Here is a 56,387-nt window from a genome sequence, read left to right as displayed (position 1 = left end):
GGCGGATTCCACGACGGCGGATTCTGGGTGGTCTCCAAACATGCTCACGTCCGCGAGGTCTCGCGCAATCATGGGCTGTGGTCGACGAACGCCAACGGAGCGATCATCCGGCTGCCCGAGTACGTGACTGCCGATCAGATCGAGTTCACCAAGGCGCTGCTGATCAACCACGATCCGCCGTCACACACCCGCCTGCGCAAGATCATCTCCCGGATCTTCACACCGCGAGCGGTGGGTGCGCTCGAAGACACACTCGCACAGACCGCCCGCCGCGTCGTCGCGGAGGCAGCCGCCACACCGGGCGGCAACTTCGTCGACGACGTCGCCATCCACCTGCCGTTGCAGGCCATCCTCGACCTCATCGGAGTGCCCGAACCGGACCGGCCGCGCATTCACGAACTCGTCGACGCCATCATCAATTCCGACGACCCCGATCAGGCCATCGACCCGGCCACAGCCAATGCGGAACTGCTGGGATACGCGTATCAGATGGCCGAGGACCGCCGGAAGAATCCCCGAGACGACATCGTGACGACGCTGGTGCAGGCCGACATCGACGGCGAAGCACTCGACGAGATGGAGTTCGGCTTCTTCGTCATCCTGCTCATCACCGCCGGCAACGAAACCACCCGCAACGCCACCACCCACGGCATGAACGCCTTCCTCGAGCATCCCGCGCAGTGGGAGCTCTACCGGCGGGAACGGCCGCGCTCGGCGATCGACGAGATACTGCGCTGGTCCACCCCGGTCAATGCATTCCAGCGAACTGCATTGGCCGACACCGAACTCGGTGGTGTCGCCGTCTCCGCGGGGCAGCGCGTCGGGATCTTCTACGGTTCGGCGAACTACGACGAGGAGGTCTTCGACGATCCGTTCACCTTCGACATCCTGCGCGACCCCAACCCGCACCTGGCATTCGGCGGCAGCGGCGCACACTATTGCATCGGCGCCAACCTGGCCCGGCTCGAGTTGAACCTCATCTTCGATGCGATCGCCGACGTGCTGCCCGACATCTCGCTGACCGGCGAGATGCGGCGGGTGCGTTCCGGCTGGCTCAACGGCGTCAAGGACCTGCCGGTGCGCTATGGGGTATGCCCGGCCTGATCGCCCTACCCGGCCTGATCCGGGGTGGCCGGGTCCCGCCCGGATACCTAGACTCGCGACATGTCCGACGAGCACCTTTCCACCACCGATCGTTCCGAGTCCGTCGACGCCGCAGGTCCGGCCGTCGCGGTGATCGTCCCCGCATACAACGAGGAACACCTGATCGTCGACACCCTCCATGCACTGCAGGAGCAGGACTTCGATTCCCCGTTGCAACGTGCGGTACTCGGCGGTTGCCGGATCGTGGTGGTGGACAACGACAGCACTGACCGGACACCCGAATTGGTGCGTGAGTTCATCGAGTCCGGGCCCCGGTATCCGACCGAGCTGATCCACGAGAGCGACAAGGGGACCGGTTGTGCCGCCGACACCGGCGCGCGGTACTCGATCGATTCGGGCGCAACGGTCATCGCGCGCACCGATGCCGACTCGCGCCCCGCGTCGTGCTGGCTGGCGAACCTGATCGCGCCCTTGTTCGCCGGCAAGCGTCTCGTCGGCGGTCGGGTGAAAGCGCGTCCCGACGAGGGTGTTTCGCCGATTCTGTTCAATGCGGTCGGCCGGTTGTGGCGCGTCGGGCACGGAATCGAATATCTCCGTACGCTGCGCGGGCCGGCCGCCGCGCGGCGCAGTTACGCCGTCGTGGGCAACAACATGGCCATCGACGCCGAGATGTACCTCGAGTCGGGTGGCTTTCCCCGGACCCGGGTCGACGACGCCGACGAAGACGCGGTGTTACAGGCCCGGGTGCGAGCACTGGTGGGCCCCAAAGGGATCGGACTGCAGAAGGACGCGCTCGTCTACACCTCGCAGCGCCGCCGGCAGGCCTTCGGGCTCCGGGGGACCGTGGAATGGTATTCGGGCGAGCGCACCGCATCCGGTCGCGCAGCCGACATCCGCTGATCCGGGCTCAGGCGCTCGCGCCCCGGGCGCGCGACATCGCAACCCGATCCACCGTCTGCTCCAGGATCGACGCGGTATCGGCGAGCACCGCGTCCATCACCGCATCGGCGCGTGCGGTCGCCGGGTAGCGCACCCGAACGTGGATACCGCGCGCATCCCGCCACAGCCACCACTGGGCGTTGTCGGTGGCGTGGTCGCCGGAGAGTTGCCGCACCTCGACCCCATCGACGGGCTCATACCATCGCGTGTAGTCGACATAGGACACCATGAACACGTCATCGCGCTTGCGGCGCAGGCGATCACCGAAGGTCTGATAGACCGGCGTCAATCCGATCTCGGCCAGCGGTCTCGCCGTCGCCAGCCGATCGGCATTGATCTTCAGCAACTCCCGCACATCGCCTGCACATGCCACCCGCAGCGGGATGTTCTCGACCACCCATGCCACGAATCGCTCGTCCGAGGACGGCCCGGCCGGGATGATCGTCGCCATCTCCGACGGACCACCGTTGCGATGGACGGCCGCACCGATGCAGGTCAACAGCGTCGGCAGGGTACGCCCGCCGTGCCGACGCACTCCCGTACCGAGTTGGCGACTCGCCTCCCGCGACAGCAGCGTCTCGACCCGGGTGCGCATCGGCACGCGGGTGCCCGGCGCGACACCGAGATCGAGCGGGAAATCCGGTATCTGCCAATCGGTTTGCTCGAGATACCGCTGCCAGCCGGTCAGGCGTGGGTCGTCGGCGGACACATTCTGGATCACGGTGTGCCCGCGCACCGCATCCAGACCCGAATCCGCGGTTCGCAACGGCCGGTCGGCGAGGATGTCGGAGATGTCCCCGGCGAGCACGGTCAGCGACCGCGCATCGACGTATGCATGGTCGAAGGCACAGATGACCGTCGTGGAATCGGAGCGCGCCACCGCCGAGAAGAAGTGGTCGAGCGGACGTAACGGGTTGCAGACCATGGCGACTCGACCCATCACCTCATCGGTGAATGCTGTTGCACTCGTCGAGACGCCATCGGCTTCGGCGACGGCGGTAGTGGTGATGTCGGGGCCACACTCATGCCGCTCATAGTCGCCGGCGCCGACGACGAAGTGGCTGCGTAGCGCGTCGTGGCGCGCCAGCAGGATCGGGACGAGCCGGTCGAGACGGTCGCGCTCGATCGCCCTGGAGAAATCGACGACCAGGGTCAGCCATCCGTGCCGGCCCGCCCGTACCGAATCGAGGTGAAACCGCTCGTTCTCCGACACGGCGACACCGGTGGGAACGGCGTCGGCGGTGGCCCGCGGACGCCATTGGACGAAACGCCCCGGTTCCACCGAATAGTGCTCCAGGCTGGCCAGTTTCATGCCGGCAACCCGGCGATCCGGTGACTCCTCGGTGGTTCGTCGACACCGGCGGCGAAGACGCCCAGCCAGTCGGCGATCGCATCGAAATATGATTCGACGTTCGCGCGCGCGGTCGCGTTGTCGGGTATCTGCGTCTCGATCGTCAGACAGTCGGTCATCCGGCTCACCCAGAGGTTGGCGTTGCGGGTTCGTCCCACACCCGGAAAGCCGACCGTGGTGGCGACCGTGGGGTCGGCCACTCCGGGCAGCCTGCGGTGATCGAGATAGGTGACCATCTGCGGGGAGCCGTTGATCGGCGGCAGCTCACCGGATTGGGCCAGCGCACCCAAGACCGCTCCCACCGGGGCCTGCGATGCGATCCGGGCGTCGCGTACGGCGGCGGTCGCCGTGGCGATCAGCGCCCAGCAGTCGCCGTCGGGGTCGGTGTCGAAGCAGATCGGGGCGAAGTTGCAGAGCCAGCCCTGTGTTCGTTCGTGCCCCGGCATGCGCCTGGCCACCGCAGTCGTCGTGCAGAAGAGACCTTCGCCGGTCACGGCGAGCTGTGCCGATGCCAGGGCCGCGTAGACACATCCGGTGAACGTGAGATCGGTGGACGCCAGCCGTTCGTCGATCCGGGCGGCCTGTTCCGCGGTCAACAGGTCCCGGCGGGCGCGCACCGCGGCCACCGGCGCATCGTCGGCGAGTCCGAGGTCGAGCGCCGAGGTCGGTATCCCACCCTTGGCGCGCAACGCTTTTCGCCAGATGTCCACGCTCTCGTCGGCGGCGCCGACGGCGGTCGCCGAGATCGATTCGTCCCGTATGTAGTCGGCGTAGAGTCCCACCGGCGGCAGGTCGGCGTCGTCGCCATGGACCCGGGCCCGGTAGAGGGCGACGATCTCGGCGAGCGCGAGCCACATCGAGTAGCCGTCGCCGTGTACGTGATCGGTGCCGAGATAGAAGGTGAATCCGTCGGCGTCGGCCGCCGCCCCGAAGTGCATGGCGGGCACGGAGTCGTAGTCGGTGTGGGCGGCGATGCGTTGGGCGGCATGTTCGCCGATCGACTCGCCGTCCACCCGTTGCCGACCGGCACCGCCCGATCCGGTGGTGACCACCTCGATGACGTTCGCGGGCGCGACCATCCGCGTGATCCCCGACTCGTCGATCACGTAGTGCGCCCGCAATTCCTCGTGCCGGCGCAGGAATTCGGTGAGTGCCTGCGCCATCGCAGCGTCGTCGAGGCTCTCGTCGAATCGGGTGAGCGAACCGATGATCGCGCGATGTGCATCCCCGCGCCGACGCCCGGCGACCGCGGTCGCGAGATGGTCGGACTGCAGAAATGTGCCTGCCCCCGACGGCACCGACTGCTGCCGGACCTGTTCGGGTGCACGCACCGTCCATTCGACGACGTCTCCCCCGGGAAATGGTTCGCGCAGCAGCGGACTCAGCTCCCCGGTGCCCGAGAAACGGACCGTCATCGGCGCTCCGAGGCCAGCGCGCCGCGTGCGGCGACCTCTACGGAGCAATCACCTTCGGCGACCACGTTGGTCAGGATCGAGTGGAAGCGCGACAGGAAGACCTCGACCGCTCGCCCCGCGGGCCCGGCCGGATAGCGCGCGGAAATGTTGAGTCCGTCGGGGATCCGGTTGATCCAGAAGTACACCTCGTCGGCGTCCGCGGTGGCGCTGCGCAACACCCGGGCCTCGCGCGCATCCCAACGTTCGGCGCCTTCGGCGCGACGCAGATCGATGTAGGAGACCACGAAGCCCGGCGGGGTGGTGTCGCCGCCGATCAGATCGGCGATCGGTGCGAACGGCGCGGCGCCGGCATCGCGATACTCCCCGACGCTCGCGGTGACCGCCGACAAGGCCTGCGTGAACGTCGCGGCACCACCGGACCGGACGTGCATCGGGATCACGCCCACGAACCAGCCCACCGCCTCACCCCACTGCGGGCCGGTGCGGGTGTGGATAGGGCTGACGAACCGCAGGTCTGCCTCGCCGGTGAGCGCCGTGTTGGCCATCGCGAGCGCGGCGTAGATCCCGGCCGCCAGCGACCCGCCGGCGGTCTTGCAGATACCGTCGAGGAGTTTGGTTTCCGTTCCATCGAGGAGATAGCGCGACAAGCTGGCCTGGAATCCGGTGGTCGGCGGTCGCCTGGACGCCACCGTGGCCTGTTCGTCGGGCACCTCGAATCGCGGAAACGTCGGCATCGCAACGGGTTGCGCGGTGTTCGTCGACGTGTCGAAGAATCTGCGCCACAAGGCGACCGCGGAGTTGTTCGCATCGATCTGCTCGCCGAGGCAGCGCTCGGCGTCGGCGAAGTCGAGGTAGCTGCCGTAGTCGATCAGATTGTGCGGTTGCTGGGCCAGCGCCGCCTCGTACAGGGTGGTGAGCTCACGGATCGCGAACACCTGGGTGTAGGCATCCATGACGGTGTGATCGGCCGCGAACATCAGCAGAAAGCAGTCATCGCGCCCCGCCGGCTCGACGGTCACCGCCACGCAATGGGGCCACCGCAGCGGCGACACCGTCGTGTTGAAGTACTCCTGAACCGCTGCATGCGCCTGCGCGTCATCGAGGTCCTCCCCCAGGGACGTACCGCGAACCGAGATGGCTTGCGGCGGCGCGGTGATACGGGTCAGCTCGTCTTCGGGCGTGACATCGGAATCGGTCCGGACCGAGGACCGAAATGCCTCATGTCTGCGGTACCACTCCTCGATGGTCGCCGCGAGCGCGTCCCGGTCGAGAGCGTGCTCGACGAGAAACGCCGTGCCGATCCACTCGCTGTACCAGCCGGCCCCCACCAGCTGTGCGCGACGTGCATGCTCGACATGCACATAAGACAGCCGACGTGGATCGTCGCGCCAGGCGTCCTGATGGGCAACCGGCTCCCAGGCGGTGAGCGAACCACCGGGTATCCGGTAGTCGGCGAGTTCGGTGTATTCCAACGAAACCTCCCCAGATGGTTTGGTGAATGTTGATGGTCTGGTGAACGACTGATTCAGTTATCCAAACCGCGTTCGATTATCGGCCAGCTCTCACGTTGTTGATCGCGCCAATACGGCCATGAGTGTGTTCCCGGATCGACAATGTGAATGGTTGCCGGAATGCGCTCGGCGGCGAGCCTGGACTGGAGTTCCCGGGTGCACATATACGTACCGAATTCGATCCCGCCACCGATGACCTGGCGGTTGACCGGGTCCGAATTGCCCGGATAGCCGGGCGCATCGTAGGCACCCGGACGACCGGTACCGCTCGAGACATACACCGTCGTACCCCGTAGGTTACCCGCCAGCCGGAGGACATCGTGCGCGGCCCAGTCGGGATCGCCGGGAGAACCCCACATATTGTTCGCATCGCCGCCGAACGCGGCGACGATACCGCGCGGATACGCCTGTCCCGCAACGCCGGTCGTCGTGTAGCAGCCACTGTAGGACGCCACCGCCCGATAGAAACCGGGATTACGTGCGGCCAGCACCAAACCCGAACCGGCACCCATCGAGATCCCCGCGATCGCGCGCTTGCCGTTACCGTCGAACGCCTCGTCGATCAACGGGGGCAACTCCTTGATCAGGAAGGTTTCCCATTGATACCGGCCAAGTTTCGGATCGTCGCGCTGCCAGTCGGTATAGAGGCTCCCGTTACCGGCAAGTGGCATCACCACATTGACGTTCTTGTCCGCGTAGAACTGCCGGGCCGCCGTCTCGCGCAACCACATGCTGTTCTCCGGGTCCTCCTCGCCGAGTCCGCTCAGCAAGTACAGCGAACCCCGGCTGCGATCGGCGTGCGCGGGCGTGAGGACCTGGACCTTGATGGTCTTGGCCATTGCGGGCGAATACACATACACCGCGGTCAGGCCGCTCCCCTCCGACACCGTGCGCTCGATCCTCGCCTGCGCGGCCGGTTGCGCGAGGGCGCCGGCCTGCCCACTCACGACGACGGCCGCAGCTGTCGCGACGACGCTCAGCACGCCCACACATGTACGAAATCCCCACCGGAAACGGCGGCCACCCCTGCTCGACAAATTCCACTCCCCTACACGAAGACTGCGACGGTACCGACACAGAATGCCACCGACCCGCTAAAGATAACCCGGCACGACGACTTCGTCACAATTCGATTTTCCGGATGCACACATCACACTGACGGATTCGTCGGAGTGAACACCATGTTAAATCGCCGGTGAAGTAGCCGGAATCAATTACCGAAGCCGACTTCGTATCGGACTCCGGCACCGGCATCGGTAGGCTACGGGCTGACGCGGATCGAGAAAGGAGCCCGGCATGGTCGTTCTGCCATCGACAGCGATCGAGGCCGAGTCCCTGCGAAAGACGTTCGGACGGGTGGTCGCGGTCGACGACGTTTCGTTGTCCATACCGACCGGATCGGTGTGCGGGCTGCTGGGCACCAATGGTGCAGGTAAGACCACGACGGTCCGGATGCTGGCAACGCTCCTGCGCCCAGACGGCGGCCGGGCCCGGGTCTTCGGGCGTGACGTCACCACCGAGGGCACGGCGGTGCGCTCTCTGGTCGCGCTGACCGGCCAGTACGCATCGTTGGACGAGGACCTGACCGCCCAGGAGAACCTGCGGCTCTTCGCCGAATTGCGCGGCCTGCGCAAACCGCGCGCCCGCTCCCGCGCGGACGAGCTGATCGGGCAATTCGGACTCACGCATGCGGCGCGACGCCCGGTGTCGGGATACTCCGGTGGCATGCGAAGGCGGCTCGATCTGGCCTGTTCGCTGATCACTGCGCCACCGCTGCTGTTCTTGGACGAACCGACCACCGGCCTCGATCCGACGACCCGGGCGCAGGTGTGGCAGGCGGTTCGCGAACTCGTCGCCGGCGGCACGACTGTGCTGCTGACGACGCAATACCTCGACGAGGCGGACAAGCTCTCCGATTCCATCGTCGTCATCGATTCCGGGCACGTGGTCGCCGAGGGCACCGCCGACAGCCTCAAGGAACGCATCGGCAGCAAATCGCTGCACGTGCTGATCAGCGACGCCGCCCGGCTCCACGACGCATCAACGCTTCTCCGACGTTGTCTGGCCACCGAGGTCGTCGAATTGCCCACCGAGGCCAGGTTGTCGGCAACCATCACCGATCCGGCGCTCGCCGCGCGTGCCGTCGCCGAACTCGAGTCCGCCTCGATCGACATCGTCGAATTCTCGGTGCAGCGGCCGACACTCGACGACGTGTTCTTCGCCTTGACCGGTGACGCGGACCCGCGAATGCAGGACGCGTCATGAGTGACGGCCGCACAACCGAACTCGCCGGCCACTTGTACCCGGAGGTCCGCGACACAGGCGGGCTCGAGTCAGGTGGGATCGGGTCAGGAGGGATCGAATGGCCGATCACCCCGACCGATCGGATCCCGCCCGGGGTGACGCTGCGGCAGATCGGCGCGTTGACGCGGCGTGGCCTGCTCCGGATGCGGCATTCTCCGCAAGGACTGATCGACGTCATCGTGGTGCCGATCGTGTTCACGGTGTTGTTCGCGAACATCTTCGGTGGCGCGGTGGCCGGTGGGGTCGGAAACTACTTGCAGCTGTTGGTTCCCGGCGTGCTCGTGTCGGTCTCGGTGACCACCTCCATCGTCACCGGCACCCAGCTGCGCGAGGACATCGACAGCGGGGTGTTCGACCGGATCGTGTCGATGCCCATCGCGCGCATCGCACCACTGGCCGGACTGCTGATCGCCGATACCTTGCGCTACGTCATCGCGACGACGGTCTCGTTGGTCGTCGGCCTGGCGATCGGGTATCGGCCGACCAGCCCGCTCGGCGTCATCCTCGGGATGATCTTGGTCGTGTTCTCGGCGTTCTCGTTGAGTTGGATCTTCGCCCTGATGGGTGTGTTGCTCAACAAGGTCTCGGCGATTCAGGGCATATCCATGCTGATCCTGATGCCGATGACGTTCACGTCCAACGCATTTGTACCGACCTCGACGATGCCGGGGTGGCTTCGGGTGATCGCCGACATCAATCCGATCTCCCATCTCATCTCGTCGTTTCGTGCGCTGGCCAACCACGGGCAGTTCACGGCCGACGTGGGCTGGACCCTGCTGGGAAGTTGCGCGATCCTGGCCATCTTCGCCCCGCTGACCCTGCGCGCATATCTCGCACGTCTCTGACCTGACGATTCCGGAGCACCCGGTAGGGAGACCGATCATGCCTGTCCCGGCCGCACACCACACCGCCGCACGCGGCACCTCCGAACATGCTGCCGCGCAACAACACAGGCCCGAACGACTGACCACCGACGACGACCTGTTCGTGCGGATGGAACACGCTCTCGGTGTCGGTGTCATCAATCAGGCGGTGTGGCGGCTCGATGGCCGGCTCAGTGCCGAGAACTTTGCCGGCCTCGCCGATCGCCTGCGTCAGGGCCGCTTGTCCCGGGTGGTGCGGCGACGGCCCGCACCGTGCCGCGACACCTGGCACTACACCGAGGCGGCCGGCACCGATGTGTTCGAGTCCGCGCCGGTCGGCGAGGGTGCCGCGACCGCCTGGGCACAACACCAGGCAGATCGCGGCGTCGACAGTGTGCGCGGACCGGCGTGGCGCCTGAGCGCCGCCTACTCCGCCGACGGGCGGGCAACCTATGTGTCGCTGATCGTGGCGCATGCCGTCGGCGATGGCTGGTCGGTGGTGACCGCCGTCGAAGAAGCCGTCCGCGGAACCGAATTCGACACCCGCATCGACCGGTCCCGGTGGATCGACGACATCGCCGACGGCATGCGGACCGCGACCGCGGCGGCTCTCGCCGCGGCGCGACTGACGGTGGCTGCACTGCGGAGTCGCCGGGATGGCCGCACCGCCGCGCCGACGACTGCCACCGGCGATCCGGTGCAGACCACCGGCGCCGACACCGCCACCGCCGCGTCCGCGGACCAGACACCCAGCGTGCTCCTCACCATTGCCGCCGACGAATTCATCGCAGTCGCCGACCGGACGAACGGCACCCCGAACGCCTTGTTCGTCGGCATCATGGTCGGCCTGCTCGAACGCGCCGGACTGGTCTCGCCGGGTGACGTCGTGCCGGTGTCGCTTCCGGTGTCGATGCATCCGGACGGCGACCGAAAGGCCAACGCCACCACCGGAACCAGTGCGGCCATCGAGATCTCCGACGGGCGGTACCTCGACCTCACACCGATCCGGGCGGCCTGCAGGTCCGCCTATGGCGGCGTCGCCGACCGCACGTCGACGCTGGGACACCTGTCGATCGTCGCCCAGGCGCTCGGCGACGGGCTGGTACGCCGGCTGGCCGCCAACCAGTCGACCCCGCTGTGTCTGGCATCCAATCTCGGGCAGTTGTCGGCGGACTTCACCGGCCTGGGCAGTGGTGTCGACGCCACGGTGGCGGTGCGCGCGGTCACCGACTCGTCGCCGGCCGAGCTGGCCTCGTTGGGCGGCGGGATCAGCGGCTGGTTCTGCCTCGGTCCGGAGACGGCCGGTCTTGCGGTGACCTCGCTCGACCCGGGCCGCATCCCCGACCAGCAGTCGCTGTCCACACTCATCCGGGATGAGCTGAAGAATTGGAGGCTCAACGGAAGGAGTTGGGGCGCATGAAGATCGCTTTCGCTCTTCATGGCAGCCGCGGGGACGTGCAACCGGCGGTGGCGGTCGCCGCCAAGCTGGTGCGCCGCGGTCACCGGGTCCGCCTGGCCGTTGCCGAGGACCTCGTCGAACCGATCGCGCGGACCGGGATCGCGACGTCGGCGCTGTGCCCCTCGACTGCCGATCTGTTGAGGAGTCCACTGATCCGGGAAGATCTCAAATCGAAGAATCCCCGGGTACGGCTACATGCATTGCGCGAGGTCGGCGCCTACGGGGCCGGCGAGTCGGAACGGGTGATGGGCGAGTTGGCCGACGACTCCGATGTTCTCGCCACCGGCCTCCTCGCCCAGGATCGTGCCGCGTCCATTGCCGAGAGCCGCCGGATCGCCTTCGTCCCTCTGCACTATTGCCCCATCCGCCCGTCACGCTCGGTATCGCCGCTCTACCACTCTCTGCCGCCGACGGTTTCACTGACGACGTGGACGCTTGCCGACCGCCTGATGTGGCTGTCCACCCGCGGCACCGATGGCGCGCTACGCGCACGTCTCGGGTTGCCGACCGACCGGCGGACCCTGCGCAGGCGATTGCGGGCCGCCGGGGTTCCCGAGATCCAGGCCTACGATGGATCACTGTTCCCCGGTCTGGCCCGCGAGTGGGGACCGCGGCGCCCGGTGATCGGATTCCTGGTGCCGGACAAGGAGACCCGGTCGGCCATCAACTGCGGCACCGGACGCACCGACGAGGTCGTCGCCTTTGCCGACGCGGGGCCGGCCCCGGTGTACGTCGGCTTCGGCAGCATGCGAACCCCTGATGAGCGAATCGAATTCATCGTCGGCGACCTGCTGAGCCGTGGCCTACGGGTGATCGCGCACACCGACACCGAGCTCGCCGACCACCCCCGGCTATTGCGTGTCGCGGGAATGGTCGATCACGAGGAGTTGCTCAGACATTGCCGGGGCGCAGTACATCACGGCGGCGCCGGCACGACCGGCGCGGCGCTGCGCGCCGGAATCCCGTCGGTGGTCGGCTGGTTCAGCGCCGACCAGCCGATGTGGGCGGCCACGGTGCACCGCTGGGGATCCGGCGTCGGCACTCGATTGTCACGTTTGAGTGCCGCGCACCTCTCGGTACTGACCGAACAGCGTGCTCGGGCGGCGGCGCAGCGTCTCTCGGCAAAACTCACCGCGCCGGAAGCCGCCGTGGACACCGCCTGCGACATCATCACCGCGCGGTGACCGCCCGCCTCGGGTCGGGCACCTGATCGACGTCGGCCGGGTGTGATTGGAATCCGGTCCGTTGCGATGTTTGGATGACGGAATGTTCGGAGTCCTCTCGCCATGTCGCCATCGGCTCGGTGACGAACTCACCGCCCAGTGGCGTGCGCATATGTGCGGGCTGTGCCTGGCGTTGCGCGACGGCCACGGCCACCTGGCCCGGCTGACCACCAACACCGATGCGGTGATGATCTCGATCCTGACCGAGGCGCAACGCGGCATCGAGGCATCCACCACCCGAGCGGGCCGGTGCCCGCTGCGTGGGATGCGCCCGGCCACCGTGGTGGCTGCGGCCGACCCGGGCATCCGCCTGGCCGCCACCGCCTCGCTCACGCTCGCCGCGGCCAAGGCCGGCGACGTCGGCGCCGAGCAACAGCTCGGACTGGCACCACCGTCCCGGATTGCCACGCTGGCTGCGCGCGCGGCGTCGCCGCGGCTGCGTCGATCGGCCGCCGCCGACGGGGGCCCAGACGTCGACACCATCCTCGCCACCCTGGACCGGCAGTGCGAGATCGAGTGCACCACAACCTGTCTCGACGAGCTCACCGGGCCCACCGCGCGGGCATGCGCCGAGGTGTTCGCGGCGACCGCCGATGCCGCCGACGTGCCGGCGAACCGCGCGGACCTCACCACCATGGGATCTGACTTCGGCCGGATCGCGCATCTGCTCGACGCTGTCGACGACTACCATTCCGACGCGCTGGCCGGCGCGTTCAATCCGTTGCGTGCCAGCGGTACCGACGTCGATTCGGCACTATCCGACTGCCGTCGCCTCGTCACTGCGATCGGCACCCGGTACACCCGTTTGCATCTCGGTGACGACCGACTGCTGCGGGCGGTGCTGCTCGACGGGTTGCGGCACGCGATCGCGCAACGGACGCATGCCCGGACGCAGTGGCCCCCGTACCGTCCACCGGAGTATCCGCAGTCCTGGCCCTATCCCCCGCCATTCCCGCCGAACCGCGGATTCGCCGACCGGATCGGACCGTTTCTGGCCTCCGCATGTATGGGAAAGGCATGCTGCGCCGATCATTGGAACCATTGCAGCGACAAGTTCAAGGAGCCGTGCTGCGATGGCAGCGATTGTTGCGACTGCGAATGCGGCGATTGCTGCGACTGCTGCGACTGCTGCGGTTGCGACTGCTGAACGGATCGCCGGCGGTTGCGGACTCAGCCCACCGAGCGCCCGGCAGATTCCCAGAACTGCGCGCGCAGCGCCTTCTTGTCGGGCTTGCCCAGACCGGTCAGCGGCAGTGACTCGGCGAAGATCACCTGCTTGGGGGACTGCACCGCACCCTTGCGGCTCTTGACCGCGTCCTGGATCTCGCCGGTGATCGTCGCCTTGGCGTCGTCGTCGGCGCCGGCGTCGGCACGCAGCACGACGACGGCGGTGACCGCCTCCCCCCACTTCGGGTCGGGCACTCCGATCACGCCGACCTGCGCAACCGAGGGGTGTTCGGCGACAACATCTTCCACCTCACGCGGAAAGACGTTGAAGCCGCCGGTGACGATCATGTCCTTGGTGCGGTCGACGATGTAGTAGAACCCGTCTTCGTCCTCGCGCGCGATGTCGCCGGTTCGCAGCCAGCCGTCGCGGAAGGTCTCGGCGGTCTGCTCCGGCAGCCCCCAATAGCCGCCCGCGAGAAGCGGTCCGGCGACGCAGATCTCACCGGGCTCGCCTTGCGCGACCGGCGTGTCGTCGGGTCCGAGCAGCGCGGTCCGCAGAAACGCCGAAGGGCGGCCACAACTGGAGAGACGACGCGGGTCGTCACCCGGCTGCGGGTGATCGTGCTTGCCGAGATAGCTGATCACCATCGGCGCCTCGGACTGCCCGTAGTACTGCGCGAAGATCGGCCCGAATCGTTCGATGGCCTCGGCGAGCCGGACCGGATTGATCGGTGACGCACCGTAATACACGGTTTGCAGCGATGACAGGTCGCGCGTCCCCGAGTCCGGATGGTCGAGGAGCGCATACAGCATCGAGGGCACCAGCATCGTCGCGCTGATGTTCTTCTCCTCGATGGTCGCGAGCACCTGCGCCGGATCGAACTTTCCGAGCACGATCATGGTGCCCCCCTTCATGAGGGTGGGCACGAAGAAGGCCGCACCCGCATGCGAGAGCGGGGTGCACATCAGAAACCGCGGACGCTCCGGCCACTCCCACTCCGAGAGTTGGATCTGCGTCATCGTCGCCATCGCCTGCGCGGTTCCGATGACGCCCTTGGGTTTTCCGGTGGTGCCACCGGTATAGGTGATCGAGACGACGTGATCGGGTGGCAGCGGCGCGGCGGCCAGTTGCACCGGCGCGAAGGTGTCGGCCTCGGCGATGACATCGCGGCCGTAGGCCGATAGTTCCGCCGGTACGGGCCCGAGGGTGAGGACCTGCTTGAGACTGTCCACGCGCTCGATGAGGCCCACCGCACGCTCGACGAACATCGGTATCGGGTCGATCACCAAGGTGGTCACCCCGGCGTCGGCGAGGACGTAGGCGTGGTCGTCGAGTGAACCGAGCGGATGCAGGGCGGTGCGGCGCCAGCCCTGGGTCTGCCCGGCGCCGATCACCAGCAGCACCTCCGGTCGATTGAGTGCAAGCAACCCGACCGCGGTCCCCGCTCCCGCGCCAAGCGAATCGAACGCCTGCACATAGCGGCTGACCGCATCGGCCATCTGGCCGCCGGTCAGTTCGGCGTCGCCGATCTCGAGCACCTTGTGGTTGCGGTGCCGTCGCAGAGCCGCGACCATGAGATCGCCGAGGTGTACCCCGCTGCGCAGGGGGTCATATTCGGTCTCAGAGTTGTCCACAGTCATGGCAACAGACTAGAACGTGTTACAGAACTGCGAAAGGGCGCTTCCCATAACTCGTGGTTGACGTGCCATTACGATGCCCCATCGGGCGATCACCGAAACTCGAACGTGTTTCACACACGAACCCTATTGCTCCGCCCGAACGAGAACTAGGATCGGACCATGACTGATCTGGACCAAGCGACCACTCGCCGCGACATCACCGACGCGTTGCTGACCGCGCTGCAGCGGCGCCACGAGGTCCTCGACACCATCGTCGACGCCGACAACCACGACGACGCGGTCTCGGCGATCGCCGAGCTCCTCGGCAAATCCCGGCTCGGCGCCGAGGCCGTACTCGACATGAAGCTCGATCAACTCACCAAGGACGAGCGGCGCCGCAATCAGGCCGAACTCGACGACCTGAACTCGGCACTGACCTTCACGCTCGCCGAGCGCCCCGCCAGCAGTGGCGACACGCTTGATCTGCGGCCGTTCTCCCGCGAGGACGATGCCGACCTGTTTTCCGTCCGCACCGCCGAACTCGGGGTCGCAGGCGACGGTTCGGGCGCACCGGCCGGCGATCTCGACGAAGAACTACGCAAGGCCATCGCCCGCGTCGACGACGAGGAAGCCGTATGGTTCGTCGCCATCGAAGGAGATGCCAAGGTGGGCTTCGTGTTCGGCGAACAGAATTCCGGCGAGGTGGACGTCCGGATCTGGATTCATCCGGAGTACCGCAAGCGCGGATATGGCACCGCGGCCCTGCGCAAGTCACGCACGGAGATCGCCGCGTACTTTCCCGGTGTACCGATGGTGGTGCGCGCGCCGGGCGCCTGAGATCTGCTCGACTCGACTGAATTCAACCAACACGGCCCGCCTTAATTCAACCGACACGGCCCGCCTTGATTCAACCGACACGGCCCGCCTTGATTCAACCGACACGTCGGGGCGGCCCGAACCGGGCCACGATCGCCCGGATGCGGTTGTCCTCGTCGATGACGAAAGTCTCCGACACGGGCGCGGCCAGCTTCAGCGTCTTGGGCCGCACGTGCACGAGGTAGCGCGTGGACACGCTGTGCCCGTCGACCGTCGCCTCGAAGCCGCTGACCCGGTAGATCAGCCGGAATTGCGGCCCACGCTCGAGGCTGCGCGCGATATGCGGGCCGTTGCGGCCGGTCTTGACGCCCAATTCGACACGCGTGCAGTCGGGATGCAGCGACACTGCGCTCGCATCGTGGCTCACCAGCGCGTCGACATAGGCCTTCGCGGCGGCCACCCGGCCGCCCGCCACGGAATCGGACTCCACGGAATCGGTCATGGCACTCCCCCAGGCTTTGATGTACGAGATCGTGGGCTCAGCGCGCGCCGTACACCGGCATCGGAACCGGCGCCTTGGCGATGATCTCGGCGATCACCGGACCGAGCTCGGACGGTTCCCAGCGCTCACCCTTGTCACGCTCGACGCTACGCTGCCAGCCGTCGGCGATCGAGATCTTGCCGCCCTCGACCTCGAAGACCCGCCCGGTGACCTCGACCGACTCCGGCGAGGCCAGCCACAGCACCAGCGGCGAGACGTTGGCCGGATCCATCACGTCGAACGAGCCATCGTCGGGGGCGGCCATCTGCGCGGCCATCGCCTCGCCGGCGCCGAGTGTCATCTGGGTGCGGGCGGCCGGCGCGATCGCGTTGACGGTCACGCCGTAGCCGGCCATCTCGGCGGCCGCCTGCCCGGTGAGCGCGGCGATCCCGGCCTTCGCGGCGACGTAATTGCCTTGTCCCACCGAACCATAGAGGCCGGCGCCGGATGCGGTGTTGACGACGCGCGCCGCGCGCGGCGCACCGGCCTTGGCCTGCGCACGCCAGTACGCGGCGGCATGCCGCAGCATGACGAAGTGGCCCTTCAGGTGCACCCGGATCACGGCGTCCCACTCGTCCTCGGACATCGAGACCAGCATGCGGTCGCGGACGAATCCGGCGTTGTTGACCAGGATGTCGAGCGCCCCGAACTCCTCGATCGCCGCGGCGACGATGCCCTCGGCGCTCGCCCAGTCGGCGACGTCGCCGGATACGGCGACCGCGGTACCGCCGGCCGCCCGGATCTCTTCGGCGACCGCCTCGGCGGCGTCCGGGACGAAATCGTTGACCGCCACCTTGGCGCCGTCGGCGGCGAAGGCCAGGGCGTGTGCCCGGCCGATGCCCTGCCCGGCTCCGGTCACCACGACCACCCGGCCGGCGTTGGACGCGTTGTCTCCCACTGTTGTTGCTCCTTCTACGAATTCAGATGTCGTTGCCGGCATTGGCCGCATCCAAAAAGGCCGGTTTCTCGCCGCCTCCGTCGACCGTCAGCGTGGCGCCGGTGATGTATGCGGCCAGCGGTGACAACAGGAATGCCACCGCGGACCCGATGTCGGCGGGCCGTGCCATCCGGCCCATCGGGATGGTCGCGCCGACCGCGGCCACGCCGGCGTCGTCGCCGTAGTGCAGGTGTGCCTGCTCGGTCTCGACGGGTCCGGCGACGACGGAGTTGACGCGAACCTGCGGCGCCCACTCGACGGCGAGCGAGGCGGTCAGGTTGTCGAGTCCGGCCTTGGCCGCTCCGTAGGCCGAGGTGCCCGGTGACGCGCGGTGCCCGCTGACGCTGGAGACGTTCACGATCGCCCCGCCGGATTCCTGATCGCGCATGATCGCGTGTGCGGCGCGGGCCACGATCAGCGGGGCGAGCAGGTTGAGTTCGACGATCTTGCTCGTGAAGCGCGACGAGGCGTCGGCGGCGAGTGCAAACGGAGACCCACCGGCGTTGTTGACGACGCCGTCGATGCGGCCGTGGGTGTCGACGATGCGCTCCAGGGTCGCGGTCACGGCTTCCTCGTTGCGCACGTCACACGGGAGAAATGTTGCTGCCGTGATCGTTTCGATCCCATCTCCGGAATGTCGCGCGCACGCGACCGGGATGGCACCGAGGTCGGCGAGCGTCCGCACGATGCCGAGTCCGATGCCGCGTGCGCCACCGGTCACCAGCACGACCCGCCCGGCCAGCCCGAGGTCGAACCCGCTCGGGAGGCCGGCAGGCCGCTCGGGGACCTGCGCCGTCGTCGTCATGGGTGCTACTCTACCAAACAACCAAGCAATTGCTTGGTTGGTTCATTGGACGCCTTGCCGAGAGGAGCACGCGTGCCGATCACCACTTCCCGCACCGACGCCGGGGTCGTCACCGTCACCGTCGACTACCCGCCGGTGAACGCACTGCCGTCGGCGGCATGGTTCGAACTCGCCGACACCATCACCGCCGCCGGGGCCGATCCGGCGACACATGTGGTGGTGCTGCGCGCGCAGGGGCGCGGGTTCAACGCCGGCGTCGACATCAAAGAGATGCAGGCGAGCGAAGGATTCGACGCGCTGATCGCCGCCAACCACGGGTGTGCCGCCGCCTTCGGCGCGGTCTACGACTGTGCGGTACCGGTGGTCGTCGCCGTCAACGGATTCTGTGTCGGCGGCGGGATCGGCCTGGTCGGCAACGCCGATGTGATCGTCGCCGCCGAGGGCGCGGTCTTCGGCCTGCCGGAGGTGGACCGCGGAGCTCTCGGTGCGGCAACGCATCTCGCGCGGCTGGTCCCCCAGCACATGATGCGCACGCTGTACTACACGGCGCAGAACGTGACCGCAGAACAGTTGCTGCACTTCGGATCCGTGTACCGCGTGGTGCCGGGCGACGAGCTCGACGCCGCCGCCGCCGAGGTCGCCGAACAGATCGCCGCCAAGGACACCCGGGTGATCCGGGCCGCGAAGGCCGCGATCAACCACATCGACCCCGTCGACGTGAAGACCAGCTATCGCCTCGAACAGGGCTACACCTTCGAGCTGAACCTGGCCGGGGTGGCCGACGAACACCGGGACGCTTTTGTCGCCACCGGAAAAGCACTCAACACAGGGGGACGCGCCTAGATGACCGCAACAGTGAATCCCGTTGCACCCAAGGACAAGACCAGCACGCTCGACGATGTGATCGGCGAGCTCGCCGACGGGATGACGATCGGCATCGGCGGCTGGGGGTCGCGACGCAAGCCGATGGCCCTGGTGCGCGCGCTGGCCCGCTCGTCGGTCACCGATCTGACCGTCGTCACCTATGGTGGGCCGGATCTCGGATTGCTCTGCGCCGCAGGCAAGGTACGCCGCGCCTACTACGGATTCGTGTCGCTGGATTCCGCACCGTTCTACGATCCGTGGTTCGCCCACGCCCGCACCACCGGAACCATCGAGGCGCGCGAGATGGACGAGGGCATGATCCGGTGCGGGTTGCAGGCCGCCGCGTCCCGACTGCCCTTCCTCCCGATCCGCGCGGGACTCGGCTCAGACGTGCCGACCTTCTGGGACGGCGAACTGGCGACCGTCGACTCACCGTATCCGGACGCCGACGGGCGCCGTCAGACCCTGATCGCCATGCCCGCATTGCGACTCGACGCCGCCTTCGTCCACCTGGACCTGGCCGATGCGCGCGGCAACGCCGCCTACACCGGCGTCGACCCGTACATGGACGACCTGTTCTGCGCGGCCGCACAACGCCGGTTCGTGGAGACCGACCAGCTCGTCTCGACCGAGGTCCTCGTGAAATCCGTTCCCACCCAACGGTTGCTGCTCAACCGGATGAACGTCGACCGGGTGGTACACACCCCCGGCGGCGCGCACTTCACCTTCGCCGGCGACGCAGGTGCCGGCGAGGAAGGCCGCGGCTATCCGCGTGACGAGGCATTCCAGCGGTTCTATGTGGAATCGGCCAAGGACCCCGACGCGTGGGCCGCCTTCCGGGCCCGGTTCCTCGAGGTCGACGAGCCGACGTACCAGCGCGAGGTCACCACCTGGCGCGCCGAGCAGGAGGACGCCGAATGACCACCGCGACAACCGAGATCACCCGGGCCGAACACTGCGTGATCGCGTGTGCCGAGATCTTCCGCGGCGCAGGCGAGATCATGGCGTCGCCGATGGCGCCGATCCCGCTGCTGGGCGCCCGGCTGGCGCGACTGACGTTCGAACCGGATCTGTTGATCACCGACGGTGAGGCGCTGATCCTCGCCGACACGCCGCCGATCGGACGGACCGGTCCCATCGAGGGGTGGATGCCGTTCTCCAAGGTGTTCGACGTCGTCGCGTCCGGACGGCGGCATGTGGTCATGGGCGCCAACCAGATCGACCGATTCGGCAACCAGAATCTGTCGGCATTCGGCCCGTTGCAGCAGCCGACGCGGCAGATGTTCGGGGTCCGGGGTGCACCCGGCAACACGATCAATCACCCGACGAGCTATTGGGTGGCACGGCATTCGGCCCGCGTGTTCGGCGAGACGGTCGACATCGTGTCCGGAATCGGCTTCGACAAGGTCGATCCCGGCAACCCGGCCTTCGACGACGTCGACATCCATCGGGTCGTCACCAATCTCGGTGCCTTCGACTTCGGCGGCCCCGACCACACCATGCGCGCACTGTCGCTGCATCCGGGTGTCGATGCTCGCGAGGTCGCAGACAACACGTCGTTCGAGGTCGCCGGACTCGACACCGCACCGCAGACGCGGGCGCCGTCGGATGCCGAGCTGGAGCTGATCCGGGATGTGCTCGATCCCAAGGGTGTTCGGAACCGGGAGGTCAGGTGAACGACACCGCCGGTCAACCGTCGCCGGCCCGCGCGGCCGCGCTGCCGACGCGCTTCACCGAACTCGTCGGCATCGAGTACCCGATCGTGCAGACCGGGATGGGCTGGGTGTCCGGGCCGTCGTTGACCGCCGCCACGTCCAATGCCGGCGGTCTGGGCATCCTCGCATCGGCGACGATGACCTACGACGAACTCGTCGCGGCGATCGCGAAGACGAAGTCGTTGACCGACAAGCCCTTCGGGGTCAACATCCGCGCCGACGCCACCGACGCGCCGCAGCGCATCGACCTGTTGATCCGGGAGCAGGTGAAGGTCGCGTCGTTCGCGCTCGCCCCCAAGCAGGATCTGATCGCCAAGCTCAAGGACCACGGCGTGGTGGTCGTCCCGTCGATCGGCGCGGCCAAACATGCGGTCAAGGTGGCGTCCTGGGGTGCCGACGCGGTGATCGTGCAGGGCGGCGAGGGGGGCGGCCACACCGGCCCGGTGGCGACCACCTTGCTGTTGCCTTCGGTATTGGACGGACTGTCCGACAACGGCTTCGACATGCCGGTGGTGGCGGCCGGCGGATTCTTCGACGGCCGTGGGCTCGCCGCCGCACTGGCCTACGGAGCCGCGGGCGTCGCGATGGGCACCCGATTCCTCCTCACCTCCGACTCTGCGGTACCCGACTCGGTGAAGCAGCAGTACCTCGGGCGTGGCCTGACCGACACTGTGGTGTCCCGCAAGGTCGACGGGATGCCGCATCGTGTGCTGCGCACCCCGCTGATCGAGGCGCTCGAAAGCGGTAATGCGGTGACGGCTCTGGTCGCCGCCGCCCGAAACGCCAACGAGTTCAAGCAGCTGACCGGGATGCGCTGGACCGCGATGCTGCGCGACGGACGGGCGATGCGCCGCTCGGGTGAGCGCACCTGGCAGCAGATCATCATGGCAGGCAACACCCCGATGTTGTTGCGCGCCGGTCTCGTCGAGGGCAACACCGATGCCGGCGTACTGGCCTCCGGGCAGGTGGTCGGCATGATCGAGGACCTGCCCAGCTGCAACGATCTGGTCCAGACGATCATGTCCCAGGCACACGAACGGCTCAAGGCGCTGGGCGCGCTGGGCTGACTTTCCCTTCCGGACAGAGCTATTCGGCATCGACCAGATGCGGGCAGGTCTCGGCGAGGAGACCGCGGATCGCACGTCGGCGCCCACGCGTCCTCGTAGCATCGGCCCCCTGGGTGTGGGCGAACACGATTCCCTCGAGGACCGTGATCAACTGATTCGCGGCGACCGCCGGTGCCGGCCTACCCGCCATGAGTGCGGTGGCCGCCGGCACCGAGAAGAAGCACCGGGCCAGCCGCTCGTGCACATCCGCCGACAAACCGGTCTCGAGTAGCAGCGCCTGACGGGCGAGTACCTCGGCGCGGCGCTCGGTCACGAGTTCGGTGGTGTAGTCGGCGATCACCTCGATCGGCGGTCGGTCCGCGCTGCCGGTGAGCTTGCTGAAAGCGCCCTGCGACACGGCGATCAATCGATCCGCTGCCGCGGCGATCAGCGTGCCCCGCGTGCGGAAGTAGTACGAGGTCGACCCGTTGGGCAAGCCGAGATGTTGATCGATCGCCCGGTGCGTGACCGCGTGGTTGCCACCGGCGGCAGCGAGTTCGATTGCGGCGTCGGCGATCAACAGACGGCGACCCGGACGAGGCATGACTCACATCCTATCGGCGTCCATCGGCGGACTCTACATTGGTAGAGTTCGCGGCATGGGCTTGTTACCGACCAGGCGGGTTCACCGGGCGGTCATCGATCCAGAAGCCTTTCGGCGCACCGCACAAGATGCCGGCTTCTTCCTCGATGCCGCCCAATTGCATGCTGTCGACGCGCTCTCCGGCACCGGGAACGTCTACCTGGTCGGTCCGCCCGGCACCGGCAAGACCTGGCTGCTCGACACCTGTGCGGCAGCGCTTCCGACCGGAATTGTCATGCGTGTGCACTGGCATGAATTCGCCAGGGATCTGCACGTGTTGATCCGTGAGCACCACGGCCTCGCCGGCGCGGTCGATCACCTGCTGTCCGGCGTCGGTCTACTGTGCTTCGACGAACTGAACGTCGACGACCGCGCCGACGGCATCTTCGTCCACCGACTGCTCGAGACCGCGATTCGACGTGGTGTCCGGGTCGTCCTCAGCTCCAATTGCCGACCGCCGGATCTGATGCCGAATCCCTTGATGCATCACACCTTCATCCCGACCATCGGGCTGATCGAAACGCACTGCCGGGTAATCGAACTCGATGCGGGCACGGACTATCGCACCCACGCACACCATGAGTCGGGTTTCGCGTCGGGGCGGTGGATCGTGACGCCGCCGGTCTCGACGGAGCATGCGGCCGAGTCTCGCCCCGGCGTCGAGGTGCGGCTCGACGGCCGGTCGCTGCTCGCCTGGGATGCCGGCCCCGACCATCTCGGGGTGCGATTCGGCGAGCTGTGCGCCCGACCTCTCGGCGCCACCGATTATCTACGCCTGGTCCGTCGCCACCGATCGTGGACCATCACCGAGGTACCCGACCTGTCATCCTGCGAGCGGGAACCGGCACAACGTTTCGTGTACGCGATCGACGTGCTCTATGAACACGACGCACCCGTGACGATCCACAGCGCCGTCGGCCGAGACGAGTTCGGACGCCGCGGCGCCCCGCCGATCACCGGTGTCGCCCGGCTGCTCAGCCGTATCTCTGCGCTCGCCGACGGGAATGCGCTGCGGTGAGCGCGGCGATCCCGGCCATGAGCACACACATCGTCATCTTCGGAGCGCCGACTTCACGCTGGCATTCGTCGACGAGATTGAACAGCACAAGCACAACCGGGAACGTTTCACGACCGGACACTGATCACCGGATTCACCAGCCGCCCGAAAATCCTGCGCAGGTGCCTGTGGATGGCGGTTCCGGTGGTCGATGGTTTCGGGTCTAGCGTTGCGGAATGCCGTCGGATGAGCATGAGGTTCTGATCGACCTGGTGCGCCGTCAGCCGGCGTTCCCGGTCGAGGTTCTCTCAGCTCTCACCGATCTCGATGTCCCCGAGTACGATTCGGCGACCTTGGAATCTCCAGATCTGACCGAGGTCACCCACAAGGAGCGCCGGGCAGATTCGGTGGTGACGGTGCGTGACCCGGATGGCCGCCCACTGCTGGGAGTGGTCTACGAAGTGCAACGCAGCATCGACGACACCAAGGTGTATGTCTGGCCGGAGTATGTGGTGTCGTTGCGATCGAGGTTGGCCTGCCCGGTTGTGCTCATGGTGGTGTGCGCCTCCGACGTGGTGGCCGAGTGGGCACGAACCCCGATCGTGCTCGGCGGCCGGTCGCAGGTGATTCCGGTCGTCATCGGTCCGGCGCAGGTGCCGATCATTTCGCCGGACACCGATCCGCCGGTGGCGGTGTTGTCTTTGCTGACCCACGAGATCACCAAGGAGACGCTGGCTCGATTGGTGCAGGCGTTCGGGGAGTACACGGCGGAGATCGGTGACTACACTGACCTGGTATTGAGCATCCTGTCCGACGACGACGGCGACTACTTGGAGGAACTCGTGACAGTGACATCCGGTGAGCGGTACACGAGTGACTTCGCACGCCGCTACTACAACCAGGGCATCGCCGAGGGGCTTGTCGAGGGAATCCACGACCTCCTCGCCGACCGCGGCATCGAGCTCACCGCCGCCGAGCGTGACCGCATCGATTCCTGCACCGACACCGCCGTGTTGCGCCGCTGGCTCGTACGAGCCGCCGCGGCGCAGTCGCCCGGTGATGTGTTCGACAAGGCGTGAGAACCCTGCTGCGCCAGGACTGCGCCCGGCCGAAACGCCCTCAGCGCGGCAGGATTCCGTCGAGCACGACCGACAGGTACTGGTCGGCGATCTGCTCGACCGAGAGCGATCCGCCGGGCCGGTACCAGCGCACCGCCACCCACACGGTGTCGCGCAAGAAGCGGTAGACGAGTTCGACGTCGAGGTCGGCGCGGAACTCGCCGTCGGCGACCCCGCGCGCGAGCACCGCATGCCACAGCGACCGGAATTCGGTGTTGCGCTCCCGGATGTAGGCGAAACGATCCTGCGGTGCAAGGCGTTTGGCCTCGTCCTGGTAGATCGCGACCGCGTTGTGGTCGGCGTCGATCGACTCGAACGAGGCGATCACCAACTGCCGCAACGTTTGTGCCGCGGAGAGCCCGGCGCCGGCGATCTGCTGATACCGGGTGAACAGGCCGTCGAGAAAGCCGCGCAGGATCTCGTCGACGATCGACTCCTTGGAGTCGAAGTGATGGTAGAGACTGCCGGAAAGGATGCCGGCGGCGTCGGCGATGTCGCGCACCGTCGTCGAGCGCAGCCCTTGTTCGGCGAACATCCGACCCGCCGTCGTCAACAGCTCGTCGCGACGAGAAGTACCGTTACGTGACGCCACCCCCGTACCCTAGCAAGTGCTTGGGTACGGGGGTGGCGGTGCGAGCGATCAGCGTTTGCGCGCCTTCTTCTGTGCGCGCGCATTGAGCTTGGTCCACAGCTTCATCTGAAGATTGGTCATCCGCTTGTCACGATTGGTGAACGGCGGCGCCATCATCTCGGCGATGCTGACCGGCATGGTCGAAAAGGCCACGGCGCGTGCGTGACTGAACGTGTCGAAGCCGGTCTTGCCGTGGTAGGCGCCCATGCCGCTGCGCCCGACACCGCCGAACGGGAGTTCGGCGCCGAACATGTGCAGCGCGAAGTCGTTGATGATCGACCCGCTGCGCGTGTTGTCGGCGAGGCGCACGAAGTTGTCGTTGTCGTCGCCACGCCAGTACATCGTCAGCGGATGCGGGTGGCTCGCGATGTAGCTGATCGCCTCGGTGAGGTCGCGGTACGGGTAGACGGTGAGCACCGGGCCGAACACCTCGTCCTCGGTGATCTTCATGCCGGACTTGACGCCGGTCAGCAGGGTCGGCGGGATCTTTCGGCGCTCCGCCGAGGGCAGCGGCTCGCCGCCGGGGATCACCTGTCGCTTGTCGGCACCGAGCGAGACCGCGTCGTCGATGAGACCGATGATGCGGTCGTAGTTCTTCTGGTTGATGGTCGAGGTGTACTCGGGGTTGTCGTAGATGGTGGCGAAGTTGGCGGTCCAGCGCGCCATCATCTTGTCGGTGAACTCGCCGAGCCGGGCCTCCGGCACGAAGACGTAGTCGGGGCACAGGCACACCTGACCGCCGTTGACCATGCGGGCGTCGGCGAGCATCGTCGCGGCCTTGTCGATGTCGGCGGAGACGTCGACGACGGCCGGGTTCTTGCCGCCGAGTTCCAGGGTCACCGGCACCAGATTCTTGCCGGCCTCCTGCGCCACCGATGCACCCACCTCGGGGGAACCGGTGAAGAACAGGTGATCGACCTTGAGCTTCGCGAAATCCGATCCGCCCCCGTGCTTGGACGTGATGACCGCGAGCTCCTCGATGGAGAAGTAGTCGGGCGCGTGCCGAGCGATCACCTCGGTGGTGCGCGCGGTGATCGAGGACGGGCGCATCAGCACGCGGTTGCCGGCAGCGAACGCCGAACCCGCGGGCACGAAGGTCAACTGCAGGGGAAAGTTCCAGGGGCCCATGATGCCGACGACCCCGAGCGGATCATGCCGGACCCGCTGCTTGAACCCGAGCGCGCCCTGGACTCGCGCCGATACCGTATCGGCCATCCACTCCCGGACCCCGCGCCGCTGGTGGGTGAGGTCGACCATGCACCCGGCAATGTCGGCAGCGATACTGAGATCCCTCGGGCGGGAGCCGAAGTCGATGGTCAGCGCGTCGGCGATCTCGTCGGCGTGATCGAGCAGCAGCGACGAGAGCCGGGTGATCCGGTCGATGCGCGTCGCCGCATCGGGGATACCGTCGCGCAGGAAGGCTGCGCGCTGGATCTCCAGCAATTCGGTCATCGAATGCGTCTCGGAGGAGACATGTCCCCCGGTTGTGCCGGTCACATCAGCAGGCTTGGTCATCGACACTCTCCCATGGTTGGTCCGCTCGTCCCTCCGCGCGCTCTGCCATAGTATGCGCCACGTCACAGATATGTGGCAACGCCCGTACCCAGATTCTCCCGTACTCAGATTCGCCGAGTGCCGTCGGCGGCGAGCAGTCAGCCCAGGCGCTCGATGATGGTGACGTTGGCGGTACCGCCGCCCTCGCACATGGTCTGCAGGCCGTAGCGGCCACCGGTGCGTTCCAGTTCGTTGAGCAGGGTCGCGAAGAGCTTCGCCCCGGTCGCGCCGAGCGGATGGCCGAGCGCGATGGCGCCGCCGTTGGGGTTGACCTTGGCCGGGTCGGCGCCGGTCTCCTTCAGCCACGCCAGCACCACCGAGGCGAACGCCTCGTTGATCTCGATGACATCGATGTCGTCGATGCTCATCCCGGCCCGCTCCAATGCGTAGGCGGTGGCCGGGATCGGCGCCGACAGCATCATCACCGGGTCGTCACCGCGCACCGACAGGTGATGGATCCGGGCCCGGGGCGTCAGATTGTGTTCGGCGAGTGCGCGTTCGGAGACGACGAGGGTTGCCGACGCGCCATCGGAGATCTGCGAGGCAACCGCCGCGGTCAGCCGCGAGCCGTCGGCCAGCGGCGCCAACCCCGCCATCTTCGCCAGCGACGTCTCACGCGGGCATTCGTCGACGACGCAGTCGCCCAGCGCCACGGTCTCGTTGTCGAATCGCCCCTCGGCGATGGCGTGACGCGCCCGCTCATGCGACTGCAACGCCCAGGCCTCCATGTCCGCACGGCTGATATCCCACTTCTGCGCCATCGCGTCGGCGCCGGCGAACTGGGAGATCTCGGCGTCGCCGACATGTTCGCGCCAGCCGACCGATTCGGCTGTGGGTGTGGTGAATCCGAACTCGCGGCCGGCGATCATCGCCTGGCTGATCGGGATCGCGCTCATGTTCTGCACGCCGCCGGCGAGCACCACGTCCTGCGTGCCGCTCAACACGCCTTGGGCCGCGAAATGGATGGCCTGCTGGGACGATCCGCACTGCCGGTCGACGGTGGTGCCGGGAATCGCGAGCGGGCCGCCCGCCGCGAGCCACGCCGTGCGCGCGATGTTTCCGGCCTGCGGCCCGATCGCGTCGACGCAGCCGAAGACCACGTCGTCGACCACCATCGGGTCGATGCCGGTGCGTTCGAGGATCGCGCTGATGACGTGTGCACCGAGATCGGCGGGATGTGTCTTGGCCAGCGAACCGTTGCGTTTGCCGACCGGGGTACGGACGGCGTCGACGATGTAGGCCTGCGGTGCGGACATGTGTTCTCCTGCTGGGCATTCGGGGTCAGGCGCGCTGACTGGAGATGGATACGACCTCACCGGTCAGGTAGGTGGTGTAGTCGCTGGCGAGCATGGCGATGGTGGCGGCGACCTCCCACACTTCGGCCGCCCGGCCGTAGGCCTCGCGTGCGGCGAGTTCGTCGAGGAGGTCGTCGCTGGTGACCTTGGCGAGGAACGGGTGTTTGGCGATCGAGGGTGCGACGGCGTTGATCCGGACCCCGACATCGGCGGCTTCGATTGCGGCGCACCGCGTCAGTGCCATCACGCCGGCCTTCGCCGCGGCGTAATGGGCTTGTCCGCGCTGTGCGCGCCAGCCGAGTACCGACGCGTTGTTGACGATGACGCCGCCGTGCTCGACGGCGCGAAAGTAGCGCAGCGCGGCGCGGGTCGCCCGGAACGTGCCGTTGAGGGTGATGTCGATGACGCGATCCCATTGTTCGTCGGTCATGTCGGCGACGGGGGTCTCGCCACCGAGGCCTGCATTGTTGACGAGGACGTCGATGCGGCCGAGTTCGTCTGCGGCGCGGGAGATCAGCGCGTCGACCTGGCCGGTGTCGGAGACGTCGCAGACGGCGTGCGCCACCTGTTGGTCGGGGAACTGGGCCGCCAGCTCGGCCTGCGCCTCGGCAAGACGGCGTTCGTGCCAGTCGCTGACGAGTACCTCGGCGCCCTCCAGCAACGCCCGCCGGGCGGTCGCGAATCCGATGCCGGTGCCCGCCGCGGCGGTGACGACGACCTTGCGGCCCGCCAGTAGCCCGTGTCCGGGGGTCTCCGCGGGCGGGTCGGCCAACGGGGACCGATGGGTCCGACTGTCCGAGACGGTCATACGCGTGCCTCTCGTGGTAGGCCGAGCACCCGCTCGGCGATGATGTTGCGCTGTACCTCGTTCGAGCCGCCGTAGATGGTGTCGGCGCGGGTGAACAGGTACAGCCGTTGCCATTCGTCGAGTTCGACGTGCTCGGGATCGGTGATGTCGTTGGGTACGCCCTCGACCGTCGCGTCGGGTCCGATCAATGACGCCGCCCCCACCACATCCATGGCGAGCTCGCCGAGATCGCGATGCCAGTTGGCCCACAACAGTTTTGCCACCGAGTCGGCGCCGGGTGCGGCGTCGATGACGGCCGGGGCGTGGGCGCGCATCACGCGCAGCCCGATGCCCGCGCGGGCGATGCGGGTGGCGATCTCCGGGTTGTCCAGAGCCCCGTTGCGCCGGGCAAGCGCGGTGACGGCCTCGAGTTCGCGGGCGAAACCGACCTGCTGACCGAGGGTGGAGACACCCCGCTCGAACTGCAGCAGCCCCATCGCGACCGGCCAGCCGCCACCGGGTTCACCGACGATGAGATCGGCGTCGGTGACCGCGTCGTCGAAGAAGACCTCGTTGAATTCCGATGTGCCGGTGAGCTGTTGGATGGGCCGGACGGTGATGCCGTCCTGGTCGAGGGGGACGAGCAGGAAGCTCAGACCATGGTGGCGCGTCGAGCCCGGTTCGGTGCGACACAGCACGAACGCCCATTGTGCGACGTGCGCCAACGAGGTCCAGATCTTCTGCCCGTCGAGGTGCCAGCGCCCGTCTTCGAGTCGCGCGGACGTGGAGACGGCCGCCAGGTCCGAGCCGGCGCCGGGCTCGGAGTACCCCTGCGCCCACAGTTCGGTGACGTCGACTATCCCCGGCAGGAAGCGCTGTTTCTGTTCCTCGGTGCCGAACTCGATGAGTGTCGGGCCGAGGAGCTCTTCGCCGAGGTGGTTCACGCGTGCCGGCGCGTCGGCACGCGCGTATTCCTGATGGAAGATGATGCGCTGGTCGAGGGTCGCACCGCGCCCGCCGTGGCGGACGGGCCAGCCCAGACATGTCCATCCGGCGCGTGCGAGATAACGATCCCATTCGAGCCGCTGGGCGAAGAACTCGTGCTCGCTGCCCGGGCCACCGCGTCCGCGCAGTGCCGCGAAGTCGCCGACGAGGTTCTCGGTCAGCCATTCGCGCACCGCGGCGGTGAACACCGCGTCTGCGTCGGGCGTCGCTGCTGCCCATTCGCCGAGGTCGAGGGACCTGTCAGCGAGATCGATCGAGGCCATGACCGCTAGCATAGCCTACCAAGCAAGTGCTAGGTTGGTGAGATGGAGAGTGTCTCGACGACCCCTGCCGCGTTGCGCCGGGCAGTTCGCGAATGGCCGGATCGCCCCGCCCTCGTCGACACCCAGTGGAACACCCCGGTCGAGTACACGTGGTCGCAATTGCACGATCGGGTCGTCGAGGTCGCCGCCGCGCTGATCGCGTCGGGCATCGCCCACGGCGATCGGGTCGCGCTCTGGTCACCCAACAGCCATCACTGGCCGGTCGCAGCGCTGGGCATCCACTACGCCGGCGGCGTGCTCGTCCCCCTCAACACCCGCTACACCGCGGGCGAGGCGGTCGACGTCATCGAACGGTCGGACGCCCGCGCCGTGCTGGTGTCGGGCGAATTCCTCGGCACCGATCACGCCGCCGAGCTGATGACCGCACACCGGGGGTCGATGCCCGACCTGGTCGTACGAATCCCGCTCTCGGACAATCGCGTCGAGGCTGACGGCGCCCTGGGCTGGGACGACTTCCGCGCGCGCGCCACCGCGGACACTCGCGCGCAGGCACACGCCCGCGCCGACGCCGTCGCACCCGACGACCTGTCGGACATCCTCTTCACGTCCGGTACCACCGGAAAGTCGAAAGGTGTACTGGCCGAACATCGTCAGACCGTCGCCGGCTCGCACGCCTGGGGCGCCAACGGCCGGCTCTCCCCCGACGACCGCTACCTGATGGTCAACCCGTACTTCCACACCTTCGGCTACAAGGCGGGCATCCTGCCCTGCACGCTGTTCGGCGCGACGATGATCCCGCAGGCCGTGTACTCACCCACCGAGGCGATGAAGCAGGTTGCCGCGCAACGGATCACCGTCTTTCCCGGGGCGCCGACCATCTTCCAGACCATCCTTGACGAACCCGCCCGCCCGAGCCTCGACCTGTCGTCGTTGCGGCTGGTGGTCACGGGCGCGTCGATCGTGCCCGTCGTGCTGGTCGAACGCATCCAGCGTGATCTCGGCGTCGACACCGTGATCACCGCCTACGGGCTCACCGAGGCCAGCGGATTCGTCTCCACCTGCACTCCCGACGACGATGACGACACCGTCGCCAACACATGTGGACGAGCCTTCGCCGGCATGGAGATCGCGCTGTCCGAGCAGGGCGAGGTGCTCGCCCGCGGGAAGATGGTGATGCGCGGCTACCTCGACGACGAGGTGGCCACCGCCGAGACGATCGACGCCGACGGCTGGCTGCACACCGGCGACATCGGCACCCTCGATGAGCACGGCAACCTGACCATCACCGACCGCCTCAAGGACATGTACATCTGCGGCGGCTTCAACGTCTACCCCGCCGAGGTCGAACAGACCCTAGCCCGCCTCGACGGCGTCACCGAGTCGGCGGTGATCGGCGTCCCCGACGAGCGGCTCGGAGAGGTCGGACGCGCCTACCTCACCGTCCGCGCGGATGCCGGCCTCGATGAGGATCGCGTCATCGCCTACGCCCGTGAACATCTGGCGAACTTCAAGGTGCCGCGGTCGGTGGTGTTCGTCGACGCCTTTCCCCGCAACGCGGCGGGGAAGGTCCTCAAGCGGGAGTTGGACTGAGGTCGTATCGACCAGGGTTCAGATCTTCGTGGCACCGTGATCGACGGTGAGCTGGGTACCCGTGATCGTCCGCGATTCGTCACTGGCGAGGAACAACACGGAGTTCGCGATGTCCTCGGGGCTGGAAATCGGTGGCTCGAAGAGGAATTGGCCCATCGCCGCGGTGTATGAGGGATTGTCGGCGAAGACCTTCTCGCCGTCGACGCCCATCGCGCCCATCGCGGTCGAGACGCCCCACGGGTGGACGGTGTTCACCCGGATGTTGTAAGGCGCCAACTCGATTGCCGCAGACTTCGCCAGTCCGACGACGCCATGCTTGGCCGCACTGTAATGCGCCTGCCCCGGAAGGGATTTGATTCCTGCCACCGAGCTCGTGGCGATGATGGAGCCGCCGTTGCCGGCATCGATCATGGCCGGCGCCGCCGCGCGAAGCGTATTGAAGACATCGGTGAGGTTGATGTCGATCATGTCCTGCCAGCGCTGGGGCGTCATCTCCCAGAATCGCCCCCACGAAACGATGCCGGCATTCGCCACCACGATGTCGAGGCGCCCGAGCTCGTCGACACCGCGACCCACCAGCTCCTCGAGCGCAGCAAGGTCGCGCACATCGGTGATCGCGTGAACGACCTTCCGTCCGGTCTTCTCGAGGAGCGCCACGGTTTCGTCGAGATCACCGGGAGTTGCTGCGGGATAATCTGTTTGGGCGGGGATTGCGCATAGATCGGTGACGATGACGTCGGCTCCTTGCTCGGCGAAGAGCAGTGCCTCCGCCCGGCCCTGTCCACGGGCTGCACCGGTCACGAATGCGACCTTGCCTGCCAGTCGTCCTGTACTCATCATTGTTCTCCTTCTTTCATCATCGGGGCCAATGTTTGTAGTACTCCAGCGCCGAGAAGCTCAAGGCACCTGCGTGTCACGTCGGGCACCGAGGCCCGTGTGTCGGCGGCCCATTCCTCCACGGCCAATCTGTTGGCCGCGACCACACATGTTGCCGCGAAGCGTGCGTGCAACGAGCTCGGGTCGAGACCCAGCCGGCTCGCCAAGACTGTGCGCAGTCCCTCGGCGCTGCGCGCATGCACCGATTCCCAGATCGGTTTGAGCGCCGGAGATTCGGGCAACGACCGGAGAAGCTCTCGGTGACGCCGTCCCAACTGGCCATCGAATGTCGAGGTCAGCGCCGAGACCAGGACGTCGACGATCTGCCGGTCCCCGGGCTGCCGATCGACGGCGTCGACGTACTCGTGCCAACAGGCGTCGAGGGTCGGCGCGATCGCCTCCTCCTTGGTGACGAAATATCGATGGAAGGTGCGTGTGGAGACGCCCGCCTCGGCGGCGATCCGTTCGACCGTGGTATCGGCGAGCCCGTCCCGGATGAACAGGTCGGCGGCGACCGCCGACAGCTCTGTGCGCGTTTGCGCCGTTCGGCGTTCGCGTAGCGACGCCGGTTTCGTGCTCATGCTCTGAACCTAACCTCGTGTGTCAGTTTCTGACAGATAGTCGGAAACTGACTACATTGTTCGTGGTCGCGCAATCCAGCCTGTCGGTTGGCTCCTCTCCTGCGTCTTGAACGGCACCGGGGCTTGTGGTGCCGGCGGCACGAGTTTCCCTGATTCCCCGCTTCGACAGGGGGCCCTGCTCGCACCCTGGTGGGTGGCTGGGCCGCTGGACTGGTGTGCCGCACCCTGTTGCTGGTCGGGTTAAGAAGAGAGGTGACCGCAATTCTCGGCGCGGCTCGGGGCATCCGGGATCGGCATGTCGACCGCACTTCTCGCGGTTCGCGTTTTCGCGGCCGTACGACTGTCATTGGATTCTTGGCCTGTTGGCGACCCCCGGCCGGCTGTGATCGGATGGACGTATGGCGACGACGAAGCACCCCGAAGGCTTCGATACGGCCGAGGATCTCCTCACCCGGGCGGGTGCCCTCGACCCGACCGTGCCGACCACGCGGATCGTCACGCACGGCGCCTTCGTGTTCCTGAACGGGCCGCGGGCGTGGAAGATGAAACGCCCGGTGCGCCTGCGGTTCTTCGACTTCTCCACCCCGGAGCTGCGGCACGACGTCCTCGTCAAGGAGCTCGAGCTCAATCAGCGGTTCGCGCCCGAGCTGTACCGCGCGGTGCATGCGATCCGCCGCGCCGACGATGCTTCGCCTACCCTCGACGGGCCGGGCGAGACGCTCGACTGGGTGCTCGAGATGACGCGCTTCGACGACGGAGCGCTGTTGGTACAGCGCGCCGAACCGGGCCGTCTCGACGATGCCTTCCTGCGGTTGCTCGCCGAGAGCGTCGTCGACCTCCATGCGACCTCACCGGTGCGCGACGATCCGCAGGGCGCGGCCCGGCTGCAGGAGATCGTCGATGGCAATCTGGCGAGCATGTCGGTGTTCCCGGACGTCCTCGATCCCGCCACGGCCCGGCAGGTCACCGACCGGATCACCGCGATGATCACCGCGCACGCCGACCTCTTCGACGCCCGTGCCCGCGCCGGACGGGTGCGCCGCGTGCACGGCGACCTGCACCTGGGCAACATCGCGGTCATCGACGGCCGGCCCGTCCCATTCGACTGCCTGGAATTCGACGAGGAGATGGCCACCACCGACGTGCTCTACGACCTCGCCTTCCTGGTGATGGATCTGTGGGCGCGCGGACTGCGGCACGAGGCCAACGTCGTCGTCAACCATTATCTGGACCTCTCCGCCGCCGACGAGGACGGCTTCTGCCTGCTCCCGGCCATGCTGGCGGTGCGCGCCACCGTCCGCGCGCACGTGTCGGCGGCCGCGGACGCCACCGACGACGCCCGACGATATCTGGCGCTGGCACTGGGGTTCACCGATCCGGTCGCGCCGCGGCTCATCGCCATCGGCGGCGGATCGGGCACCGGCAAGACCACCGTTGCCCGGGCCGTCGGCGGCGACGTCGAACCGGCACCGGGAGCGCGCATCCTGCGCACCGACGTCCTGCGCAAGCGGCTCGCGGGCGTCGCCATGACCGAGGCCCTGCCGCGCAGCGCCTACACACCGGAGGCCCGGGCGGGGGTTTACGCCGAGCTGGACCGACTGGCGCGCATCGACCTGGGGCGCGGGATGAGCGTGGTCGCCGACGCCGTCTTCGGCAGCCGGACCCAGCAGCAGGCGATCGCCGACGTGGCCGCCGAGACCGGCGTCGAGTTCACCGGAATCTGGCTGGAACTCGATGAGGCCGAACGCATCTCACGGATCGCGCAGCGCGGCCCGGATGCCTCCGACGCAGACGCGTCCGTCGCGCGCCGGCAAAGCGACACCCTCGAGACGCCGGCGGACTGGACGCACGTCGACGCCCGCGCCGACACATCGTTCTTCCGTGACTTGCTGGTTCTTCCGTGACTTGCTGGTTCTTCCGTGACTTCTCGGTTCTTCGGCGAGAAACTTCTGGGGGACGATCGAAGAAGTGGGGGAAGAACGGTTCTTCCCCCGGTTCCAGCAGCGCCGTCGCCGACCGCTCAGTCGCGCGGCTTGACCAGCGGGAAGAGGATGGTCTCGCGGATGCCGAGCCCGGTCAGGGCCATCAGGAGGCGATCGATGCCCATGCCGGTGCCCGCGGTCGGCGGCATGCCGTACTCCATCGCGGCGAGGAAGTCCTCGTCGAGGCGCATGGCCTCGTCGTCACCGGCGGCGGCCAGCCGGGCCTGGTCGACGAAGCGTTCGCGCTGGATGACGGGGTCGACGAGCTCGGAGTAGCCGGTGGCGAGCTCGAAGCCGCGGACGTAGAGGTCCCACTTCTCGACGACGCCGGGCACGCTGCGGTGTGCGCGGACCAGCGGCGAGGTCTCCACCGGGAAGTCCCGGACGAACACCGGCTGCGTGAGCTTCTCGCCGACCATGTGTTCCCACAGTTCCTCGACGAGCTTGCCGTGGCCGTAACCCTTGCCCTTCGGGACCTCAAGGCCGACCTTCGCCGCGATCGCGAGCAACTCGTCGACGCTCGTGCCGGACTCATTTCCCGTCGCTGCGCTCTGCGGGACGATCTCCTGGCCCAACGCCTCCGACAGCGACGGATACATCTCGAGTGAGGTCCACTCGCCGGAGAGGTCGTAGATCTCGCCGTCGGGCATCGTCGGGGTCAGCGTGCCGAGCACTCCCTGCGAAACCTCTTGCACCAGTTCACGAGTCATCACCGCGGCGTCGTCGTAGGTGCCGTAGGCCTGATAGGTCTCCAGCATCGCGAACTCGGGCGAGTGGGTGGAGTCGGCGCCCTCGTTGCGGAAGTTGCGGTTGATCTCGAAGACGCGCTCGATGCCGCCGACGACGCACCGCTTGAGGAACAGCTCCGGTGCGATACGCAGATACAGGTCGATGTCGAAGGCGTTGGAATGGGTGACGAACGGCCGCGCCGCCGCCCCACCGTGCAACGTCTGCAGCATCGGCGTCTCGACCTCCAGGAACGCGCGCCGGTCCAGTGCCGCCCGGAGTTCGGCCATCACCGAGATCCGGGTGCGGGCGATGCTGCGCGCCTCGGGCCGCATGATGAGATCGACGTAGCGTTGCCGGACGCGGGTCTCCTCGTTCATCTCCTTGTGCGCCACCGGCAGCGGCCGCAACGACTTCGATGCCATCGCCCAGCTGTCGGCCATCACCGACAGCTCGCCGGTGCGCGAACTGATCACCTGGCCGTGGACGAACACGATGTCGCCGAGGTCGACGTCGGTCTTCCACCGCGTCAGCGACTCCTCCCCGACGCCGTTGAACGAGACCATCGCCTGCAGCTGGGTGCCGTCACCCTCCTGCAGCGTGGCGAAGCAGAGCTTGCCCTTGTTGCGCAAGAAGATGACGCGGCCGGCGACGCCGACGATCTCGCCGGTCTCGGTGCCGGCCGCCAGGTCGGGGAACTGCGCGCGGATCTCGGCCAGGCTGTGGGTGCGCGGGATCGATACCGGGTAGGCCTCGCGTCCGGTATCCAGGATGCGCTCGCGCTTGCCCCGGCGGATGCGTAACTGCTCCGGGGTCTGCTCGTCTGCACTCGGATCGCCACCGGCAGTGGCGGCGGTCGCGGCCTGGGAAGTCTGGGCGTCACTCACGCACGTGAGGGTATTCGTCGGCAGCGGCGGGTACCAAGTTGTGGCATCTGTCGACGGGAGTCGACCGGCGCCGACGCGACGGGTACCGGTTCAGTGGGCGGAGAAGACGTCGAACTCGCCCTGGTTGATCAGGCCGTTGATCCCGGCCCGCCGAAGACTGCGATGGCCACCGACGACGAACACCGCGCCGGTCACCCCGCGGGCCTGCAGATGCCATGTCAGCCATTCGGCTTCGTGGCCGTCGTCGGACACGAGGATCCAGCGGGCGCCGGCGGTCGCCGAGCGCAGCGCCGACGGCGAACCCGGGGTGAGCAGGTCCAACGCTTCGGCGGCGTCGAGTGCCAGGGCCCCGATCAATGCACCGTCGGTCTGCCGTTTGCGGTGGCTGCGGATGTCGACGGCAGTGGCGCCCGCGGCAATCGCGGACCGGTAGTCGGTGGCCTGCAGGGAGAGTGGGGCGTCGGGGGCTGGTGCCGAGACGGGTGCGAGAACCCGGACCGATGCGGTCATGGTGAGAAACCTCGAAAGTGATCAGAAAGATGAGCAGGGAGCACGAAGGAGGGCGGCCGCAGATGCGGACTCAGCCCTGACAACACTCCGGACAGCTCTTGATCACGCCGGACAGTTTGCCACAGTGGCGTCCGACGGTCCACATTTTGTGCAGCTGCGGGCGAAAGTCGCCCCAGGTGGTGACGGCCGGTGGCTATTTGCGGCGGGTGGTTGCGGCTTTGCTGCGCTCGTGGACCAGTCGCAGTCCCTCGAGCGTGAGGTGGGTGTGGTGGGTGCTCAGGGTCCGGCATTCGTCGAACATCAGCGGCGCCAGGTAGCCGGTGGCGACGACGGTGACGTCGCCGTCGAATCCGGGGACGGTGGTGCGGATGCGTTCGACGAGCCCGTCGATCTGCGCGGCGAAGCCGAAGAGGATGCCCGACTGCAACGCCTCCATGGTGTTCTTGCCGAGCACACTGCGCGGCGGCATCAGCTCCACCTTGCGGACGGTGACGGTGTGCTCACTCAGGGCCTCGACGCCGAGGTCGACGCCGGGGGCGATCGCACCGCCGAGAAACTCGCCGCGCGCCGACACCGCGTCGACGACGGTGGCCGTTCCGCACGCGACCACGATCGTCGGTCCGCCGAATTTGTGGTGCGCGGCAAGGCAGTTGGCGACGCGGTCGGCGCCCACCTCTTTGGGGTTGTCGACCAGCAGCGGAACACCGGTGCGCACACCGGGTTCGAGAATCACGTTGTGCGGGTTGTCGAAGTACCGACCGACCATCACCCGCGTCTCCCGGAGCAACGACGGCACGGTGGACAGGGCCGCCACACCGGTCACCTGCTCGACGTCGGAGCCGAGCAGTCCCCTGATCAGCAGGGCCAGTTCGTCGGCAGTGCGTTCGGGCTCGGTGTGCAGACGCCAGTCGCGGACGAGGCTGGCGTGCGCGCCGGTGCCGGCGAACACCCCGAGATGGGTGTTCGTGTTGCCGGTTTCGATGGTGAGGAGCATCAGATCCCGGCGACGGCGAATTCGTCGACGTGCCGCGGATCCCGCAATCCCGAGCCCTCGGGCGCGCGGGCGGGATCGGCACCTTGTTCCAGGATGCGGTTGCGCTCGTCGACGAAGACGACGTGCGGGGCGTAGTCGGCGATCTCCTGCGCGTCGAGCATCCCGTAGGCGATGATGATCACCAGATCCCCGGGCGCAACGAGATGTGCTGCGGCACCGTTGATCCCGATGACTCCGGTACCACGCTCGCCGGCGATCGCATAGGTTTCCAGGCGGGCGCCATTGGTGATGTCGACGATGGTGACCTGCTCCCCCTCGAGGAGATCGGCGGCGTCGAGCAGGTCGGCGTCGATGGTCACCGAGCCGACATAGTGCAGGTCGGCCTGGGTGACGGTGGCGCGGTGGATCTTTGAGGTCATCATGGTGCGTAGCATGTGCGGTCCTCCGGAATCGGCGGTGCGTTCGATAGGAAATATGTTGTCTCAGTGGGTGTTCTACTTGCTCACGGGGAGCCGGCCGCGCGTTCTTCCAGACTCAGGCCGATCGCGACGCCGACGTTGTCGATCAGCCGCGCCGGACCGAGGCGGGCGGCGACGAGCAGCCGCCCGTGGCCCTTGTCCGGCGCCTCCTCCAACGACCGGCCACGCAGGGCCAAGTAGTCGAGCTCGATGTCGGGTGCGGACGCCAGAACTGCATGCGCGGCATGGAGAATGGCGTCCTTGCCGCCCGGGGCGGCATGCGATCCGGCGGTCAGCGCCGCCGACAGGGCGGTCGCCAGTTCACGCTGGCCGGCATCGAGGTAGCGGTTGCGTGAGCTCATCGCGAGGCCGTCGGATTCACGGACCGTCGGCACCCCGACGATCTCGACATCCATGTTCAGGTCGGCGGCCATCTGCGTGATGAGAACCAGTTGCTGGTAGTCCTTTTCACCGAAGTACGCGGCGTGCGGGGCCGCGATGGCGAGGAGTTTGTTGACGACGGTGAGCATTCCGGCGAAGTGCCCGGGGCGCGCGGCGCCGTCGAGGATGTCGCCGACGGGTCCCGGCTGGATCGTCGTGCGGCGGCCGTCGGGGTACATCGCGGCCTCGGTCGGCGCGAAGACCAACTCGACACCGAGCGGGCGCAGCAGTTCGAGATCGGCGTCGAAGGTGCGCGGGTAGGCGTCGAGATCCTCGCCGACACCGAATTGCAAGGGATTGACGAAGATCGACACGATGACGACGGCGTCACCCTTGCCCTTCGCAGCACGCACCAGTTGCAGATGACCGGCATGCAGGGCGCCCATCGTCGGCACCAGCACGACGCGTTTGCCCGCGCGGCGCAACGCATTACTCACGCGGTGCAGGGTCTGCGGCTCCCGGTGCACGGTGAGCGTCCCGGGTGTGTAGAGGTTGGTCTCATCAGCGACGACGTGTGCGCTCATCGTGGCTCCAATACGTCGAGAACAGCCGGCGGCGCGCCGGATTGGTGGGCGGCACGGCGGGCGAGGATGCGGTAGGCCTCGGCGATCGAGTCGTCGGTATCCGCGTCGGGCAGTGTCCGCAGCGCCGCGAGGTGGGCGGCGACGGCGTCGGCGTCACCGCGGGCCACCGGGCCGGTGAGTGCGCCGGCGCCGAGGTCGAGAACATTCTGCAGCGACGCGGTGAGCAGAGGCGCGAGGATGCGTTCGGCCAGCCGGACCGGGTTCCCGTCGACGGTCGCGGTGGACTGTCCGGCACCGCCGGAGCCGGCGATCGCGCGGTTCAGGGCGCTGATGGCGTCGTCGACGAGGGCGACGAGGTGGTTGCCGCCGTGGGCGAGGGCGGCGTGGTAGAGCGTGCGGTCGGCCTCGGCCACCCGCACCGGCTCGCCGCCCATCTCCAGGACGAGCGCCGAGGCGATAGCGTCGCCGACCTCGCCGGCCGCGGTGATCCCGAAGCATGCCTGGGCAAGCCGCGCAGTGTCGTCGACGGTCCCCACGAACGTCATGGCGGGATGGATGGCCAATCCGATGGCGCCGAGTTCGACCAGCGGCGAAAGGATTCCGATGCCGTGGGCGCCGGCGGTGTGGGCGACCAGGGTGCCCGGACGCAGTGCCCCGGTGGCCGCGACGTCGTCGATCACCGACGGCAGGACCGCGTCGGGAACCGAGATGATGAGCAGTTCGGAGCGGGCGACGACGTCGGCGAGATCGAGGACGGCCGATTCCGGCAGTCGCTGCGCAACGCGTCGCCGGGACTGCGGCGAACGGGCGACGACGGCGCCGACGACATGTCCGGCGCGTTCGAGTGCTTCGCCCAGTGCGGTGCCGACCCGTCCGGCCGAGACGAGACCGACCGTCAGGCGGGCCGGGGTGGGCAGATTGGAGATACCGGGGATCGCCCCTGATGCGGGGCGGGTACCAGAAGACGCCGCGCGGGCGTCATCATTCGGTGAGGTCACCGTTGTCCTCCGGATCGTTCCAGTCCCGTGGCTGCCGCGCGGAGGCACAGCGATTGTGCCGGACCGCGACGGCCGGGTACCAGACGTTGCACAGCCAGGCTAGGCCGCCGGATTGGGCGAATCCAATCCATGTGACCGGACTCACCGCCCGCAACTGCGGCGTGTGTGCGGACGCGGGATTCAGTCGCCCCGGCGGCGGCGACCGCCGCTACCTGCTTCGGCATTGCGGAGCTGCCGAAGCAGTTCGGAGACCGGCAGACCGTTGGAGTGGGCACTGTCCGGGTCGTCGACGGGCTCCGAGGTCTCGGTGGACGCCTGCGGCTCATCGGCGCGGCGCCGCCCGCCGACCGCTCCGGGCCCGGCGGCGGTCTCGTGACGACCACGGGCCCAAGCCGGGACGGCTTCAGATGTGGGGGCCGGGACGGCTTCGGATGTGGGGGCCGGGACGGCTTCGGATGTGGGGGCCGGGACGGCTTCGGATGTGGGGGCCGACTCCGGCTCGGGCTCGGCGCCTGCGGTCTCGGCGCCCGCGGTCTCGGCGCCCGCGGTCTCGGTGGCGGAGTCCGGGGCAGGCCGGTCCCACTCGTCGGTGGGTGTCTCGTCGACAAACACCGCAGACTCGGCGGGATGGGACTCGTTCGGCCCGGATTCATTCCGGCCGGGGTGGGCGGGCGCCTGCGTGCTCGTCAGGTCGACCGGTTCCTCGACGACCGATGCGGTCTCGTCCGGCTCCGGTGCGGTGCCGAACGCGGCGAAACTCCCGGACAGCGTCTCCTCGGTGACGACGGGGATGACCTCGGTCATCTCGTTCGGGTCGGCCGTGCGCTCGATGTGACGCCCGTCGTCGGCGGCGGGGACGGTCTCGGCGAAGTCGCGGGCTGCGACCACACTGTCGTCGGGGGCGCTGAAGTCGTAGGCGGCCGAGCCGTGTCCCAGATCCCCGTAGGAGGTGCCGTAGCGATCGGGCCCGAGGCCACCGCCGCCGAGGCCGGACGCCAGCTCACGCAGCCGCTCGTTGGGCAGCGCGACCTGGTCGTCGGGCAAGGACTCGCCGAGCAGCCGTTCCAGACTCGCGCGCAGTGAGACCACCTGCTCTTTGAGCGCGGTCAGTTCGGTCCCGGATTCGGCGGAGATCTCCTTGCGGATGGTGGTCTCGACGTCCAGCTCGTATTGCCTGCGGGCGGCGATCTCCCGTTCGAGCTGCAATTCGTAGACCAACCGCAGATCCCGGCTCTTGGCCTCGGCGGTCTCGGCCTGCTTACGGAACCGGGTCACCAGGATCGCGCCGATGACCGCTGCCCACAGGGCCGCGACCACCGCCAGGGTGCCGGCAACCGACAGATTGTTGCTGAAGATCATCAGGATGCTGGCCGCCAGCGCGAGCACGATCAGCAGCCCGAGCAACCACTGGCCGACCGAGCGGCCCGTGCGCCGGGTTTCCGTGGAACGGCCGGTGGAGGTCGTCATATCTGTGCAACTTACCCGGTGGGCTCGCTCGCGGCGCGCAAGCCCGGCGGAGAGTCACGAATCATCGATGCGATACACGCGCGCGCAGTCGATGTTCGCGGCACCTCAGGCCGGCCCGGGATGCCGGTGGGTATCGCCGTCGACCGGGGTGTCGTCGGGATCGTCGGGGGCGCGGCAGCAGTATTCGAGCCAGAGCGCGGCGACGGTGAGCAACACACCGCCGATCACCCCGACGACGGCGGCGGGCGTGTCGTGCTGGGCGGCGGTGACACCGGTCTGGTTGAGCAGGAACACCAGGATTCCGGCCCACAGCCCGGTGGCGATGGCCCCCAGGATCGCCGACGCCTTGGCCAGCGCCAGCACCCGCGCCGCGGTCAGCGGGTGCAGCTGTCCGCGGGCCCGGCCGACCTGGCGACCCTGGACCCGAGCATGCACGATGAACCCGGTGACGGCCTCGATCACCGCGAGGACATAGAGGACGATGCCGGCCAGCGCCGGGATCGGCGGCACGCTGGAGTAGTTGTAGCGCACCAGGATCCAGGCCGTGACACCCACGATGACGGCCACGAGGACCAGGTCGAGCGGCTTGGTCGGCCCCATGCCCTGCTGTTCGTCGTCGTCCTTCTTGGGTGCGGTGGATCCGCTCATCACAGCGGTCCGATCCGGCGTACACCGTCCTGCTCGGCCTGCGGCAGCGCCGTGGCCAGCTCGGCGACCCGCCGAGGGCCGTCGGGCGTCACGAGTTCGGCGTCGGGCTCGATCTCGAGCCACGGCACGAGCACGAAGGCGCGTTGCGCGGCCCGCGGATGGGGCAGCGTCAGTTCGGGGTCGTCGGAGCGCACGACCCCGTCGGCGTCGGCCACGCTGATGACGTCGACGTCGAGGGTGCGCGGACCCCATCGCACCTCCCGCGTGCGGTGGGCGCGGGTCTCCAGTTCTGCGCCCAGACGCAGCCAGTCCACCGGGCTTCGTTCGCCCTCGACGATCAGGGTGATGTTGAGGAAGTCATCCTGCTCGACACCGCCCCACGGGGCGGTCGCGTACACCTGCGAGACATCGACGACGCGGATGTCGGCGCCCGCATCGGCCAGCCCGCCGGGAACGAGGCGCAGCATCGCCATCGGGTCGCCGACGTTGGCGCCTGCCGACAGCACCGCGCGGCTGTGACCGGGCGCGATCACTTGACCGACTTCCGGGATCGTCGGGTCACCACGGCGACGTCGTCGAAGGCCAGCGGGATGGGTGCAGACGGCTTGTGGACGACGACCTCGCAGGCCGAGATGCGTTGGTCGGCCATCACTTCGTCGGCGATCTCGGCGCCCACCGTCTCGATCAGATCATGCGGTGGACCGGCGACGATGCGGTGGACCTGCTGGGCCAGCGTCCCGTAGTCGACGGTCTGCGCGAGGTCATCGGTGGCCGCGGCCGCACGCAGATCCAGCCACAGGGTGACGTCGATGATGAACAGCTGACCGTCGGTGCGCTCGTGGTCGAAGACCCCGTGGTTGCCGTGCACACGCAGACCGCGCAGTTCGATCCGGTCGGCCATCAGTGCTGCTCCCCGACGTGTCCATGGGCGGCGTATCCGGTCGGTGTGGACGTGTCCCGCCCGACGCGGCCCGCTCCGCCCGCGCACCACGCGGCGGCGACGCGCACGGCGTCGCGACTGCCGGCCACATCGTGCACGCGGACGCCCCACGCGCCACCGGCGGCGGCCAGTGTCGAGACCGCGGCAGTCGCCACATCGCGTCCGGCCGGTGGTCGTTCGGCGTCGCCGGAGGCGAGCGATCCACCATCGCCGGAGGCGGATAATCCACCGCCGGAGGCGAGCAATCTACCCAAGAAGCGTTTGCGGGACGCGCCGATGAGGATCGGGAAGCCCAGTCCGACGAAGGTCGGCAGCGCGTGCAGCAGGGTCCAGTTGTGTTCGGCGGTCTTGGCGAAACCGAGGCCCGGATCGAGGATGATCCGATCCGGGTCGACTCCGGCGGCAACCGCTGCGTCGACCTGTCCGAGCAGTTCCCGGCTCACCTCCGCGACGACGTCGTGATAGCCGCCGGTGTCGTCGACGCGGTGGATGAACCGGCGTCCCGCATCGGAGTCATCGCCGGCGGGCCGCCAGTGCATGAGAATCCAGGGCAGCCCGGCATCGGCCATGACGCGCGCCATGTCGGCGTCGGCGCGACCGCCGGAGACGTCGTTGACGAGGCGGGCGCCCGCCTCGATCGCGGCGGCGGCGACCGACGCACGCATGGTGTCGACCGAGACGGTGGCCCCGAGACCGGTCAGTCCGGAGATGACGGGGGCGACGCGTCGGGTCTCGATGTCCGGGTCGACGCGGATGGCTCCGGGCCGGGTGGACTCGCCGCCGACGTCGATCAGGTCGGCACCGTCATCGAGCAGCTGCTGCCCGTGGGCCAGCGCAGCGTCGAGGTCCAGGTACCGGCCGCCGTCGGAGAACGAGTCGGCGGTGACGTTGATGATTCCCATCACCTGGGTTGCAGCGGTGTTCACCGGGTGATCAGGTCGAGCGCTTCGCCCCGGGACACCGCACTGGTCTTGAACAGTCCGCGAACCGCCGACGTGGTGGTACGCGCTCCGGGTTTACGGATACCGCGCATCGCCATGCAGAGATGTTCGGCCTCGATCACCACGATGACCCCGCGCGGGTCGAGCCTGCGCACGATGGCGTCGGCGATCTGGGTGGTGAGCCGCTCCTGGACCTGCGGCCGTTTGGCGTAGAGGTCGACGAGCCGCGCGAGTTTGGACAGCCCGGTCACCTGCCCACTCACGCCGGGGATGTAGCCGACGTGCGCGACGCCATGGAAGGACACCAGGTGGTGCTCACACGTCGAGTACAAGGGGATGTCCTTGACCAGGACGAGTTCGTCATGATCTTCGTCGAAGGTCGTCGCGAGGACCTCCGACGGATCGGTGTAGAGCCCGGCGAACATCTCGCGGTAGGCGTTGGCCACGCGGGTCGGCGTGCGCCGCAAGCCTTCTCGTTCCGGGTCCTCGCCGACTGCGATGAGCAGTTCGCGCACGGCCGCCTCGGCCCGGGCCTGATCGAACTGCCGGCTCGGCTCCGAAGCGGACTCCGCTCCGCGCTGGTCGAGTGTCGTCACATCCGTCCCTTCGATCGCCAGAAGTCACTCCCGGTTCAGGCGCCGTTGCCGTTCGCGTCTTTACCCGACTCGTCGGGCCGTCCCGGGTGGCCCGGACCGGGCGTGCCGGGCGCAGAACCGTTGCCGCCGTTGCCATATGCGCCATTAGGACCCTGCGCACCGTTGCGGCCCTGCGCACCGTTGGGCTCGCCGCCACCTGGACCGTGGCCCTGCTCGCGCGGCGGCCACCCGGGCGCCGACCAGTCACGGGGCGCACCGTAATCCGGCCACGTCGCACCCTGGGGGCCCGACTGCGGGGGGCCTTGCGGCGGATAGGGCGGGGGTGGATAGGACTGGGGTGGATAAGACTGGGGCGGATAGGGATTCTGCTGCGGCGGGTACTGCCCCTGCTGCGGCGGATATCCGGGCGCCGCCTGCGGCGGGTACGTCGGCGCGCCCGGTCCCCCACCGGCACCGACCGGCTCGGGCACCTTCGCCGGTTCCGGCGGCCACGGCTCACCGCGCTCGACGGCGAGCTCGCCCGGCGTCTTGACCGGCGGCTTGTCGCTGGGCGTGCGGTCCCCGAAGTCGTTGAAGGCCGTGATCCGCGGACGCTTCTCGACCTGCGAGAAGATCTTCTGCAGGTCCTTGCGGGTCAGCGTCTCCTTGTCGAGCAGCTCACTGGCGAGCACGTCGAGGGTGTCGCGGTATTCCGACAGAATGGCCCACGCCTCGGTGTGCGCGGCCTCGATGAGCCGGCGCACCTCGTCGTCGATCTCGCCGGCGACCTCGGCCGAATAGTCGGTCTGGTTGCCCATCGACCGGCCCAGGAACGGGTCGCCCTGTTCTTGTCCATAACGGACCGCGCCCAGCTTGGCGCTCATGCCGTATTCGGTGACCATCGCGCGGGCGATCTTGGTGGCCTGATCGATATCCGAGGAGGCGCCGGTGGTCGGCTCGTGGAAGACCAGCTCTTCCGCGGCTCGCCCGCCCATCGCCATGACCAGTCGCGCGATCATCTCCGAGCGGGTCATCAGATCTTTGTCCTGCTCGGGCACGGCCAAGGCGTGTCCACCGGTGCGGCCGCGCGCGAGGATGGTGACCTTGTAGATCGGGTCGAGATCGGGCATCGCCCAGGCGGCGAGTGTGTGGCCGCCCTCGTGGTAGGCGACGACCTTCTTCTCGTGTTCGCTGATGATGCGGCTCTTGCGACGCGGCCCACCGATCACGCGGTCGACGGCCTCTTCGAGCATCTCCGCGGTGATGCTGTGCTTGTTCTCGCGGGCGGCGAGCAAAGCGGACTCGTTGACCACGTTGGCGAGGTCGGCGCCCGACATTCCCGGGGTCCGCTTCGCCAGACCGTCGAGGTCGGCGTCGGCGTCGACCGGCTTGCCCTTGGCGTGGACGCGCAGGATCGCGCGGCGGCCGGCCATGTCCGGGTTGCCGACCGGGATCTGGCGGTCGAAACGACCGGGACGCAGCAGCGCCGGGTCGAGGATGTCGGGCCGGTTGGTGGCGGCGATCAGGATGACGCCCTGACGGTCACCGAAGCCGTCCATCTCGACGAGCAACTGGTTGAGGGTCTGCTCACGCTCGTCGTGACCGCCGCCGAGACCTGCGCCACGCTGGCGTCCGACGGCATCGATCTCGTCGACGAAGATGATGCAGGGACTGTTGTTCTTGGCCTGTTCGAACAGGTCACGCACCCGGGACGCGCCGACACCGACGAACATCTCGACGAAGTCCGATCCGGAGATCGTGAAGAACGGCACCCCGGCCTCGCCGGCCACCGCGCGCGCCAGCAGTGTCTTACCCGTTCCGGGCGGACCGTAGAGCAGCACGCCCTTGGGGATCTTGGCGCCGAGCGCCTGATACCGCGCCGGGTTCTGCAGGAAGTCCTTGATCTCGTACAGCTCTTCGACTGCCTCGTCGGCGCCCGCGACGTCGGCGAAGGTCGTCTTGGGCATGTCCTTGGTGAGCTGTTTGGCGCGAGATTTGCCGAAGCCCATCACGCCGCCGCGACCACCGCCCTGCATCCGGCTCATGACGAAGAAGAACAGGCCGAACAACAGCAGCATCGGCAGCAGGAAGATCATGATCTGCCAGAACACCGACTGCTGGTTGACGTTGGTCTGGTACTGCGTGCCGGTGGCCTTGACGTCGTTGAAGATCTCCTCGCTCGCGGCGGCGGGATACTTCGTGCTGATCTTGGTCAGCTCGTCGCCACCGACCTTGACCGGCGACTTGGTCTCGATGCGCAGCTGTTGCTCGCGGTCATCGATCTGGATGGACTTGGTGTTCTTGGTGTTGAGCTGCGTCAACGCGACCGAGGTGTCCACGGCCGTGTAGTCGCGACCGTTGTCGCGCCATACGCTCCAGCCCCAGAAGGCGAGCACGATGACCGCCACGATGGCGAGGTTGCGGAAGACTGTCTTGCGATTCATGCCAGTGAAGGTTCGGCCGATGCTGTTGTCAGCCGGCCGGTCCCGTTGGTCCTTCCCATCGGTTCGTGATCGCCGTGGGCCCGGGCCCGATGGCGGTCGTTGAGATAAGGCTACCGGTCAACGATCACGCAGGTAAAACCGTTCCCCTACGGGCGGAATCCCGCCGGACCCGTGAACCGGTGGCCGAACTCATTGCTGGTACACACTCGGCCGCAGCCGGCCGATGAACGGCAGGTCGCGGTACCGCTCGGCGTAGTCGAGGCCGTAACCGACGACGAATTCGTTGGGGATGTCGAAGCCGACGTCGGCGACGTCGACCGGCGAGCGAACGGCCTCGGGTTTGCGCAGCAGCGTGCACACCGACAACGACCGCGGCGAGCGGGTCGCGAGATTCTTCATCAGCCAGGACAACGTGAGCCCGGAATCGATGATGTCCTCGACGATCAGCACGTCCCGGCCGGCGATGTCGCGGTCGAGGTCCTTGAGGATGCGGACCACACCCGACGACGAGGTCGCCGAGCCGTAGCTCGACACCGCCATGAACTCCATCTGCGAGGGAATCGGCAGCGCCCGCGCAAAGTCGGTCATGAACATGATCGCGCCCTTCAGCACGCCGATGAGGACGAGGTCCTCGTCGAGGTCCTGATAACGCGCGGCGACCGACTCGGCCAGCTCGACCGTGCGTTCGCGGATCTGCTCCTCGGTGATCAGCACCGCCTCGATGTCATCGCCGTAATGGTGTTCGATCTCGTTCGCCACGGGCTCTAGCTTGTCATGCCGACCGCGAGTGACCCATCACACGGGGCCCGGACGTACCCGCCCGTGTCGCGATGACGCTCACGAATACAGCTGCCGTATTAATACCTGCCATTCTTGGCGGATTTCCATGACGAATCGTCTCAGGTGAATAACAAGATGCCACAATTGTCACTCCTCTTCGATTTATCCGTCATTCTCTCCGGCTCTCGGTAATGATCGGCGACGAACGTACGCAAAGCACCATCGGAGACCGTTTCCCGCGCGGCCGAAGCCGCCGACTCCCCCATCTCAGAAACACACGTCATGTCCGATTTGCCGCACCGTCCCGGTCTTATCACCACCGTCTCGTCGGCCCCCACCCGAAAACGGTTGTTCCGGCTGCTGACTGCGGCTGTGACGGTGTCGGTCCTCTTCGCCCCGCTCATACATGGGAGCGTCGCCGAGGCCGCGCCACCGACGCCGGTGCGCTACGCCGTCTCCACCACACCAGGACAGGTACACCTGTCGGTGGACAACGGGACCGTGGAGCGCCGCGGCGACGACCTCGCCGTGGTCGATGCCGACGGCACTGTCGTATTCCGGTTGCCGCTGACTTATCGTCTCGAATATCGACAATTCCCCATTCGTGCCCAAATAGCGGACAAGTCGGTGATCCTCACGCCGGTGCGAGACGTCGACGAGTCGGTACCGGTGAATCCGCGATCGGTCGATCCGGTTCGCACCCCGGCCGCACAATCGGCGACACAATCGGCCGGCCCGAAAACCCGCCAAGAACGCGATGATGCCGCGCTCGCGCGTTTCAACCAGCAGCTCGCCGCGGGATTGACGATCTCCACGCTGGTCGGCACCGCGATCGGTGCGGTGATCGGCGGCGTGGCCGGCTGCCTCCTCGGGCTCCCGCTCGCCGGTCTCGGCTGCCTACCCGGGATCCCGCTCGGCGCCTCGCTGGGTGGAGTGGCCGGGACCATCGCCGGTGGCGGTGGCGTCCTGATCGTCGCTGCCATCCAGTACTTCCAGACGATCAACGCACCGTTCACCGCACCAGCCAACTGATCCGGCCCGCGCGGTGTCGGCGCGCGACGGCGGCGACCTGCGAGGGAATCGGGACGGCAGGCGGCCGCCGAACAGCCGTGCCCGCAAGATCGTCGACGCCGGGGGCAACCTGATCACGCACATCCGGCAGGACGGGGCGTGGATCGGCAGTGTCGAGATCTCCATCAACAAGGCCTGGACGGCGCGTGCGTTCAACATCTCCACCAAAGAGCTGCGGGCCAATTCGCAACCGGGACAGCAGTTCTACGGCATCCACACCACCAACGACGATCGTGTCGTGATCTTCGCGGGAGGTATCCCACTCGTCGTGGACGATGTGGTGGTCGGCGGGATCGGGGTGAGCGGCGGGTCCGGGGAACAGGATCAGACCATCGCCGAGGCCGGGTTTGCTGCGCTCGGATGACACCCACCGGCTCCCATGAGGTGGCGAGCAGGCCGCCGCTGTCAGCGCGCGACGGCGGCGACGACCAGCGTCGTACCGGTTGATTCCACGACCAGCCGGTGGCTTGGATCGCCGCCGATCGCCACCTGGCCCCCGGCCCGACCGGTGAGCAGCGCGTCGACGGCGCCGATGACCCGGCTCGTCGGCTCGGTGGCGCCGAGGTCGACGAGCCAGCGACGCAACACGCGGGTGCGCAGTGCCACCGCGAGTCCGGTGACCGCGCCGATGTCGAGGCCCGCATCGGTGACCGTCCGGCGGTAGTGCTCGTCGGCGATTGCGTCGAGCGCGTCGTTGTCGGCACGCAGGGCGTCGGCGGTGCGGGCCAGTGCCTCGACGGACCCGCCACGCAGGACGTCGTCGAGCAGCGGCAGCACCTCCGAACGCAGCCGGACCCGGGTGAACCGGGGATCGCGGTTGTGCGCGTCGGCGTGCGGGGCCAGCCCGAGTTCGGTGCAGGTGGCGACGGTCTGGGCGCGCCGGATGCCCAAGAAGGGCCGCCCCCACGGCGGCGACCACGCGCGCATGCCGGCGATCGACCGGCCGCCCGACCCGCGGGCCAGGCCCAGCAGCACGGTTTCGGCCTGATCGTCCATGGTGTGGCCGAGCAGCACCGGCGCTCCGTCGCGGGCGGCGTCCAGTGCGGTGTAGCGCGCGTCGCGGGCGGCCGCCTCCATTCCGCCGACGGTACCGACGCTCACCTCGAGGACCTCGGCCCGCGCGCCGAGCGCGGTGGCGGCCCGGGCGGCGTCGTCGGCGACATGCGCCGATCCGTGCTGCAGCCGGTGATCGACGACGAGGGCCCGGACCTCGAGACCGGCACGCAACGTCGCCGCGGTGAGCGCAAGCGAATCCGGACCACCGGACAACCCCACGCACACCCGACGGGCACCGTCGAGGTGTTCGCCGACGAACCTCTCGACCGCCCCGGTCAGAGCACCCGCGCTATCCATCGCGCCGGTTCGTCGATCTCGTCGGGCAGCGGCATCGTCTCCGGCGAGGTCCAGATGGTGTTGAATCGTGCCATCCCCACCGTCGCGACCACCTCGTCGACGAACGCCTTGCCCCGAATGTATTGCGCCAGTTTGGCATCCATGCCGATGAGGGCACGGATGATGCGCTGCACCGGGTTTCGCGGGCCGGTTCGGCGGCGGTCGAACGCCTCACGGATCGACGCGACCGTCGGCACCTGGGCCGGGCCGACCGCGTCCATCACGTGGTCGGCGTGGCCCTCGAGCAGGGTGCCGAGCATCAGCATCCGGTTGAACGCGTCGTACTGTTCGGGCGTCTGCAGCAATTGCATCGCGCCGATGATGCCCTTCTCGCGCGGCTTGCCACCGCGCAGCGCACCGGTGAGGCGCGCAGCGACGTCGGACACCGACTCACCGGCATCGGAGGTGAGGACCTCGATGTTGTCGAGCATGTACTGGCGCAGCCAGGGATTCGCCGAGAACTGCACACGGTGGGTGACCTCGTGCAGACACACCCACAGCCGGAAGTCCGACGGCACCACCCGCAGGGCACGCTCGACGCCGACGATGTTCGGCAGCACCAGCATCAGGACGCCGGGGTCGGTGGCGTCGGAGCCGGGGCCAGCGGGGGAATCGGCCGGCGGCGAGAACGGGTCGTACTGGCCGAGGATCGCGGTCGAGAGAAAGGCGAGCAGTCCCGACGCCTGCAGGCCGCCGATCCGGCCGGACAGACCGGGCGACTCCTCGGTGGCACCCCCGGAGAGCATGGCGCGCATCGATTCGCCGGAGGCGTCTATCCACTCGTCTCTTTCGAGGACCCGTGCCGCGGGCACCGCGAGCCCGTCGGCCAGGCCGGTGACCTCCCGAACCGGTCCCTCGGCCCGCACCGCGGCGTCGGCCAGTTCGGTGCGCGCGGCCATCCGGGTGTAGTCGGTCATCTTCGGGCCGGGACGGGAGAGTTTCTTGCCCACCGTCGCGGCCAGTCCCCAGTCGATCTTCGCCCCGACCGACTCCAGCGCGGCCGACTCCAGCGTGTTCGCGGTCTCGTCGTCTATCGACATCCACACTCCCTCAGATCACCGGGGATGGCGTCGAGCGCCGGCCGCGCGTCGGCGGGAGAGGTTCCCCCCGACATCAACGCGAACGACAGCACCCGCCCATCGACGGTTTGGACTATGCCCGTCAACGAACTGACCCCGGTCAGAGTTCCGGTTTTGGCGCGCACCCAGCCCGCACCCGGGTTGGTGCGCGCATCGAAGCGATCGGCCAGGGTGCCGGTGCCGCCGGCGATCGGCAGTCCGTCGAGCATCGGACGCATCTTCGCGGCGTGGGCCTGCGCCGGCGAGTCGGAGCCGATCGGTCCGCTGGCCGCACCCATCAACGTGTCCAGCAACGATGCCGGGACCAGGTTGCCATAGGACAGTCCCGACGAATCCTGGAGCTTGGCGCCCGCGGTGGGAAAACCGTTGGCGTTCAGCACCTTCAGCACCGCCTGGGCACCGCCCGCGAGAGTCGCCGGCTCCCCCTGCGAGCGGGCGAGTTCGATGGACAGCGCCTCGGCCTCGACGTTGTCGGAGAAGCGCATCATGTCGTCGACGCGGGTGACCAGCGGCGCCGAGGTCACCTGCGCGACGGTGCGCGCTCCGGCCGGTGCGGTCTGTTCGGTCACGTCGGTGGACACGCCCAGCGCGCGGGCGAGGGCCTGCCCGGCGGTGACGCCCGGATCGTCGACGCGCGGCGAGTACTCGTCGAGCGGTTTGATGCGCGCGCCGTCGACCATCAGCGATTCCATCGGTGCGATGTCGCCGCCGGCGATATCCCCGCGTGACCACGTGGGGTCCATCGTCGGACCCGAGTAGGCGCTCAGATCCACCGCCACCGAGGTGGGATCGATGCCGGCGCGTTTGATCTGGTCGGCGAGCGCCGAGGTACGGCCCGGATCGGTGTAGAAGGATTCGACGCCGGGCGGCTGCGCGGTCAGCGTCGGGTCGCCTGCGCCCTTGAGGATGACCTGCCCGCCGGGTCCGGCCAGCACGCTGGTGGTGAGGCGCTGATCGTGCGGCAACGCCAGCAGGACGGCCGATGCGGTGAGGATCTTGGCGTTCGACGCCGGTGTGCGCGGCCGCTCGGCGCCTTGCGACCACAGCACCGTGCCGGTCAGCGAGTCACTGATCTGGCCGGTCAGCGTGCCCAACGCGGGTGATTTGAGCGACTGCGCGATGGCCTTGGTGATCCCGGGTGCCGTCGGCTCCGGCGCGTTCGCCGAGACCGGGTTGATCACCGGGGTGAACGCGATCGGCGCCGGCCGGCCCGGGGTTCCGGGCGGCAGCGGGTCCGGCTCGGTCAGCTGCCGGTAGGTGAACACACCACCGACCGCGATGGCGGCGACGAGGATCACCGAGATCAGCGACCAGATGAGGCGTCGACGACGCGTTCCTGGTCGCTTCACGGGAGCATTTCCGTGATGTGCACCCACACAACCTCCGGGTCTCGACAATCCTTCGTGCGGCCCTAACAGTATCGTTGAGGCGATTCGCGCCGCCGACTCGCACGATGCCACGATCGCACCATCCGGCGCATCGGGCATCATCGGCTGCCGTCACCCCAACGACACTGCCATGATCAAGGAGGAAGCGTGGAATTCGATGTGACCATCGAGATCCCCAAGGGAAGCCGCAACAAGTACGAGGTGGACCACGAGACCGGGAAGATCTACCTCGACCGGTATCTGTACACCGCTTTCGGCTACCCCGCCGACTACGGCTTCGTCGACAACACGCTCGGCGAGGACGGCGACCCGCTCGATGCGCTTGTCCTGCTTCCGGAGTCGGTCTATCCCGGTGTCATCGTTCGCGCGCGGATCGTCGGCATGTACACCATGACCGACGAGGCCGGCGGCGACGACAAGTTGCTGTGCGTGCCGGCCGGCGACGTCCGCTGGGATCACATCCAGGACATCGGTGACGTCTCGGATTTCGAGAAGAGCGCGATCTCCCACTTCTTCGAGCACTACAAGGATCTCGAGCCCGGCAAGGAGGTCACCCCGGGCGGCTGGGTCGACAAGGCCGAGGGCGAGAAGGTCGCCCAGGAGGCCATCGACCGCCTGAAGCAACACCCGCACGACGCCGCCGAGCCCTCGCGCGGCTGATCACATAGCTGCTGATCACCTAAGACCGACGGCGCCCGCCCCACGTAGGGGACGGGCGCCGTCGTCGTCGGTGCGGTGACCTCGGCCGGCCGCGGGTCAGGTCGTCGCGGGCTCCTTGGCCGGACCGGCCGGGCGTCCGGTACGCAGCGGCAGCTGCGGCCAGGTGACGGTACCGATGAGCACCAGCAGCGACACGATCGAGACGGACAGGAACACCCGGTCCATCGAGTCGGCGAAGCCGGTCATGATGGGCCGTGAGAGTTGGTCGGGCAGTTTGGCGATCACCGATGTGTCGCTCATGACGCTGTCCGACGATCCCGACCCGGCCTGCCCGGGATGCTCCTTGGCCGCGATCAGCGACTGACCGAACGCACGGACCTGCGGATCGCTGCTCTGGGCGGCCTCGATGACTCCCGCGGAGAACGACGGCTGCTCGGCGGCCTGGACCATCTGGTCTTTGATGTTCGGGCCCATCAGCGAGAACAGCACCGAAAAGAACACGGCCACACCGAGAGTCGCACCGATCTGCCGAAAGAACGTCGCCGTGCCCGTCGAGAGCCCCATGTCCTTGGGCGGCAGGATGTTCTGCATCGCCAAGGTGATCGGCTGCATCAGGTTGCCGAGCCCGAAGCCGAGCAGCGCGGCGAGGACCATCACCACCCACACCGGCATCGTGACGCTCAGATAGTGCAGCAGGAAGGTCGCGACGGTGATGAGCACCGACCCGATGATCGTGAAGATCTTGTACTTTCCGGTCCGCGAGATCAGCTGACCCGACAATATCGAGCCGGTCATCAGGCCGAGCACCATCGGCAGCATCTGCAGCCCGGCGATCATCGGGCTCGAACCACGCAGGACCTGAAAGTACTGCGGCAGCATCGAGATTCCGCCGAACATCACCGCACCCACGATGACCGAGATGGCGACACCTTGCGCGAAGACCCGGTTCTTGAAGACCCGCAGCGGGATCAGCGCATCCTCGCCCATCTTCTTCTCGATCCAGATGAACGCGGCCAGACCGACGACGCCGATCATGTAGCAGACGATCGACTTCGTCGAGAACCATCCCCAGACGCGTCCCTGCTCGGCGACCACCAGCAGCGGCGCCACGGTGACGGCAAGTGCGGTCGCACCCCAGTAGTCGGTGCGGGTTCCGGTGGACTTGTTCTGCTCGTAGTTGAGCACGAAGTAGACGACGACCAGCGCGATGATGCCGATCGGGACGTTCACCAGGAACACCCAACGCCAGCCGGACACCCACAGGATCGTCGTCTGTCCGGCGAGCAGGCCACCGAGCACCGGGCCCAGGACGCTCGAGGTGCCGAACACGGCCAGGAAGTAGCCCTGGTACTTGGCGCGTTCGCGGGGTGGCACGATGTCGCCGATCGTGGTCAGCGCCAAGGTGAACAGCCCGCCCGCACCGAGTCCCTGCAGGGCGCGGAAGCCGGCGAGCATGTACATCGAGGTCGCCATGCTGCACAGCAGCGAGCCGACCACGAAGATCGTGATGGCCACGAGGAAGAACGGTTTGCGTCCGTAGAGATCGGAGAGCTTGCCGTACAGCGGCGTGACGATCGTCGAGGTCACCAGGTAGGCGGTGGTGACCCACGCCTGCATGTCGTAACCATGCAGGTCGTCGGCGATGGTGCGGATCGCGGTGGAGACGATCGTCTGATCGAGCGCGGCGAGGAACATCCCGAGCATCAGCCCGGCGAGCACCGTCAGGATCTGCCGGTGCGAGAGCCCGGCTCCGGCCTGCTCGACCGGTGGTGACGCCGACGATGCGGCCGCGTTCTCGTTGCTCATGAAGTCCTCGGGATGGTAGTGGCGGAACGAATTCTCTGGGCGGATCGATTGGTCGGGTTCTCTGGCGGGATCTCTCGGGGGAGAGGTCCTAGGGGTGGGGTTCTCCACTGACGGGCGAATCCAACCCCGATCCCGGCGACGCCGGGTCCGGGGTTCGACGTTCGCAGGCGGGCGGGACCAGGGTTTCGGCGGCATCGACGAAGCGGGTGAGAAGGCTCAGCAGCGTCGCAAGCTCCTCACCCCGCCACTCACTGAGCGCGGAGTTCAGGGCGGTACGACGTCCCGAGCGCATCGCCTCGACGCGTTCGCGTCCGGTGCCGGTGATCACCAGCAGCGTGGCGCGGCCGTCGTGCGGATCGGCTTCGCGGCGGATCAGCCCGAGTTCGACGAGCTGCGACACGTGCCGGCTGACCGTCGACGGGTCGGTGTTGAGCTCGGCTGCCAGCTCGCGCGAACGCATCGGTTGCCGTGCCAGGTGGAACAGGCCCTTGAAGGCAGCCGTCTCGAATTCGCCGTCGACGGTTCGGAAAGTCGTGTGCACCGCCCGGTCGCGTAGACGTACGTACCGCGCGAGCGTGTCGGTGATGTGGTCGGCGGCGGTGTTCGCCCCGGCGTTGCCGGCCCGCAACAGCATCGCCAGGGGTTCGCCGGTACCG

Annotated in this window: 54 protein-coding genes (1 of these 54 running past the window's edge); 19 read left to right on the top strand and 35 right to left on the bottom strand. The window is 67.8% G+C overall.

Features of this window, described 5'->3' with window-relative positions:
* Positions 1–1,104 carry the 3' portion of a cytochrome P450 gene (locus ACLQ3C_RS17905; RefSeq protein WP_425706443.1) on the top strand. The gene continues 147 nt to the left of window position 1, outside the view, so 1,104 of the gene's 1,251 nt are visible here — the last part of the coding sequence; its start codon lies off the left edge, out of view; its stop codon occupies positions 1,102–1,104.
* A 60-nt stretch (positions 1,105–1,164) separates the two neighbouring features.
* The gene (locus ACLQ3C_RS17900) at positions 1,165–2,004 is read left to right on the top strand and encodes a glycosyltransferase (protein ID WP_425706442.1); all 840 of its coding nucleotides are present in this window, start codon (positions 1,165–1,167) and stop codon (positions 2,002–2,004) included.
* A gap of 7 nt (positions 2,005–2,011) precedes the next feature.
* On the opposite strand, the gene ACLQ3C_RS17895 is transcribed toward ACLQ3C_RS17900, so the two are convergent.
* The 4 genes from ACLQ3C_RS17895 to ACLQ3C_RS17880 are packed head-to-tail and all read right to left on the bottom strand — an operon-like array spanning position 2,012 to position 7,309.
* Positions 2,012–3,355 (bottom strand): condensation protein, encoded by a 1,344-nt coding sequence (locus tag ACLQ3C_RS17895; RefSeq protein WP_425706441.1) that lies wholly within the window; start codon positions 3,353–3,355, stop codon positions 2,012–2,014.
* The gene (locus ACLQ3C_RS17890; protein ID WP_425706440.1) at positions 3,352–4,809 is read right to left on the bottom strand and encodes a condensation domain-containing protein; all 1,458 of its coding nucleotides are present in this window, start codon (positions 4,807–4,809) and stop codon (positions 3,352–3,354) included. The genes ACLQ3C_RS17895 and ACLQ3C_RS17890 overlap by 4 nt, the downstream gene beginning before the upstream one ends.
* Positions 4,806–6,281, bottom strand: a complete 1,476-nt coding sequence (locus ACLQ3C_RS17885) for a condensation domain-containing protein (protein WP_425706439.1) — start codon at positions 6,279–6,281, stop codon at positions 4,806–4,808. Before ACLQ3C_RS17885 ends, ACLQ3C_RS17890 begins: the two co-directional genes overlap by 4 nt.
* Before the next feature lie 53 nt (positions 6,282–6,334).
* Positions 6,335–7,309, bottom strand: a complete 975-nt coding sequence (locus tag ACLQ3C_RS17880) for an alpha/beta hydrolase (RefSeq protein WP_425706438.1) — start codon at positions 7,307–7,309, stop codon at positions 6,335–6,337.
* Between the two features lie 307 nt (positions 7,310–7,616).
* On the opposite strand from ACLQ3C_RS17880, the gene ACLQ3C_RS17875 reads away from it, so the two are divergent.
* From ACLQ3C_RS17875 to ACLQ3C_RS17855, 5 genes are all read left to right on the top strand, one after another.
* Entirely contained in the window at positions 7,617–8,585 is a 969-nt protein-coding gene (locus tag ACLQ3C_RS17875) for an ATP-binding cassette domain-containing protein (RefSeq protein ID WP_425706437.1), read from the top strand.
* A complete protein-coding gene (locus tag ACLQ3C_RS17870; protein WP_425706436.1) occupies positions 8,582–9,469 on the top strand; it encodes an ABC transporter permease in 888 nt (295 codons plus the stop codon). The genes ACLQ3C_RS17875 and ACLQ3C_RS17870 overlap by 4 nt, the downstream gene beginning before the upstream one ends.
* Before the next feature lie 37 nt (positions 9,470–9,506).
* The gene (locus ACLQ3C_RS17865) at positions 9,507–10,907 is read left to right on the top strand and encodes a hypothetical protein (RefSeq protein ID WP_425706435.1); all 1,401 of its coding nucleotides are present in this window, start codon (positions 9,507–9,509) and stop codon (positions 10,905–10,907) included.
* A complete protein-coding gene (locus ACLQ3C_RS17860) occupies positions 10,904–12,130 on the top strand; it encodes a glycosyltransferase (RefSeq protein ID WP_425706434.1) in 1,227 nt (408 codons plus the stop codon). Before ACLQ3C_RS17865 ends, ACLQ3C_RS17860 begins: the two co-directional genes overlap by 4 nt.
* An 82-nt stretch (positions 12,131–12,212) precedes the next feature.
* A complete protein-coding gene (locus tag ACLQ3C_RS17855) occupies positions 12,213–13,316 on the top strand; it encodes a DUF5685 family protein (protein WP_425706433.1) in 1,104 nt (367 codons plus the stop codon).
* Positions 13,317–13,339: 23 nt separating this feature from the next.
* Here the strand turns inward: ACLQ3C_RS17855 and fadD8 are convergent, their stop codons facing one another.
* Positions 13,340–14,977, bottom strand: a complete 1,638-nt coding sequence (gene fadD8, locus ACLQ3C_RS17850) for a fatty-acid--CoA ligase FadD8 (protein WP_425706432.1) — start codon at positions 14,975–14,977, stop codon at positions 13,340–13,342.
* Between the two features lie 159 nt (positions 14,978–15,136).
* Here fadD8 and ACLQ3C_RS17845 point away from each other — a divergent pair, with 159 nt between their 5' ends.
* Complete coding sequence (locus ACLQ3C_RS17845; RefSeq protein ID WP_425706431.1) at positions 15,137–15,793, top strand: GNAT family N-acetyltransferase; 657 nt, start codon at positions 15,137–15,139, stop codon at positions 15,791–15,793.
* A 94-nt stretch (positions 15,794–15,887) separates the two neighbouring features.
* Here the strand turns inward: ACLQ3C_RS17845 and ACLQ3C_RS17840 are convergent, their stop codons facing one another.
* The 3 genes from ACLQ3C_RS17840 to ACLQ3C_RS17830 are packed head-to-tail and all read right to left on the bottom strand — an operon-like array spanning position 15,888 to position 18,055.
* A complete protein-coding gene (locus ACLQ3C_RS17840) occupies positions 15,888–16,274 on the bottom strand; it encodes a hypothetical protein (protein WP_425706430.1) in 387 nt (128 codons plus the stop codon).
* Positions 16,275–16,311: 37 nt separating this feature from the next.
* Positions 16,312–17,253 carry an SDR family oxidoreductase gene (locus ACLQ3C_RS17835; RefSeq protein ID WP_425706429.1) on the bottom strand — a complete coding sequence of 314 codons (942 nt, stop codon included), beginning with the start codon at positions 17,251–17,253 and terminating at the stop codon, positions 16,312–16,314.
* Positions 17,234–18,055, bottom strand: coding sequence for an SDR family oxidoreductase (locus ACLQ3C_RS17830; RefSeq protein WP_425706428.1), 822 nt, complete (start codon positions 18,053–18,055; stop codon positions 17,234–17,236). Before ACLQ3C_RS17830 ends, ACLQ3C_RS17835 begins: the two co-directional genes overlap by 20 nt.
* Before the next feature lie 72 nt (positions 18,056–18,127).
* Here ACLQ3C_RS17830 and ACLQ3C_RS17825 point away from each other — a divergent pair, with 72 nt between their 5' ends.
* Genes ACLQ3C_RS17825 through ACLQ3C_RS17810 form a run of 4 tightly spaced genes read left to right on the top strand, consistent with a single transcriptional unit; the run spans position 18,128 to position 21,701 of the window.
* A complete protein-coding gene (locus ACLQ3C_RS17825) occupies positions 18,128–18,898 on the top strand; it encodes an enoyl-CoA hydratase family protein (protein WP_425706427.1) in 771 nt (256 codons plus the stop codon).
* Positions 18,899–19,840: a CoA transferase subunit A gene (locus ACLQ3C_RS17820; protein WP_425706426.1), complete on the top strand. Its 942-nt coding sequence runs from the start codon at positions 18,899–18,901 to the stop codon at positions 19,838–19,840. It begins immediately after the preceding gene.
* On the top strand, positions 19,837–20,595 hold the full coding sequence (locus ACLQ3C_RS17815) for a CoA-transferase subunit beta (protein ID WP_425706425.1): 759 nt from the start codon (positions 19,837–19,839) through the stop codon (positions 20,593–20,595). The genes ACLQ3C_RS17820 and ACLQ3C_RS17815 overlap by 4 nt, the downstream gene beginning before the upstream one ends.
* Positions 20,592–21,701, top strand: coding sequence for an NAD(P)H-dependent flavin oxidoreductase (locus ACLQ3C_RS17810; protein ID WP_425706424.1), 1,110 nt, complete (start codon positions 20,592–20,594; stop codon positions 21,699–21,701). Before ACLQ3C_RS17815 ends, ACLQ3C_RS17810 begins: the two co-directional genes overlap by 4 nt.
* A 19-nt stretch (positions 21,702–21,720) precedes the next feature.
* On the opposite strand, the gene ACLQ3C_RS17805 is transcribed toward ACLQ3C_RS17810, so the two are convergent.
* Complete coding sequence (locus ACLQ3C_RS17805) at positions 21,721–22,284, bottom strand: TetR/AcrR family transcriptional regulator (RefSeq protein ID WP_425706423.1); 564 nt, start codon at positions 22,282–22,284, stop codon at positions 21,721–21,723.
* 55 nt (positions 22,285–22,339) lie between these two features.
* Here ACLQ3C_RS17805 and zapE point away from each other — a divergent pair, with 55 nt between their 5' ends.
* Positions 22,340–23,341 carry a cell division protein ZapE gene (gene zapE / locus ACLQ3C_RS17800; RefSeq protein ID WP_425706422.1) on the top strand — a complete coding sequence of 334 codons (1,002 nt, stop codon included), beginning with the start codon at positions 22,340–22,342 and terminating at the stop codon, positions 23,339–23,341.
* A 215-nt stretch (positions 23,342–23,556) separates the two neighbouring features.
* Positions 23,557–24,399 carry a hypothetical protein gene (locus ACLQ3C_RS17795; RefSeq protein WP_425706421.1) on the top strand — a complete coding sequence of 281 codons (843 nt, stop codon included), beginning with the start codon at positions 23,557–23,559 and terminating at the stop codon, positions 24,397–24,399.
* 40 nt (positions 24,400–24,439) lie between these two features.
* Here ACLQ3C_RS17795 and ACLQ3C_RS17790 read toward each other — a convergent pair whose 3' ends face one another.
* The 5 genes from ACLQ3C_RS17790 to ACLQ3C_RS17770 form a co-directional block, all read right to left on the bottom strand.
* Entirely contained in the window at positions 24,440–25,030 is a 591-nt protein-coding gene (locus tag ACLQ3C_RS17790) for a TetR/AcrR family transcriptional regulator (protein ID WP_425706420.1), read from the bottom strand.
* Positions 25,031–25,078: 48 nt separating this feature from the next.
* Complete coding sequence (locus ACLQ3C_RS17785; RefSeq protein ID WP_425706419.1) at positions 25,079–26,584, bottom strand: aldehyde dehydrogenase family protein; 1,506 nt, start codon at positions 26,582–26,584, stop codon at positions 25,079–25,081.
* 137 nt (positions 26,585–26,721) lie between these two features.
* The gene (locus ACLQ3C_RS17780) at positions 26,722–27,879 is read right to left on the bottom strand and encodes an acetyl-CoA C-acetyltransferase (protein WP_425706418.1); all 1,158 of its coding nucleotides are present in this window, start codon (positions 27,877–27,879) and stop codon (positions 26,722–26,724) included.
* A gap of 25 nt (positions 27,880–27,904) precedes the next feature.
* Positions 27,905–28,726, bottom strand: coding sequence for an SDR family oxidoreductase (locus ACLQ3C_RS17775; protein WP_425706417.1), 822 nt, complete (start codon positions 28,724–28,726; stop codon positions 27,905–27,907).
* Entirely contained in the window at positions 28,723–29,973 is a 1,251-nt protein-coding gene (locus ACLQ3C_RS17770; protein WP_425706416.1) for an acyl-CoA dehydrogenase family protein, read from the bottom strand. Before ACLQ3C_RS17770 ends, ACLQ3C_RS17775 begins: the two co-directional genes overlap by 4 nt.
* A gap of 42 nt (positions 29,974–30,015) precedes the next feature.
* On the opposite strand from ACLQ3C_RS17770, the gene ACLQ3C_RS17765 reads away from it, so the two are divergent.
* Positions 30,016–31,563, top strand: a complete 1,548-nt coding sequence (locus tag ACLQ3C_RS17765) for a FadD3 family acyl-CoA ligase (protein WP_425706415.1) — start codon at positions 30,016–30,018, stop codon at positions 31,561–31,563.
* A gap of 18 nt (positions 31,564–31,581) precedes the next feature.
* Here ACLQ3C_RS17765 and ACLQ3C_RS17760 read toward each other — a convergent pair whose 3' ends face one another.
* Together ACLQ3C_RS17760 and ACLQ3C_RS17755 are read right to left on the bottom strand one after the other, a co-directional pair.
* On the bottom strand, positions 31,582–32,400 hold the full coding sequence (locus ACLQ3C_RS17760) for a mycofactocin-coupled SDR family oxidoreductase (protein WP_425706414.1): 819 nt from the start codon (positions 32,398–32,400) through the stop codon (positions 31,582–31,584).
* Positions 32,400–33,020 carry a TetR family transcriptional regulator gene (locus ACLQ3C_RS17755; RefSeq protein ID WP_425706413.1) on the bottom strand — a complete coding sequence of 207 codons (621 nt, stop codon included), beginning with the start codon at positions 33,018–33,020 and terminating at the stop codon, positions 32,400–32,402. Before ACLQ3C_RS17755 ends, ACLQ3C_RS17760 begins: the two co-directional genes overlap by 1 nt.
* Before the next feature lie 398 nt (positions 33,021–33,418).
* Here ACLQ3C_RS17755 and ACLQ3C_RS17750 point away from each other — a divergent pair, with 398 nt between their 5' ends.
* Entirely contained in the window at positions 33,419–34,924 is a 1,506-nt protein-coding gene (locus tag ACLQ3C_RS17750) for an AAA family ATPase (RefSeq protein ID WP_425706412.1), read from the top strand.
* Positions 34,925–35,040: 116 nt separating this feature from the next.
* On the opposite strand, the gene lysS is transcribed toward ACLQ3C_RS17750, so the two are convergent.
* The 14 genes from lysS to hpt form a co-directional block, all read right to left on the bottom strand.
* Positions 35,041–36,615, bottom strand: coding sequence for a lysine--tRNA ligase (lysS, locus tag ACLQ3C_RS17745; RefSeq protein WP_425706411.1), 1,575 nt, complete (start codon positions 36,613–36,615; stop codon positions 35,041–35,043).
* Between the two features lie 90 nt (positions 36,616–36,705).
* On the bottom strand, positions 36,706–37,125 hold the full coding sequence (locus ACLQ3C_RS17740) for a rhodanese-like domain-containing protein (RefSeq protein ID WP_425706410.1): 420 nt from the start codon (positions 37,123–37,125) through the stop codon (positions 36,706–36,708).
* 193 nt (positions 37,126–37,318) lie between these two features.
* Positions 37,319–38,119, bottom strand: coding sequence for a type III pantothenate kinase (locus ACLQ3C_RS17735; protein ID WP_425706409.1), 801 nt, complete (start codon positions 38,117–38,119; stop codon positions 37,319–37,321).
* Complete coding sequence (gene panD / locus ACLQ3C_RS17730; RefSeq protein WP_425706408.1) at positions 38,119–38,553, bottom strand: aspartate 1-decarboxylase; 435 nt, start codon at positions 38,551–38,553, stop codon at positions 38,119–38,121. The genes ACLQ3C_RS17735 and panD overlap by 1 nt, the downstream gene beginning before the upstream one ends.
* Before the next feature lie 68 nt (positions 38,554–38,621).
* Entirely contained in the window at positions 38,622–39,542 is a 921-nt protein-coding gene (panC, locus tag ACLQ3C_RS17725) for a pantoate--beta-alanine ligase (RefSeq protein ID WP_425706407.1), read from the bottom strand.
* Entirely contained in the window at positions 39,539–40,540 is a 1,002-nt protein-coding gene (locus ACLQ3C_RS17720; RefSeq protein WP_425706406.1) for a Rossmann-like and DUF2520 domain-containing protein, read from the bottom strand. Before ACLQ3C_RS17720 ends, panC begins: the two co-directional genes overlap by 4 nt.
* A 180-nt stretch (positions 40,541–40,720) precedes the next feature.
* A complete protein-coding gene (locus ACLQ3C_RS17715) occupies positions 40,721–42,007 on the bottom strand; it encodes a DUF6779 domain-containing protein (protein ID WP_425706405.1) in 1,287 nt (428 codons plus the stop codon).
* A gap of 105 nt (positions 42,008–42,112) precedes the next feature.
* Positions 42,113–42,655 (bottom strand): DUF3180 domain-containing protein, encoded by a 543-nt coding sequence (locus ACLQ3C_RS17710; protein ID WP_425706404.1) that lies wholly within the window; start codon positions 42,653–42,655, stop codon positions 42,113–42,115.
* Complete coding sequence (gene folK / locus ACLQ3C_RS17705) at positions 42,655–43,188, bottom strand: 2-amino-4-hydroxy-6-hydroxymethyldihydropteridine diphosphokinase (protein ID WP_425706403.1); 534 nt, start codon at positions 43,186–43,188, stop codon at positions 42,655–42,657. Before folK ends, ACLQ3C_RS17710 begins: the two co-directional genes overlap by 1 nt.
* The gene (gene folB, locus ACLQ3C_RS17700; protein WP_425706402.1) at positions 43,185–43,556 is read right to left on the bottom strand and encodes a dihydroneopterin aldolase; all 372 of its coding nucleotides are present in this window, start codon (positions 43,554–43,556) and stop codon (positions 43,185–43,187) included. The genes folK and folB overlap by 4 nt, the downstream gene beginning before the upstream one ends.
* Positions 43,556–44,497 (bottom strand): dihydropteroate synthase, encoded by a 942-nt coding sequence (gene folP, locus ACLQ3C_RS17695; protein ID WP_425706458.1) that lies wholly within the window; start codon positions 44,495–44,497, stop codon positions 43,556–43,558. Before folP ends, folB begins: the two co-directional genes overlap by 1 nt.
* 20 nt (positions 44,498–44,517) lie before the next feature.
* Positions 44,518–45,132 (bottom strand): GTP cyclohydrolase I FolE, encoded by a 615-nt coding sequence (folE, locus tag ACLQ3C_RS17690; protein ID WP_425706401.1) that lies wholly within the window; start codon positions 45,130–45,132, stop codon positions 44,518–44,520.
* 35 nt (positions 45,133–45,167) lie between these two features.
* On the bottom strand, positions 45,168–47,555 hold the full coding sequence (gene ftsH, locus ACLQ3C_RS17685; RefSeq protein WP_425706400.1) for an ATP-dependent zinc metalloprotease FtsH: 2,388 nt from the start codon (positions 47,553–47,555) through the stop codon (positions 45,168–45,170).
* A gap of 189 nt (positions 47,556–47,744) precedes the next feature.
* The gene (gene hpt, locus ACLQ3C_RS17680; protein ID WP_425706399.1) at positions 47,745–48,314 is read right to left on the bottom strand and encodes a hypoxanthine phosphoribosyltransferase; all 570 of its coding nucleotides are present in this window, start codon (positions 48,312–48,314) and stop codon (positions 47,745–47,747) included.
* Positions 48,315–48,617: 303 nt separating this feature from the next.
* On the opposite strand from hpt, the gene ACLQ3C_RS17675 reads away from it, so the two are divergent.
* Both ACLQ3C_RS17675 and ACLQ3C_RS17670 read left to right on the top strand, forming a co-directional pair.
* Complete coding sequence (locus ACLQ3C_RS17675; protein WP_425706398.1) at positions 48,618–49,367, top strand: glycine zipper family protein; 750 nt, start codon at positions 48,618–48,620, stop codon at positions 49,365–49,367.
* A 13-nt stretch (positions 49,368–49,380) separates the two neighbouring features.
* Positions 49,381–49,770: a GlcG/HbpS family heme-binding protein gene (locus tag ACLQ3C_RS17670; RefSeq protein ID WP_425706397.1), complete on the top strand. Its 390-nt coding sequence runs from the start codon at positions 49,381–49,383 to the stop codon at positions 49,768–49,770.
* A 41-nt stretch (positions 49,771–49,811) separates the two neighbouring features.
* On the opposite strand, the gene tilS is transcribed toward ACLQ3C_RS17670, so the two are convergent.
* Genes tilS through dacB form a run of 3 tightly spaced genes read right to left on the bottom strand, consistent with a single transcriptional unit; the run spans position 49,812 to position 53,253 of the window.
* A complete protein-coding gene (tilS, locus tag ACLQ3C_RS17665; RefSeq protein WP_425706396.1) occupies positions 49,812–50,759 on the bottom strand; it encodes a tRNA lysidine(34) synthetase TilS in 948 nt (315 codons plus the stop codon).
* On the bottom strand, positions 50,738–51,838 hold the full coding sequence (locus ACLQ3C_RS17660; protein WP_425706395.1) for a zinc-dependent metalloprotease: 1,101 nt from the start codon (positions 51,836–51,838) through the stop codon (positions 50,738–50,740). The genes tilS and ACLQ3C_RS17660 overlap by 22 nt, the downstream gene beginning before the upstream one ends.
* Positions 51,829–53,253: a D-alanyl-D-alanine carboxypeptidase/D-alanyl-D-alanine endopeptidase gene (gene dacB / locus ACLQ3C_RS17655; RefSeq protein WP_425706394.1), complete on the bottom strand. Its 1,425-nt coding sequence runs from the start codon at positions 53,251–53,253 to the stop codon at positions 51,829–51,831. Before dacB ends, ACLQ3C_RS17660 begins: the two co-directional genes overlap by 10 nt.
* A gap of 159 nt (positions 53,254–53,412) precedes the next feature.
* Here dacB and ACLQ3C_RS17650 point away from each other — a divergent pair, with 159 nt between their 5' ends.
* Positions 53,413–53,925, top strand: coding sequence for an inorganic diphosphatase (locus tag ACLQ3C_RS17650; protein ID WP_425706393.1), 513 nt, complete (start codon positions 53,413–53,415; stop codon positions 53,923–53,925).
* Between the two features lie 96 nt (positions 53,926–54,021).
* Here the strand turns inward: ACLQ3C_RS17650 and ACLQ3C_RS17645 are convergent, their stop codons facing one another.
* Both ACLQ3C_RS17645 and ACLQ3C_RS17640 read right to left on the bottom strand, forming a co-directional pair.
* Positions 54,022–55,731, bottom strand: coding sequence for an MDR family MFS transporter (locus tag ACLQ3C_RS17645; protein ID WP_425706392.1), 1,710 nt, complete (start codon positions 55,729–55,731; stop codon positions 54,022–54,024).
* An 88-nt stretch (positions 55,732–55,819) separates the two neighbouring features.
* The gene (locus ACLQ3C_RS17640; RefSeq protein ID WP_425706457.1) at positions 55,820–56,317 is read right to left on the bottom strand and encodes a MarR family winged helix-turn-helix transcriptional regulator; all 498 of its coding nucleotides are present in this window, start codon (positions 56,315–56,317) and stop codon (positions 55,820–55,822) included.
* Positions 56,318–56,387: the final 70 nt, after the last annotated feature.

The organism is Gordonia sp. DT30, from assembly GCF_049844915.1.
Lineage (GTDB): Bacteria > Actinomycetota > Actinomycetes > Mycobacteriales > Mycobacteriaceae > Gordonia.
The sequence above is the reverse complement of the archived record's forward strand: the minus strand, read 5'-3'. Positions and strand labels throughout refer to the sequence as shown.

Excerpts from the sequence above, each read along its gene's own strand:
- ACLQ3C_RS17900 (WP_425706442.1), top strand. The coding sequence starts at position 1,165 with ATGTCCGACGAGCACCTTTCCACCACCGATCGTTCCGAGTCCGTCGAC.
- ACLQ3C_RS17895 (WP_425706441.1), bottom strand. The coding sequence starts at position 3,355 with ATGAAACTGGCCAGCCTGGAGCACTATTCGGTGGAACCGGGGCGTTTC.
- ACLQ3C_RS17890 (WP_425706440.1), bottom strand. The coding sequence starts at position 4,809 with ATGACGGTCCGTTTCTCGGGCACCGGGGAGCTGAGTCCGCTGCTGCGC.
- ACLQ3C_RS17875 (WP_425706437.1), top strand. The coding sequence starts at position 7,617 with ATGGTCGTTCTGCCATCGACAGCGATCGAGGCCGAGTCCCTGCGAAAG.
- ACLQ3C_RS17870 (WP_425706436.1), top strand. The coding sequence starts at position 8,582 with ATGAGTGACGGCCGCACAACCGAACTCGCCGGCCACTTGTACCCGGAG.
- ACLQ3C_RS17865 (WP_425706435.1), top strand. The coding sequence starts at position 9,507 with ATGCCTGTCCCGGCCGCACACCACACCGCCGCACGCGGCACCTCCGAA.
- ACLQ3C_RS17860 (WP_425706434.1), top strand. The coding sequence starts at position 10,904 with ATGAAGATCGCTTTCGCTCTTCATGGCAGCCGCGGGGACGTGCAACCG.
- ACLQ3C_RS17855 (WP_425706433.1), top strand. The coding sequence starts at position 12,213 with ATGTTCGGAGTCCTCTCGCCATGTCGCCATCGGCTCGGTGACGAACTC.
- fadD8 (WP_425706432.1), bottom strand. The coding sequence starts at position 14,977 with ATGACTGTGGACAACTCTGAGACCGAATATGACCCCCTGCGCAGCGGG.
- ACLQ3C_RS17845 (WP_425706431.1), top strand. The coding sequence starts at position 15,137 with ATGACTGATCTGGACCAAGCGACCACTCGCCGCGACATCACCGACGCG.
- ACLQ3C_RS17840 (WP_425706430.1), bottom strand. The coding sequence starts at position 16,274 with ATGACCGATTCCGTGGAGTCCGATTCCGTGGCGGGCGGCCGGGTGGCC.
- ACLQ3C_RS17835 (WP_425706429.1), bottom strand. The coding sequence starts at position 17,253 with ATGCCGGCAACGACATCTGAATTCGTAGAAGGAGCAACAACAGTGGGA.
- ACLQ3C_RS17830 (WP_425706428.1), bottom strand. The coding sequence starts at position 18,055 with ATGACGACGACGGCGCAGGTCCCCGAGCGGCCTGCCGGCCTCCCGAGC.
- ACLQ3C_RS17820 (WP_425706426.1), top strand. The coding sequence starts at position 18,899 with ATGACCGCAACAGTGAATCCCGTTGCACCCAAGGACAAGACCAGCACG.
- ACLQ3C_RS17815 (WP_425706425.1), top strand. The coding sequence starts at position 19,837 with ATGACCACCGCGACAACCGAGATCACCCGGGCCGAACACTGCGTGATC.
- ACLQ3C_RS17805 (WP_425706423.1), bottom strand. The coding sequence starts at position 22,284 with ATGCCTCGTCCGGGTCGCCGTCTGTTGATCGCCGACGCCGCAATCGAA.
- zapE (WP_425706422.1), top strand. The coding sequence starts at position 22,340 with ATGGGCTTGTTACCGACCAGGCGGGTTCACCGGGCGGTCATCGATCCA.
- ACLQ3C_RS17795 (WP_425706421.1), top strand. The coding sequence starts at position 23,557 with ATGCCGTCGGATGAGCATGAGGTTCTGATCGACCTGGTGCGCCGTCAG.
- ACLQ3C_RS17785 (WP_425706419.1), bottom strand. The coding sequence starts at position 26,584 with ATGACCAAGCCTGCTGATGTGACCGGCACAACCGGGGGACATGTCTCC.
- ACLQ3C_RS17780 (WP_425706418.1), bottom strand. The coding sequence starts at position 27,879 with ATGTCCGCACCGCAGGCCTACATCGTCGACGCCGTCCGTACCCCGGTC.
- ACLQ3C_RS17775 (WP_425706417.1), bottom strand. The coding sequence starts at position 28,726 with ATGACCGTCTCGGACAGTCGGACCCATCGGTCCCCGTTGGCCGACCCG.
- ACLQ3C_RS17770 (WP_425706416.1), bottom strand. The coding sequence starts at position 29,973 with ATGGCCTCGATCGATCTCGCTGACAGGTCCCTCGACCTCGGCGAATGG.
- ACLQ3C_RS17765 (WP_425706415.1), top strand. The coding sequence starts at position 30,016 with ATGGAGAGTGTCTCGACGACCCCTGCCGCGTTGCGCCGGGCAGTTCGC.
- ACLQ3C_RS17760 (WP_425706414.1), bottom strand. The coding sequence starts at position 32,400 with ATGAGTACAGGACGACTGGCAGGCAAGGTCGCATTCGTGACCGGTGCA.
- ACLQ3C_RS17755 (WP_425706413.1), bottom strand. The coding sequence starts at position 33,020 with ATGAGCACGAAACCGGCGTCGCTACGCGAACGCCGAACGGCGCAAACG.
- ACLQ3C_RS17750 (WP_425706412.1), top strand. The coding sequence starts at position 33,419 with ATGGCGACGACGAAGCACCCCGAAGGCTTCGATACGGCCGAGGATCTC.
- ACLQ3C_RS17740 (WP_425706410.1), bottom strand. The coding sequence starts at position 37,125 with ATGACCGCATCGGTCCGGGTTCTCGCACCCGTCTCGGCACCAGCCCCC.
- ACLQ3C_RS17735 (WP_425706409.1), bottom strand. The coding sequence starts at position 38,119 with ATGCTCCTCACCATCGAAACCGGCAACACGAACACCCATCTCGGGGTG.
- panD (WP_425706408.1), bottom strand. The coding sequence starts at position 38,553 with ATGCTACGCACCATGATGACCTCAAAGATCCACCGCGCCACCGTCACC.
- panC (WP_425706407.1), bottom strand. The coding sequence starts at position 39,542 with ATGAGCGCACACGTCGTCGCTGATGAGACCAACCTCTACACACCCGGG.
- ACLQ3C_RS17715 (WP_425706405.1), bottom strand. The coding sequence starts at position 42,007 with ATGACGACCTCCACCGGCCGTTCCACGGAAACCCGGCGCACGGGCCGC.
- ACLQ3C_RS17710 (WP_425706404.1), bottom strand. The coding sequence starts at position 42,655 with ATGAGCGGATCCACCGCACCCAAGAAGGACGACGACGAACAGCAGGGC.
- folB (WP_425706402.1), bottom strand. The coding sequence starts at position 43,556 with ATGGCCGACCGGATCGAACTGCGCGGTCTGCGTGTGCACGGCAACCAC.
- folP (WP_425706458.1), bottom strand. The coding sequence starts at position 44,497 with ATGGGAATCATCAACGTCACCGCCGACTCGTTCTCCGACGGCGGCCGG.
- ftsH (WP_425706400.1), bottom strand. The coding sequence starts at position 47,555 with ATGAATCGCAAGACAGTCTTCCGCAACCTCGCCATCGTGGCGGTCATC.
- ACLQ3C_RS17675 (WP_425706398.1), top strand. The coding sequence starts at position 48,618 with ATGTCCGATTTGCCGCACCGTCCCGGTCTTATCACCACCGTCTCGTCG.
- tilS (WP_425706396.1), bottom strand. The coding sequence starts at position 50,759 with ATGGATAGCGCGGGTGCTCTGACCGGGGCGGTCGAGAGGTTCGTCGGC.
- ACLQ3C_RS17660 (WP_425706395.1), bottom strand. The coding sequence starts at position 51,838 with ATGTCGATAGACGACGAGACCGCGAACACGCTGGAGTCGGCCGCGCTG.
- ACLQ3C_RS17645 (WP_425706392.1), bottom strand. The coding sequence starts at position 55,731 with ATGAGCAACGAGAACGCGGCCGCATCGTCGGCGTCACCACCGGTCGAG.